This window comes from Neobacillus sp. DY30 (genome assembly GCF_030123065.1).
GTDB lineage: Bacteria > Bacillota > Bacilli > Bacillales > Cytobacillaceae > Neobacillus.
On the sequence record NZ_CP126093.1, the window covers coordinates 3,850,001 to 3,907,671 of the forward strand.

A 57,671-nucleotide genomic window follows, 5' to 3' on the forward strand; every position below is an offset into this window, starting at 1 on the left:
CACGTAGTTAGCCGTGGCTTTCTGGTTAGGTACCGTCAAGGTACCGGCAGTTACTCCGGTACTTGTTCTTCCCTAACAACAGAGCTTTACGACCCGAAGGCCTTCATCGCTCACGCGGCGTTGCTCCGTCAGACTTTCGTCCATTGCGGAAGATTCCCTACTGCTGCCTCCCGTAGGAGTCTGGGCCGTGTCTCAGTCCCAGTGTGGCCGATCACCCTCTCAGGTCGGCTACGCATCGTCGCCTTGGTGAGCCGTTACCTCACCAACTAGCTAATGCGCCGCGGGCCCATCTGTAAGTGTCAGCCGAAACCGACTTTCAGCTTTTCCTCATGAGAGGAAAAGGATTATCCGGTATTAGCTCCGGTTTCCCGAAGTTATCCCAGTCTTACAGGCAGGTTGCCCACGTGTTACTCACCCGTCCGCCGCTAATCAAGAGGTGCAAGCACCTCTTGATTCGCTCGACTTGCATGTATTAGGCACGCCGCCAGCGTTCGTCCTGAGCCAGGATCAAACTCTCCAAGAAAGTTGATATAGCTCATTTTGTTACGTTGGCTAGTTTCTATAGAAGAAACTAATAATTTTTGTTGACGTTCTTGTTTGTTTAGTTTTCAAAGAACAATGTGTCATTTGTTTTTAGCGACAAAAAATATCTTATCATATCCTATTCACTTGAGTCAACACATTTTTTAATTCATCGTGTTGTTAATCACTCACCGAAGGAACTTTCTTATAATAACATCCTATCAAGAACCGTTCAATGTGAAATTTCTTCCAAATTCCATTACAGGGACAATCCCTGTTTTCTACATTATTCGCCTTTTTGTTTAGCGACAATGTATTTCAATTTTTTACGATGTTAGGGATAGCCTTATACGAAAAGTAGTACTATCTTTTATTCAACCATCGATAATTATCCTGTTTTAATAGCAGGAGGATGTACGATTTAAATAGGGCAGTTCAGCAACCTTACACTTTTGTAAGGGTAAACAGTAAAGCATATTCTTATATTCTTAAATGCACATAACTTATATGTTAATTCATGTGTTCGGGTATATTCACTAAAGCATCGGCATACTGTTTGAAGAATGGAAAGGAGAATCACATCTATGGCTAATGAAGAAGTAATAAAAAAGATTGAAAGTATCGCCCATCCAAAGGTGCGTAATATTGTGAGAGTTTGTGTGGAGCAAGGATGTCGGTTCAAGCCACATCCTAGCAATCCTAATTTAGTGAATTTATTTGACCCCGTCAGAAGGAAAAATATTATCGGCGATATTAACCCTACGAGTTCTAGAGGATATTTCACACTTGAGGTGGAGAATGGGCGTTTTAAGTCCTTTCGAAATGAAGTGATTGGATTAGATATAGATCAAGCAGAATTTGAAGAACGAGTGCTACGCCGTTTAAACCGATAAATCTTATACATCACAAAAAACGCTTGGAGCTATTTTTCCAAGCGTTTTTGCAAATAGTTTGTTTCAAATTCGGACATCGGAAGAGGTTTGCCAAATAAATACCCTTGCGCCTCGTTACAACCCTGCGCAAGTAGAAAGGATACTTGTTCCTCTGTTTCTACCCCCTCTGCAATGACCTTCATTTTTAGAAGATGAGCCATGATAATGATCGTCCTGACAAGGGTATTGCTATTAATATCATTGGGACATTCTCGAATAAAGGATTGGTCGATTTTTAGCTTATCGATTGGAAGTCTCTTGAGATAATTTAGTGAGCTATATCCTATACCAAAATCATCTATGCTTACCTTGACCCCAATTCTCTGTAATTCCAATAGAGTCGTTATCGACCGTTCAACATCCATCGTTATACTTTCAGTAATTTCTAGCTCTAAATACTTGGGATTAAGCTCCGTCTCGCTTAAGGCAGATTCTACAATTTCAACTAGATTCGATTGGAAGAACTGTTTGGCTGATATATTTACCGAAACCGTGACAGGTGAATAACCGGCTAGCTGCCACTTTTTATTTTCTTGGCACGCGGTACGGATTGCCCACTCTCCCATTGGGATAATCAACCCATTCTCTTCCGCCAAAGGAATAAAGGACGCTGGTGGAATGATCCCTTTCTCTGGATGTATCCACCTCATCAACGCCTCAGCCCCATAAATCTGATTGGTTTCTAGATTTACCTGTGGTTGATAAAATAACACTAATTGATTTTGTTCCAATGCTTTCCGTAAATTAAGCTCCATATCTAATTCATGCTTTGCTTTTTTATTTAACTCCTCATTAAAAAATTGATAATTATTTCTTCCTAAGCTTTTTGCATGATACATGGCTAAATCACCATTTTTTATTAACATATCAAAGCTTTCACCGTGAGTAGGAAAAATGGAAATTCCTATACTAGGTGTCACCAATAATTCGTGATGAAGAAAGGTTAATGGAAGAGATAATTTCGTTATGATTTGATGTGCGACTTGACTGGCTCTTTGTTCCCCAGCTTCAGGCAGCAGAACGGAAAATTCGTCGCCTCCATACCTAGAAATGATATCTGTTTGAGTGACACATGCTTTCAGTCGCTCAGCGACTTCCATTAATACTTTATCACCGACTTCATGTCCCAACGTATCATTTATCGCTTTGAATCGATCCAAATCTAGAAAGAGGAGCGCGAAATGACAGTTGTTTTGTCTTGACTCTATTATCGCTTCATTAAGTTTTTCCCGTAATAAATAACGATTAGGTAAATCTGTTAACTGGTCATGATACGCCATGTGCCTGATTATTTTTTCAGTGTTTTTTCGCTCAGTAATATCAATTACTGTCCCAATAATCGCATCCCTGCCATTATAGACAATCTTTGAACCATATAATTCAAAGGTTATGACACTCCGATCCTTTCTGATTGCTCGATATTCAAACTTCATCGTGTCTATTTCATTATTAAACCGTTTACGTATATTTTCAGTCACTAGTGGCAAGTCTTCAGGATAAATAAATTCTTTAACATGTAAACCTAATAACTCTTCACAATGATAACCGGACATTTCACAAAGTCTTGGATTTACATATACCAATTTTCCATCTTGCATAATGTAAACCCCTACTAAAGAGTTTTCTATTAGGCTTCGATATTTAGCTTCTGCCTCCACTAAGTCGTTTTGTGCTTTTTTATGCTCAGTTATATCTTTTATAATGGTGTATACACCATGGATTTCTTGATTTACAAAAATAGGTATATTGGTTACGCTAATCTCCCTTTGCAAGCCTTCTTTATCCAATATAGAGCAATCACAATTTGATGAACTTCCTTCCACCGCTTGGAAAAAGTGAGCCATCACTTTTTCTAGATCTTTCGGAAGTATGTAGCCTGTAAATGGTTTATTAATTAATTCTTCAGCTGTATATCCATACAGAGAGACAGCTTTGTTTGCAACCAGAAAATTTCCATTTAAGTCAAAAATAAAAATAGCGTCAGGGTTTTCTTCAAATAGAGATTTATAATATTGTTCATTTAATTGAATATTAGTATTATTTCTAGAATTCCGTCGAAGATGGGAAGACATGATAAAAATTGTAGTTATAATTAAAGCTATCTCTATTACAAGACCCACCCCTAGTATTATTTCCCTCATCAATGTTGATCCTCCAAAACATTTACTATTACTATTTCCCAATTTTCCATCATATAAAAAAATTCAATACGAAATAAAAAATAACCTACCCCTCATCGGATAGGCTACGTATAAATAACATAGAACATTGATTAAATTTTTTATAAGATAGGTGAAAGTAATCGAGAGACGGACTCTTTAAGCCGTACCTCTAAAGAACGTTTTTGGTAACCTTCATAGGTCAATAACAACGATACATTTATATCCTCTTTAAAAATTTCAGTTAGTTTTCTAGAAACCCCTTCATCATATAAGAAGGCATTTACTTCAAAATTGAGTTTAAAGCTTCGATAGTCGATGTTGGCAGTTCCTACTGATGAGATTTCCTCATCCACAACGATCATCTTGGCGTGGATAAAACCATTTCTATAAATATAGACCTTTGCACCCACTTTTAATAACTCACTAACATGCGATAGAGTTGCCCAGTAAACAAACAGGTGATCGGGTTTATCAGGAATCATAATGTTGACTTCCACTCCTGATAAACAGGCAATTCGAAGGGCATCTAATAAACTTGTATCAGGTATAAAATAAGGCGTTTGGATATAAATCGATTTTTTGGCGGACATAATCATCTTAATATATCCATTCTTTATTTGTTGAAACTCAGAATCAGGGCCGCTGGTTACAATCTGAATCCCGATATTTCCATGAGAAATATCCTCAGGGTATAAATTTGGAACATAGTCAACATCATGGTCATCCGAGGCTTGATTCCAGTCAAGGATGAAACGTGTCTGGAGAGCATACACGGCCGTACCTTGAATCCTTAAATGGGTATCCCGCCAATAGCCAAATCTCTTATTTAGTCCTAAGTATTCATCGCCAATATTGAATCCCCCAACATAGCCAATTTTCCCATCGATAATGACCAATTTCCGGTGGTTCCGATAATTCATCCTGAGATTAATAAACCTAAATTTAGAAGGAAAAAATACCTCCACTTGACCTCCAGCTTTTCGAAATTCTTTAAATGATCTTTTCGGCAGACTGCGCGATCCTAATTCGTCATAAAGGATACGAACCTTTACCCCTTGCCTAGCTTTTACGGTTAAAGCATCAATTAATTCTTTTCCCAAATTATCATTTTTAATAATGTAGTATTGGATATGAATATAATTCCTAGCTGCTTTTATATCTCTAAATAACTGATTAAATTTTTCTTTACCGTCTGTAAAAATTTCAACAGCATTGTCTTCTGTTAAGATGGCTTGATTATTAATCATATGCATATAAATCAAATCATGGTTATCCCTTGTGACATCATTTCGATAATAAAATTGATTCAGTCGAAGTTTGGTCAATTGAGTATCTAATGCTTTTTCAAAACCTGTCTTTTTGAGATCATCCCATTGGAAAAGCCGTTTTCGACTTAAATTTTGTCCCAATAATAGGTACATCACAAATCCCAAGATTGGAATGAAAAATAACACTAATAACCAGGCCCACGTAGAACCCACGTCCCGTCTTTCTTGAAAAATTACAACGAGGGCCAACATGATATTCAATACAAGCAGTAAGCCTAATAATATAGAAGTAATATTCATGGAAATAACCCTCTCAACCGACATAACTTTCTCTAGCTAGTTTTACTAGTATCTTCTTCTTTTTCTCTTCCATCCGATAATGATAATAAGGAGGATGGCAAAAACGAGATACAGATAATTGGAATATTGGTCCATTCTCTCCCCGATAACTTCCCAATTTTCTCCTACACGTGCCCCTAGATTTATCAGCATAGTATTCCAAAGAATAGTGCCTAACGTTGTAAAAATAATAAACATCCAGAAGTTCATTCTTGCCATGCCAGCGGGGATTGAAATAAGGCTTCGAATCAACGGTATGAAACGGCAGAAAAAAACCGTCCAAATCCCATATTTGTCAAACCAGGCGTCAGCACGATAGAGGTCCTCTTTGGTTAAACGAAGGAAACGTCCATACCGTTCAATCACTACCTCCAATTTGTTTACATTTAAAACAGCCCCCAAACGGTAAAGAATGACCGCACCAAATACTGAACCAATTGTAGAAGCAGCAATAACTCCACCAATATTCAGATTAGTTTCAGCTGTCATATAACCTCCAAAAGTCAGTATGACTTCCGACGGGATGGGAGGGAATATATTTTCAAGTGCAATGAGAAGAAACACTCCCCAATACCCATACTGTTCGATAAACTCTTTAATCCATAAATCCATAATACCCTCCAGTGATCGAAAAATAACATTGATTGATTTTACGTTTAGTTATTCCAAAAAGTTTCAAATAAGGTCGTTTTCTTTAATAACTATATTTTTCACTGGTGAAATTAAAACCGTTTTTCAACAAAAAAAAGCATTTGTGAGTACAAATGCTTTAATGTTTTCGCAGAATATTTATGGTTCGTTTACACCGATATAAGTCGTTTATCGCGGAAATGAATGGCTCACAATAGCAAAGTACCTATAGTATCTTTAATGCCTTCTCAATAGGAACTTCACCAGTGACGAGGTCAAATGATTGGTAGTAAGTATTTTCTTCTGTTAAGGAATGAATTATTGTTTTAGCCACATCTTTTCGTGATATCTTCCCGCTTTTAATGTCCCTCGCGGCATTAATCAGCCCGGTTCCCGGCTCACTAATTAACCCGCCCGGACGGATAATGGTGTATGTTAATTCACTTTTTTCAAGCATTTTGTCTGCATAGTATTTTGCTGCATAATAGGGAAGCATTTTCTCTTGCCAGTTTTCTCGCCGATGTGCCTGAATGGCACTGATCATAATGAAGCGTTTTATTCCGACCTTTTCTGCTGCTTCAATTGTTTTCACTGCACCATCAAGATCAATCAGCAATGTTTTATCATATCCCGTGTTCCTGCCTGAGCCTGCAGTAAACACAATTGCATTACAGCCTCTTGCAGCCTGAGCAATATCTTCAACACTTTGTTCTAAACAAGCCACAGCTACCTCTACTTCCATTTTCTTGAAAGCCACAGCTTGCTCTTCCTTCCTAACCATCGCTTTCACTGTATGTTTTTGACTGTCTCTGAGTTCATTGACAAGAAGTTTCCCTACCTGCCCATTAGCTCCAACCACTAATACGTTCATCGATGTTAGCTCCTTACCTTGTTTACGACTATTATTTCATTGTAGAAATAACTTATTCAGAAATTCTATAAAGGGAAGGTTATACTGCCAGGAAATACGGGATATTTACTATTTAGATAATGTCATCCGATATCTGCAATCACCTAGACGCCCATCATGGAGGTGATTCCCTTCAACTATTGTTTGAATTCAGGTTCCTTGCCAGTTAACCAATTCTCAAAATACTCTTGTGCTTCTGGTCCAAGGTCATCCGAAAAAACGGAGATGAAGTCACTTCCTGTTGCGATTTCATATTGATATTTTTTAAAATAATTTTGAAGCAATTGATCCATTTTCTCTTTTCCGATAACTTTTTCAAGGTTTTCCAGCATTAACGCACCTTTTTGATAGACAAGCTGAGAATAAGAGCCGATGTTGGTAAACTTATCTACGGGACTCCCTATAAATAGGCCGCGTCTTTCATGGACTTCCGTTCCTTGTGTCAAGTGTTTTCTCAGTTCTAAATCTCCGGCACCATGCTCTGGATATTCTTCTAACATAAATCTCGTGGTAGAATAGGTTGCCACCGCCTCATCCAGCCATGGTTCTTTCACTTCGTTATTCCCAACCATTCCATACCACCATTGGTGCGCAGTTTCATGGACGACTGAGCCAATTTCCGCTTCGTTTCTTTCATTTTTTGGAAGGTATACTAATCCTGGAAATTCCATTGCTGTAAACATACCAGTTCGAACGATATCATATTCCGGATATGGATAGGGTCCATAAACTTTACTAAAATAAGTTAATGCCTTAATCCCTGCTTCATGGTTCTTCTTCGCTGCCTCGTTGCTTTCGCTGGCTAGATACCATGTATTTACAGTCGTTTTACCTACTTGGTCGGTTAACTTTTGGTAGGATTCATTCATAACGACCATTGCAAAATCCCTCACATTATCAATACTGGTCGTATATGTTAAGGAACCATCCTGTTCAAGTACACCGCCTTCTTCCTTACCGGTGCTTGTGACTTGATAATTGCTCGGTACAGTAACCTTGACATTGTATGTTCCAACCTGACTATAAAATGGATCTCCTATTGAATGGTATGGCTCTGTTACCCATCCTGCTTCATCAGATACAGCCTGAATGGGAATCCAATTTCCAAGCCAAATGGCGTTTTCGTCATAGGAGAACCTGCCATTATTCTTGGGAACCCTCATGGTGAAATTCAATTCAAGGTCAATCGTTGAACCCTTTGTCCAATTGTCGTCCAGTGGTATTTCAAGGACCGTATCCTTAATTTGAAAACTTCCTTTTTCTCCATTTACCTGAACCTCTGTAATCTCCATCGATCCTGGTACGGAATTCTTATCAATAATTTCACGCCAGAACCCACCTAATAGATCGACTCCCTCTCGGAACTGATTGGGGTATACGTGAAAGTAAATTTTATCCTGAGTTTTTCCTGTATTGTTTGTCGATTTAACCTTTAGAGTACCGGTTAATGTTTTCTCATCAACATTAATCGTGATGGCAGTATCGTAAATAGTCGGAATATCTTCCTTAACTTCAGAAGTGACATTCTTAGCTGTTCCTGCAGTTTCCTTTGAGTTGTTTTCTTTACACCCTGCCAGCAATACTGTAAGTACGATAAACATGATTGCGAGCCATTTACCTCTCACCTTTTTCATTTCCCCTTTGTTCATAATGGCCTCCTATCATCTATTATTCACTCAAAACTTAGACGTCCTTTTTATGCAAGAGTTTCAATTTATTAATAAAAAAATCCCCTGTTTTCATTACCAGGGGAGCTACGTTTAATCACTTTTTTGTCTAGTTTTCCTAAGAACAAGAAATACATATGAAATAACTGCACACATTGAGGATATTAAGATGACAAGTCCCATTGGGATTGCTGATTCTTCACCGCCTATTCCGACTAAAGGTGAAGTGATCCCGCCAAATGCAAAGGAAAGTACACCAAGTAGTGCTGAAGCGCTACCTGCATTTTTACCCTGCTTTTGCATCGCGAGAGAGAATCCTGCTGTATTCACAATACCAACACTGGATACCACCAAAAATAATGGACTTAAAATCATCCATAAATTTGCCTGAAGCAAAATAAGAATTAACAAAGTTACACTTCCACAAAAGGACATTCCTAATCCGAAGTGTAATAGCTTCGATTCGGGAATCCTTCCAGCCAATCGTCCCGTTGACTGGCTGGCAATCATTATGCCTAACCCATTGATGGCAAAAATAAGACTAAAAATTTGCGGCGAAGCCCCATATATGTCCTGCACCACAAAGGGTGAGCCTGATATGTAAGCGAACATTGCGCCAGTAACGAGCCCTTGTGAAAAGGCATAACCAATGAAACTAGGGTCGAAGATCAATTTCCGAAATGTTAACAGCGTATTTTTGAGTCCTCCGCTTAATCGTCTTTCGTCGGGAAGTGTTTCATGCAAACCAAAAAGGACAACAATAAACATTGCACAACCGATGATGCCCAATACAATAAAAACACCTTGCCACGGGACAAACCTAAGGAGCTGAGCACCAGCTACTGGAGCTAGAATAGGTGCTGCCCCGTTTACTAAAGATAGAAGTGCAAAAAATCTCGTTAATTCCGTTCCAGAATATAAGTCACGCACAATCGCCCTCGAGACAACCATTCCCACTGAACCAGCCAGTCCTTGCAAAAATCGCAGCAGAATAAATGTCCAAATCGATGGACTTAATACACAAAGGAACGATACGACTGTATAGATGATCAAACCAATTAAAAGCGGTTTCCGTCTCCCATTAATGTCACTTATAGGTCCAGCAAAAAGCTGACCTAACGATAATCCTAGTAGGAAAAACGTTAGACTAAGTTGAATAAAAGACGGGCTGGTATGAAAGTAATCTGCTAATATAGGTAAAGCGGGTAAATACATGTCAATCGATAATGGCGCAAATGCTGCCAATGAACCTAACACCAACGCAATCCATAAACGCTTTGAACGAGTGATGGTTCCGGGATTATCAATCGAATTATTTAAAGGAGAACCCAAAATTGTTTCATTCCCTTCACTGTGTTATTTGTTTTTAATTTTCTAATTATTGATACGATAAATCAAATGATTGAGCTTAGAAAACGAAACTTTTTCCACATATATAGAACAATGGTAACCATTAGCGCAATTAAAGGATTTATGATGTATAAATAGAATATTAATGTGACTAGTAATTTTTTTGAAAAATTAAAAATAATTATATATAAGAGGTGTTCCTTTATGAAAGAATGGACAAAAGAAATTGAAATTAATGCTCCTATTGAAAAAGTTTGGGATTTGTTTGACGGCTCGCTAGAAAAAATGCAAAAGATTATGCCGCAGGTCGTTGGTAATACACCAGTGAAAGTGACAGAAGAAGGCGTTGGAACGATTTATCGTCAACAGTATAAAGAAGGTAAACGGATTGAAGAGTATGATGTGGAAACTTTAGAATATTTAAATACACCTGACCATAAAAAAATGAAAGTTGGATTCACCTTAGCTAACATTTTTGAAATTACTGCTGCTTATGAATTAACAAAGATAACTGAACATAAAACACGTTTTAAATACACTACCACGAATAAGCCGTTAAAGGCGATTTTTAAATTATTCTTATGGTTTGCCGGCGATAAGACGGTAGTTAAATTTATCGAGCGTGTTAAGGAATTAGCAGAAGAAGAAAGTGCTTTAGTGAAATAACGAAAGGAGCCTGGAATGGTAGATTATCGTTTCTCACATCGATTAAAGGTGCGTTATTCGGAAATTGATGGACAAAAGATTGTTTTTAATTCACATTACTTAACGTATATTGATGTAGCCGTCACAGAATATTTCCAGCAGCTTCTCCGACACGATGAACAGTTTGATTTTGTTCTTGCAAAATCAACACTCGAGTATAAACGATCAGCCTTCTTAAATGACTGGCTCACCATCTGGTGCAGGGTGGAAAGAGTAGGAAACAAAAGCCTGACTATGAATTTTATGATTACAAGAGAAGATGAACTTGAGCCAGTACTCCTGGCTGAAATTATTTACGTCAGTGTTGAACACGAATCTATGCAACCTTGCCCTGTCCCTGATTTCATTAGAGAACGAATTGAACAATTTGAACTTGAATATAAGTAACAAAAAATTCCCCATTTTATAAAATGAGGAATTTTTTTGTCAGACCTTCCCATAATATCTCCATGTTTTTACAAATACATGGATTAAACATTACTTGTTGGAGATAATAACGACGATTACCTTGAAAGGATGGGATGTTAATGTCGTTAGAATGGTTTGACAGAGTTTGTGGCGAGCTGCAGGATCACCTGGAATCTATTTGCGAAGAATATGATCAGGTTGGTCAAATGTCAATTGAGAGAGCTGCCAAACACCCAAGGATCGAATTTTTTGTAGAAACAGAAGATGTTCATACAGAAGATGTCGATAGAGACTATTTTTGTACATTGTTCTTTGATCCTCAGAACGAAGAATTTTACATCGATACCTTTGATGTTGACAGTGGGCATACTGCTAAAATCATCCTTTCGGACATAGAAGAAATCATCGATGAAGTACACGCTAGTCTTCATGATTATATGAATGATGATGATCATTACACCGATGATGGTGTCTATCTTACTTCGGACGAGGTATATGAAGACAGTGACGACTATTATGAAATGGTCGAGGTTGATGACGATGATGATGACGAAGAATATTATGAAGCTCAGCAAGTAAATGATGATGATATTTTTGAGGAAATTGATGTCGAATGGAACACGCCAGAGGTAACGGCATTCAAACATGAGGATGAAGTTGAAGTGACATATCAATTTGGCGTTGTCCCAGAAACCGGTGACGGTGTTCTGAGAAGAGTAAACCGAATTTGGACAACCGATGATGAATTAATCAAAGACGAATCTCATTTTATTTTCAGTAAAGAAGAGGCAAGCACCATTATCGCCATGATCGCCAGCCATATGGATCAATTAAGTGAGTTTAATTTTGACGATATGCAGTAAGAAAAGCGTAAGCGCATAAGCTGGACAATATGTAAAGGGAGCATATCCATTTTGGTATGCTCCTCACTTTTTAATCGACTGTATAATCAATCTCAATCAAGTCCCACGGAGTGATAATTCCGAGTGGTGCCTCATCTTTTTTGCCGTTTTCAGTAATAATCACAGCTTCTAATTTCTTTTTTACCTTATGAGATTTTTCGAATATTGTTTCTACATCGAAGATATTCGTACTTTTCGCGACAAAATCAATTGGATGGTCTTTTTCGTATTTCATAATATCGTATATATGTGTATCATCTAAGTTTACAGAAGTGCTCACCATGTTTTGTGCCATCCATTTTACAATCGAGCCCGCTGTCAAAAGGCCGGCAAATTCTTTATTTTTATAGACCGGAAATTTAGAATAATTATACTCACGAATCGCTTCCGTCACTTTCAGTATACTATCGTTATAGTCAAAGTACAGTACATTTTTTGTTGCAATCGACAAAGCATAGTTGGGCCGGTTAAAGACATTGGCGATTTTCTCTATATGCTCGACCACTTTGGCGTTTGGTTCGGCGATATAATATCCGACTTGCATTTTTTCATGGACAATGGCATTCCTTAGTTTCGCATACTGCTCCAAATCCTTTTTAAATGTTTCGATAATTTGATATTTCTTCGCTCCAACCTTTACTAATACTACAAATCTATCATCATTTATTTTGACAATATCCTTCATCGCGTCATGCACTTGATTAAAGGCCACCTCAAATCGTTCCGATAGGATTTGTCCTTTTTTCACTTGTTTCATCTCTATCCCTGCCATTATGTTTACTTATTTCTTTCATTATATATTTATTCTGACTATTTAACTATCCCATTTTTGATAGAGTTGGGTAATTTCTTCTTTATGATTAATCCCTTCATCATCAGGTGTTTCTAACACAAAAGGAATATGTTTTACAATCGGGGATGTTACAATTTCCTGAAGAAATTCAGCCTTAATCAAGCCATTCTGAAAAATATTGGCATGACGATCCTTTTTGGATCCAGTTGGATACTTTGAATTGTTTAAGTGTATGATTTTTAGGTGTTCAAAATAAGCTAACTCTTGACCTTTCGTGAAAAAATCTACCGTATTTTCTCCAGTCCAAAGACCACTTGCAAACATATGACAGGTATCGAGACAAAAACCTATTTTCTCTGGATATTCGGCTAAGTTTCGGACTTGTACTAATTCTTCAAAAGTTGTTCCCAGTGCCCCCTTTGTTCCAGCATTATTCTCAATTAATAATAAACAATCACCGTTCCATTGACTAAGGACTGAATTAAGAATCTCAAGCATTAAGTGATAACTGGCAAGCGGGTCTGTTTTACTGATTTGACTCCCAAAATGAACAACCACTCCAATTGAACCACAGGAATCTGCAATTTCTAAATCATTTAAAAGAGACGCAATCGTTAACTCTTTTTTATCCTCAGAAGGCGTTAAACTTGTAGAGTATGGTGTATGCGCAACTGAAAATATACCATGATTCTGACAATATTCTTTACAACTCGCTGCATCTCCACGGTCAAAGGCCTTTACTGAAAGGCTCCGTGGATTTTTTGGAAAATATTGAAAGGCCTTCCCTCCATATTCTATTGCTCGTTTTGCCGCACCTGTATACCCGTTTCGAATACTAACATGACAGCCAAAAATCATCGTATCCCACCGTTTTTATGTTTATTTTTTGCAAAAAAGCTTCTTACTATTCTTCTATCTGTGAATGTTGTAAGATAATTCAGGATACTTGTGAGGGGGAAAATGGATGAGGAAAATAACATTATCAAATGGTAAAACCGTAGAAGTGGAATGTTTAAGCTGTGCGTTGACGAGCGGGTCGGTAGAGCCAGATGGGGGCGTTATCGTAGAAACAGAACATTTTCATGCTCACCAGGATGTCGCCTACCCAATTGAAGGATTGGTTATTATTGCTTCAAAAAGACATATTAAATGCTTGGATGAATTAACGGATGAGGAAAGACTGGATTACATAAATACCATGGCGAAAATTAGGAAAGCGCAGCGAGAAGTTTTAGGTATTGATTATGTATATTATTTCTACAACGAAGATACCACTCATCATTTCCATACCTGGTTAGTACCTCGATATGAATGGATGAGGGAATTTGGCAGATCTGTTGAATCACTTCGCCCAGTTCTGCTTCATGCGAGAAATCATCGAAATACGGTTGTTAATCATCAAAAGGTTATGAGTTCAATCGGCGCATTAAGAAACGCATTACAGTAAAATAGTAAAGCGGAAGAATCTTCAAACATACTAGATTCTTCCGCTTTTCTAACATCAATGACTAGCTATTATTGAGATCAGTTTATCTTCAACTTTCTTCCCTTTGGCATCTTCCATAAGATTGTTTAACATAATGGAAAATATCAAGGTTTGTCCGCTTTTCGTGGTAACATAGCCTGATATAGTACTTACCGTAGAAATCGTCCCAGTTTTTGCGAATACCTTTCCTCTTACATCAGGACCTTTCATCCGGTTTCGTAAGCTGCCGCCCTCCATTTTTTCACTAGCTCCCGCTACCGGCAGTGAATGAAGAAAAGCAGGAAACCAAGATTGCTGCTGTACGGCAACTAATAATTGAGACAGCTGCGACGATGGGACTAAATTGACATGTGAAATTCCGGAGCCGTCCCTAAGGACCAATGTTTCCGTGTTAATGCCAAATTTGGCTAGCTCTGCTTCCATGACCTCGAGACCCTTTTCCCAGCTGCCTTCCCCTTTGACCACTCTTCCCATTTCTTTAACTAAGGTTTCGGCATGCCCGTTGTTGCTCAGTTTCATAAATGGAACAAGTAATTCCGAAAGCTTAATCGAGCTATGGGTATGTACGATTTTGGCTTCTGTTGGGGTGGTTCCGGTTTTTACCTTTCCGGAAAGTTGTATGCCTTGTTCTGCGAGCGATTGTTTAAAAAGTGCTAACGCATACCGAGTCGGTTCCCAGACACCAATCCATTCCTTTTCCCCTTTTGATTTAACAGGTAAGGTACCAGTAATCGTAATCGTGTTTTTGGCGTGCTCCCTTTCATAGGTCAGTTTCTTTTTTCCATCCTTAGCAACCGTTGCCGTTTGATTGATGATTTTTACAAAGTCTGTATTTGGCGTAACCGCTACTTCCCCCTTATCACCTTCGTGGTTTCCCGGTTTAACTTCAATCATTACTGACCCAGAATCATAATCATGAGTTGGTGAAGCCGTTAAGGCGGAAATTTGTGCACCGTAGTACGTTTGTTCATCACTCCACGGTAAATCAACCGAATAACGAATATCATCATACCAGGTGTCATCGCCAATTAAATGACCAGTGATTTTTTGTATCCCCATTGTTTTGAGGTCTGCTGCCATTTTATCAAAGTCTTCCTTTAGTAGAGTGGGGTCGCCCTTTCCCTTTACGTAGAGGTCCCCCTGCAGGGTTTTCTTTTTTATGGTCCCATCCGTGAGTACTTCTGTTTTGAAGGTATAATCTTCCCCTAACACCGATAATGCTGCTGCTGCTGTGAACAGCTTCATATTCGAAGCAGGTCGCAGGCGGACATCTCCTAGGTGATCATAAATGACCTCACCATTCGTGGCATTTCGTATACTGATTCCAGCAATGGCCCCTTTTAAATCGGGATCTTCATTTAATAGTTGATTTAATTGCTGTGCCAAATTGTCCACCGCAAGGACTGGTTGTGTTTGTGGCAGTATTGTAGCTAAAAAACATATTAAAATGATCAAATTCAATCGTTTAAGCAAAATTCATTTCCAACTTTCTTGTTTTTCAATAAGTGTTTCCTAATAAACGTACTTTTTTTCCTTGTCATAGGTAATTTTTCACGAAATAAATAAATATATCACGTTCCTGAAAATATCGGCGTAAATCCAAATATATCAGAATGTCTCCAAATCACTATTTCAGGACAGCAATATTTTTACTCAAATACGCCCAATTTTGCGGTGCAGGCAGACTAATTTGCCATAAGGTTGTACCTGACAGGTTATATAAATCGATCAATCGATATTTTGCTATGAAACTTCGAATATCCTCAAACCAAACGACGTGTTCTAGACCTGTACTCCAATGCCGGTACCAAGGAGACATGGACCTCTGATCAAATTCAATGATTGAACCTGTCGCAAGGGCTTGATTCTGGGCTGCTACAACTGACATCGCACGCGTCGCATTCGTCCCTACGACTTTATCATAACCATAAAGCGGGATGGCAATCTGCAGTTTACGAGGGTTGATTTGCGTAAGGGCGTATTGAACCACTTCTTCCATCCACCAGATAGGAGCAATCGGTTCCGGTGGACCTCCTGGATATCCATAATCAATCGTCATAACCGCAACAATGTCCGCTGCATTCCCAATCGCAGCATAATCATATGCTCCGACAATTCGATTGGTTGGGAGATCTGCCGTTTTCGCATGTACATTTACATGCAATATCAATTCTCCCAAAGCAGTCTTTAATTCTCTTAAGAATAGACTAAAGTCATTACGCTGAGCGGGTGGAATAAATTCAAAGTCGATACTGACGCCTCCAAACCCTCTTTGCCTTGTTAAGTTCACAATGCTCTGAACCAAATTCCTGCGGTAAACTGGATTGGCTAGGACTTGGCCTGCGAGCTCTGCACTAAAATCAACTCCTGTAAAATTACGAATCATTAATAAGGGAGTGATGTTTAATTGCTTACTTCGTGCAACAATAGCTGAATCCTCAAGCAAATTATAGGCATACCCCTCAGTCGTAAATGAATACGCTACCACGGCTAAATATGTTAATTGTCCTGCGAGAGAATCTAATATTGATAGAACAGCACTCTCCCCTGTTGGCACAATAAACCCTAAAGTCGCTATTTTTAATTTTACCGGTGAAGGAATAAGGATCATTTGACCAACGGTAAGCTGATTCGGGTTTACGCCAGGATTGGCAGCTAAAATCGACGAGATGTCCGTTCTAAACCTCCGGGCTATTTCCCAAATTTGGTCACCCGATTTAATTTGATAGGAGCGGATTGGCAGCTGGTTGTCCGGAATATACAAGGCTAGACCTGGTACGAGGGCATTTGCAGATGGCAGTCCATTTAGCTCAACAATGGTTTGGATGGGCACACCATACCGATTTGAAATTGCCCACAAATTTTCCCCCGCACTCACTACATGAACAGCCATACTCTCACACTCCTTTTTACCTACATCATATGGGGAATTCACAAAGAATATTGCTCTTTAAATGAAAAGCTTTGTTAATTTTCATTCTTGATTATTAGAACAACGGTATAAAAGAGTCGATGAGGGACAAATCAGAAGAATTCCCAATGAGATTAGTCCTTCATAAGGGTGATGAAAGACTAATCATTCGAGTTCCCATTGAGGATTAGTTACTCGTAAGAATTTTCATGCGAAAAATCAACATCTGTCTATAAAAAGCCAAATAAAAAAACGAACTGATACAACCAGTTCGTTTAGCTATCCTATAATCTTGGATCAATTGGTTCTGCTTCTAACGCTAGAATTCCTAACACACATTCATGAACTCGTTCTAATGATTCTCTTTTTACAAATCGATTAACACCCTCTACACCCAGAGCGAATTCCTTCAATGCGTTACGCTGCTTCTTGCCTGCATTCCGTTTCTTTAATCGAGATAAATTTTCTGGCAGCAGATAATCGATTCCATAAATGATATGCAAATACTTGCGACCCCTAACTTTTATCGCAGGCTGGAGAAGTTTTCCTTTGTGACGTGTAATATACGATTCTGGTTTCACAACAAATCCTTCATGACCATCCTCTGTCATCTCTTCCCACCATTCAATGGCGTCCTTCATCGAGGCTTCATCATTTACAATTCGGTATTCTGTTTCTATAAACAAACGGGAAATCTCACTAAATTCTTTATTTTTCTCCATATGCCAAGTGTGCCGCTTGTCAAAAAATGTTTCTGAACTGTGAGCCAATGTGTGGAATGGGGCGATTTGAATTCCTTCCAATCCTTCTGGTTCCCAACAGTATTTCTGATACACCGTATTAAATACTTGGGCATTCTTGATCCCTACATCATTTTCCTGGACCCAGCTTAAAACATCCTTCCCATTTTTCAGAGCCTGCTCGAGTGAATCCTTTAATTTATGCCGGTCAAGCAGCGCCATTTCCCCCACATGCGCATATTGGTTCAGAATCAGGTCTTTCGCCTTCAAATTCCATGGCAGAATTTCTGCATCAAGCAAGACAAAATCAGTATTATATTTCTCAAAATAACCACTTTTCACTAAATCTTCATTCAAGACACTGACCACTTGTTCCTGCAGTTCTTTTTGAAAAAATGCCCTGCCTGTACGGGTATAAATGGTTCCTAACGTTTCCCTGCCAACATACTCCTTGGCAATTTCTTTATTTTTAAATAAAAACAAAATCCCCCTGCTGCCCATATGTTTCTTTTCCACGACCATTGTATCTACACCATTGGCTTGGTAGTAATCGAATGCCTCCATTGGGTGCTCTAGGTATTCTTCCAGACGTGACGGTTTTGGCGTTGGACTCATCGTTGGAGGAAGATAAACGATGTCTTCAAGCGGCAAGGTGTAATGAGATAAATCATCTAAAGCTGGTTTCACACCATCATCATAAATCATGATCTCGCCGTACTGTTCTGTTAATACGGAATAACCGTCTAAGAATTTCATGATATTCGGCGCTGCGAGTCTCTTGAGTTCCCATTCCTTCAATGGATTGTCGGGAACATTTGCATAATCCTGTTTTGCCTTGACCGAAACAAATTGTTTTTCTGGATAACGGTAAGCAGTTAAACTACCACCGTATACCACACCTTGGTCAATATTAAGTGTGTTGTTAACCAACAATGGCTGCGGCTTTGGGTCGTGCCCCCAAAGAATGAGCTCACTTGATTTATGGGCGACGGACCAATCTTTTCGGATTGGCTTGCCATTTTCATCGAGCCCCTCACTATCACCATACCGACAAAAGTCAGAAATTCGGGGCGACTGCTTTCCGATATAGTGATCCTTTATTCCTGCATGTACTGCTACTACAGTATTAACCTCATTTTTTCGAATCACATAGTGTGATTTCGCTTGTAAAAGTAACTCTTTTATTTGTGCCTTTAACGTCTCAGTATCCTCACTGCCGTTTTTACGCTCATATTCTTCAAATTCAGCGGCTACATTTTCATCACCGTGTGCCATCTTTACATTTTTTCCATCGAGCCAGCGGGCAATTTTCCAACCGTGATTGCTGTCAATCATAAAGCTGAGTCCTGCCGAAACATGCTTATGGAAAAATTTTAGTGTTTCAATGGACTTCGGTCCCCGGCTTAATACATCTCCTAATGAAAGTATTTTCCTGCCTTCTGGATGGATGTAATACCCTTCATCGTTTTCCTTGTATCCAAGTTTGTTTAGTATTTCAACAAATTCATCAAAACAGCCATGAATATCCCCGATAAAATCGATTCCAGTCCCAACATCAATATATAATGGGTTCTCCAGACGACTCACGTTTACGACTTGAAGTTCATCTTCTCCAAGCATGTAAACACGGCGATATGGTTTCTTTTTAATGAAGCGAAGTGTATTTTTAAAAAGTTGATATTGTTGCTTGATACGGTTTCGACCACGTGGAAAGGCACGCTCCATATCCCTTCTCATCAATTCCGTTTCTGAAATATTTAAGACCATCGCAACGACAGGAACATGATATTTCTTCCCCATTTGCAGATATTTTTCATGTTCTTCCTCACGTAAATGGGTGGCGTCGATAAACGTTAATTTATTGAGCTTACAGCGTTTTGAAATCACATAATCCATTGCTTCAAAGGCAGCACCGGATATTTGCTGGTATTCATAAAATAATGCATCACTTTCGTCTTTGGGGCGCCCGTTCCAACTTATAAATTCAATATCGCTGACCAAAACACGAAATTGATCAGAGCTGACCACTTCAGATGGAAGAATCTGCTGTTCTTGTATTAATTGATTTAATAAGGTTGTTTTTCCGGTATTAGAGGGTCCCACTAACAGGACAATTCCCGCATGCGGTAAATGTAGTGTTGTCATCAGATCTCCTCCCTTCTAAAAATGGCTATTTGTGTTGGCTGTCCGTACGTTGGATGTTCTTCGCCAATCCCTTGAATGCTGAATTTGTAAGGATATCTTTTCGTCCATGCTTCCACATGCTGAGCAAATTCTGCTCGTGTCCATTCAAACCGGTGATCATCATGTCGCATTGCTTCATCCATATCATAGAGGACATTGTATTCCTGGTTTGGTGTTGTAACAATCAGAGTTTTTGGCCGATACTCACCAAGAATCGTATCAACTATTTTTGGGAGCCGGTTCTCGTCAATATGCTCAATCACTTCACACAAAATGATGATGTCTTTATTTTGCAGCCGGCTGTCAAAATAAAATAAAGACCCTGCGAGTGATTGTGGTTCAACAAATCCTTCTTTATCTATCACTTGTCCAAATCTTTCAATCGCCTTAAGTCGGGATTTGTTTGAGGGCTCAATCGATAAAATTTCTTTGACACCTTCGACAAATCCAAGCTGTACGGATAGTCTTCCTTCCCCAGCACCAATGTCCACAACAGTCTCCCTCTGCGGGAGTGTCCGAATAATGTTCAGTATGGCTTCATAACGCAGGTCGTTTAAGCGAGTCTTCGGGCTCTCTTCCTGGTTACGAACGTACGGTTTCTTTTCATAGTATTTAGATTGAGAAATTAAGGCATTAAATCGAAGGGCACGCTTGACGATAATTTGTTTTAACGGATGAGTTTCTAGCCATCCTTCCCCGTAACGTTCGAGTTTCTCCACTTCTCTTTCGTCTAAAAAATAATGCTTATAATTATCGATGACAGGTATGAGAATCGAAACATGCTTAAGCGCTTTTTGAACGCTCTGCCTGCCGGAGATCGTAACAAATCGTGCGGAGCTTTTTTTACGAATCGTACTTTCTACGCGCTCAATTTCCACTTTGTAACCCATTGGTTCAAACAAATCAGCCAATTCCTGATCTCTTAAATCCGTTGATACCGGACCAAAAGCCAGTTCCATATCAAATGCGTGGTCCACCCATGGCAGATACTCTTCATCTGGTTTCCCATTTAAAGCGGTTCCTAATGCCTTGCGGAAGGTAGTAATAAACAAGCTGCTGACGGCAAACTCGCGGTCGTTTATGTAATGGGTAATATCAAATAAATCGGATGAGTTTCGCACTAAATCTATCGGGTCTGGCTTTACATAGATAAGGAACTGGACTTCTTCTTTTGTAAAAATAGGATAAACGAGGCGGACCTTAAAGCCTTTTTCATCCCTCTCATACGGGTTATTAGGGTTCTTCGCGATAAGATAAGAGACCACATCTGCACCATTTCCCCTTACTGTTAATGATAGCTGCATACATTACACTTCACTTTCTGCTGAACTATTTTCTCCTACCTATTATCATTGCATAAAAAGGGATATTTTAGAAATAGGTTGGTAAATATTTAATGAACATAACTCCAAACATAGAAAAACACCCACAAACATTTGTGAGTGTTTTATTGTTTATATTTCAGCCACTATAGACTTTCAGGATGATATTGTTCCGATAAAATTCAACGACGCAATATCCCTGGAATCTACGAAACCATCCAGTATTTTCTTAACATCATTCAAGGTATCCTTTAGACTCACTTCCGCCCCTTTAATACCTGTAAACTCCTCAGCTACATAGAATGGCTGTGTCAAATATGCCTCTAATCGTTCTCCTCGATGAAATGTTTCTATTTCAGAAGCAGGTATTCCGTTAATTCCCTTCACATTAACGAGTGATCGTAGTTCGCGGTAGCGGCGTAATAGCTTTTGTGCTTTTTGTTGGATGGTAAGATGGGTTTGATCTAGGTGTGCGTCTTCCAATACGGAAGATGTAGAGTAGATTGGGTTTACTGCCGGGAAGCGATGTCTTGCTGCTAGGTCCATATCAAACTGCCATAAAGTTTCAAGCGGTCCATATGGCAGATCCTCATCCACTGAAGCCCCTTTTAAATCTAGTAAAAAGGTTGTAACAGACTTGATGTCGACATCTTGTAATTTTTCTTGAAGTTCGTAGATTTCTCCTGTTAAAACATGTGAACGGTCTGCTACAAAAATAATCTCTCTACTTTTTCCAACCTCTGACATTTTTACGAAAGCCTTTTCAATGGTCTCGGCTACAATCTCTGTATCGTCTAGGATTTCCGCTAACTCCGGGTGATCATTTTCTGGTTTTAATAATACCGTTACATAACCCTCTCGCTTTAAACGGTAAACTAATTCCGCAAGTACGACCAACTGCCCCATACCTGGCCGAGCAACAAGTCCAATGGTGCCTCCCTTAACGATTGGCGCAAACAAATCTAATGTTTTAATTTTTGTTTCAATCATCTCTACATTCTCCCCTCTTAAAATCAATTCATCTAGACTACATTGTGCCAATTCTGCTAAAGCTACGATGGTACGAACTTCAGAGCGTCCTACTGGAATTTTCCCCGTGCATAAATTAGATACGGTCGCCGGCCGCAACCCTACTTCTTTTGCAGCACTGGTAAGATTGGGCACCCTTCTTCGTAATAATGGTACATTCAATCTTATATTTTCCATTATTTCCACCTCCTTACTTTATATAGTAAAATATGTTACTTTAAAACGCAACATTTTTTACTCCTAAGAGTAATTTTTTTGCTTTTAAACGTAATTTGTTATTAATTTTGCTATTCATTACTGATAACACAACCCAATTTATTAAACTAGCAATTATTGCAATTACATTAATTTTCTTAATTGGACCTTTATATTTTGGTTTATTCAATTATGCATTTAAGTAAATCATTTATTTTTTCTAAGTCACTAATCTTATTATTCCACCCATTACCAAACCTATTTAGCTGATATTTATGTGGATAAAGTACGCTTCCTGTTTCATAAAGTGAGTAAAACTGCTTCAGCTGGGTAGTATATGTTTAGGATGGTGTGCGCTGATATTTAGTATAGTCCCTATTAATAAACGAGGAAGTGAATAGATGAATCAGAATAACGAACGCAATGACTTTAGCCGAAATGCAGAAGAAAGTAGCAACAATCAAGCTGATAATAAAGATAATCCAGGTACCAGTGACTTTGTTGAAGCAGCAGGAACTTTTACTGATGGAATTGCGGGTGCTATGATAGGTTCTCAGTTTGGACTAATTGGTACTGTTATAGGCGGTATTTCAGGCGGTGTTATTGGTAACCAGATTGTGGAGGGGGATGAAGCGGATAAAGCTTCAAATAATCGTGATGTGAGCGATGATATTAACTCTGTAAATAAGTAGGCATTTTTTTGATTTCAATTATTTTAACAAGGACTTATCAAAGGAAAAACACCTAAGGAAAGTGAGAGGATACAATAAAAAAGGAGAGTGTGTATCGGGGATGAAAAGTAAATGAAATGGATATTGGATAAAATAAATACAATTAAAGCAATTCTCATTATTGAGAATTGCTTTCAATCCCATAGAATATTCAAGTATTGCTCCCTATAAGTTTTTTTAAAAATTTGGTCACTATCTATTGTTAGTATACTTAGATTTACCACGTTCCTAATGTTACAACTAATCTTCCATCTTGTTTAAACATGTTGAGAGATTGTCTAACATAGCCAGTACCATATTTTATAATTCTGGGCTTAGTGGTGGTTTTGTCACCCCATATGCAGTTGGTTACTACACCACTACTTGCGTCATCCCAGTACATAACACCATTGATTTTACAACCATTGAACACAATCCCATTTTGTCGAACATGGACATAGGTTACATAAGGGTCAGTATAACCATCACTAATAACATGACAATTATTAAAGGCTACGTATGTATTATTTTGAATGGAATAAATGGCTTGGATATCTATTGCTCTAGCTGTACAGTAAATCCAACATCCATCAAATACAAAATCTGACATATCAGCTCCTGTAACAGCATAGAGTGTGTTTAAGTCGATGATTACGTGAGAGAATTTGAAAGCCAATCCTCGTACTACATTTACCCCAATTTTAGCTGAACCGATGAACCCTCCCAAGAATGTACAGCCCTCTGGACGTCTGATAAATCCTTGATAGGTTGCTCCATTTACATAAACACCGTTATATAAACCCGAAAATTGACAGCCAACAAAGGTGTTATTAACAATTTGTCCTTGTATTTTTAAACCACAATCCCAAATATAGGACGTGTGAATATTTTCAAAATAACTCCCCCATACCTCAGCTAAAAATAAACCAGTAGAGACATAGGAGATTGAGATGTTTTTAAATGCGCATTTATAGACAGAATAGTTAACACTGGTGGATTGTGTAATTTCACTTTGATCTGCGGTGCCCATATACATACCAATAAGGTTACTGTAATTGGGATTTCCACTAATCTTCAAATCCTCTATAAATCTAGTGCTCATAGATAAATCTGTTCCCGCAAAAGGTTCTCGACCCTTTACCCAAATTATCGTATTAATTGGAACACTAGCACCTACTGTAACTTTATTCCATACACTTGATACTTTTATTGATGCATTGTTCCCGATAACAGAAATATAATTAGGGATAACGAGTGTTTGTGTAATTACATAGGTTACATGAGGTTTAAGGTTTACTATCCCCATGCCTCCCGAGGCGCTAGCAATACAGTGTTTCAAGGCTTCAGTATCATCAGAAAAACCATCACCCTTTGCTCCGAAATCCTCCGGTAATAGGTAGTATTGCATAGAGTTTGGAGTAGACAATATTATCAGCTCCTTTAAACAATTAGAACAGAACCTTATTAAATCGACTTTTTATCTTATTTATTTAACCGGTCTTAGAGAAATTGTATGCTTATCTGTTGATCCATATTAATTGATTTTGCGTGATTATGAACATTCTGCACCGTTAGCGCAGCATACAAAAAAGACCCAGCTACAATTTAACTGTATTTTAACATTTTCTTGTTCAACTAAATAGAGATCGCTGCAGCCATCCCTTCTTTAACTCTTACTACACTTTGTTTAAGTGCATTTATTCACATTCAAATATCTGACTCTAGATGAACCACATTAAATGGGTTATTTTGCACAGACTAACGGTTAAGGAGAGATAATAAATGGAGATGGTTGATATGGATGGTACTGTAAAGGAGTTAATTGCTTTACAAGAAAGATATGCCACTTTGACTATTGAAGGGTGGTTATCAACTTCTTTATTTACTTGGGGTTGGTGGTTTCTAGCAATCTTTTTTGTAGTACCTTGGTTGATATTCGTTATGCTTCTTGATAGAGACCGTACTCTTGAAATCTGGAGTTTTGGACTAATTATAATAATAATCACCAGTTTTATTGACGATCTGGGTAGTGAAATATGTGCTTGGATTTATCCTATTAAGTTTGTTCCTGCTGGTCTTCTTGCATTTCCGTTCGATTTCTCAATAATTCCAGTGACGTGTATGTTAATATATCAATATTTTTATACATGGAAATCATTTAGTATTGCTCTTGTTTGCCAAGCTACCATTTTTGCATTTGTTGGAGAGCCTATTTCAGTTATGCTTGGAACAGTTACATATTTAAAATGGAAATACTTATATTCATTTGTTTTTTATATAGTTACTGGATTTATAGCTAAGTTTATTATTCAGAAATGGAAATCATAATCTAAATATTCAATCAAGCGCTATATTAAAGTGGTCAATGTCTATAATATTCAGTTACCAGTTTCATGAAATTTTTGGCAGGTGTAGAGACAAAATGGTGTTCAAGCCAAATGACTCCTAAAGAAGAGAACATATTGGCATTGTTTATCGGTGCCCCGTAAAGTGTTTTTGCCCCATAGACATCAAAAACCGATTTTGGCACAATCGTTACCCCCATTCCCCCCTTAACCAATTCCATTAATACATGCATATCAGAGCATTCTGCAATATTTGTTAGTGAAAGTTTTTGACTAGTAAAAGCTTCCAGAATCGTATTATATATACCTAAGCCTTCTGTACTAGGAATAATAAGGGGCAATCGTGAAACCTCTTCTAAGGATATATTGTCTACTTCTTTTTTGCTGACGAAAATAAAAGGCTCATTAATAAGATGATGATAGGTCAAATCTTGATGTTCAAGTGGAAGACGTACAAATGCCATTTCAATCGCCCGCGTTTTAACCATTTCAGCTAAATAAATAGAATCATTTTGAACAATTTTTAAAGACACAAGGGGATAATTATGGTGAAAGGATTGAAGCATTTCCGAAAATCCTGAAACAGATAAGGTGTTAATTCCTATATTTAGTGCGCCCCTTTTTCCCTCTTCTGTATCCTTTAATTCAATTTTAATTTCTTCAAAACTAGTCACAAATTGCCGAGCACGTTGATAGAGTAGATGTCCCTTATCGGTTAACTCCATGCTCTTTCCATTTCTCTCAATTAATTTTACTCCTAGTTCCTCCTCCAATTGTTTCAACAGTATGCTAAGGGGAGGCTGAGACATATGAAGCCGATTTGCAGCAGCTGTTATATTTTTTTCTTCAGCAATAGCTATGAAATACCGTAATTGTTTAATGTCCATTGTCTTCTTCCTTCATTTAAAAAATGTATGGTTTTAAAACAAATTATATATTTTTCATATAGCCATGTCCATGTTACGATAACCAACAAACAAGAAAGGAGAAATACATGGAACGCCTATTTAAGTTACAGCAACATGGTACGACGCTTGCAAAGGAACTTTCTGCCGGTTTTATTTCGTATATAACAGTAGTCTACATTATTATTGTCAATGCTACGATTTTGGCTGCGGCAGGTATTCCATTTGAGGCAGGTATCATTGCGACGATATTAACTAGTTTTTTTGGATGTTTAATTATTGGTTTTTGGAGCAACACCCCAATTCTTCTCATTCCTGGTATGGGGCTAAATGCGATGTTCACTTATACAATCGTTCAATCAGGGGGATTTTCTTGGCAAGAAGCGTTGGCGATGGTTTTCGTTACAGGGCTCATTTTCGTTGTGATTGCTTTTACACCCCATAGCGAAGATGATAACAACCTCGATTCCAAATTCCTTAAAGGAAGCCATAACCATTGGAATCGGAATCTTATTGATATTAATTGGGTTTGACAATGCTGGTATTATTACAGATTCCGAGCACACCTTGCTAGCAATTGGAGATTTAAGCAGTCCCGGTGCTGTCACTACAATTATTGGTTTGATTATTACGGTAATATTATTTATTAAAAATGTACCCGGAAACCTTCTTTTAAGTATTTTGATTACATCATTGTTATCGATTTGGATTGGAGGTTCTGATGTCGAGGGGATTTCCCTTACAATGCCATCTTTTCAAGAATATCGCGGGGTATTTGGACAACTATCGTGGGCACAAGTTGGAAATATGGCGTTCTGGCTAACTTCAATCTCTTTTGCAATGGTGGTCGTATTTGAAAATATTGGTTTGATTCATGGACATAACAAGATGTTAAAAAGCTCTGAGGGTAGTAAAAAAACACTACAGGCAACAGGGATTTCTGTTTTGACTTCTGGAATATTCGGTACGAGTCCCACCGTTGCATCTGTGGAATCAGCAGCTGGAATAACAGCTGGCGGAAGAACAGGGTTAACCACCATTGTAACCGGAATATTGTTTCTTGCTTCGATCTTATTTATACCAGTTATAAAGATTGTACCCGCTAGTGCGGTTTCGCCTATTCTCATATTAATAGGTGTCCTTATGTTGCAAAACATTGTTCATATTTCCATGGAAGACTTAACAGAGAGCTTTCCGGCACTCCTGATTATTGTATTGATTCCATTAACCTATAGTATTGCAGATGGTATGGCAATAGGCTTTGTTCTATACCCATTGTTGAAACTTTTATTGGGGAAAGGCAAGGAAGTTCACCCTGCGCTTTATTTTATTGCCATTCTGTTTTTTAGCAATTTTGTTATTCAGTACGTATTTTAAGTAACTAAAGTGTCGGCCGGTTAAATTGATCATAATACCTATTATTTTTAAATGGAGGGTCGAATAATGTACGAATATAAATTTATTCAAGTTAAACTTAGTAGATGGAACAATGTACCGAAAGAAAATTACCATGAAATCATTGCTAAGCATGCAAAAGATGGGTGGAGATTCGTCCAATTATTTGCTCCGGTTACTTCCGGAAACGGTTCATCTTCTTTTTTTGAGATTATTTTTGAAAGATCTCTCAATTAATAGTGGCATTAAAAAGTTCTTAAATATCTCAAGTGTGGAAACTGGAAAGTTCAAGATACACAATGCAAATGAATAAAACCTTTCATATTTTGGATATCTTTTAACCTTATGGAAAAAAGCACTCTTAAGTTGAAAAAGGACTGTTTTGGTATTTTAATCTACAGGACCATTGCCGATGTAATCAAAAGTATCTATATCGGCATAAACAATCATATTGTTTGGAATTGATTTACTTTTAGTTGGAAAATCAATTAAATACACTTCTTTTCCTTCATATGACTTATCGGCAACGTGAGTCACCATATTTTCATTCAGAATAATTATAGTAACCTTTCCATCTTTCCAGGTACCATCAATAAATTCTATTTGTTCTGAGGACAATTGCTTCCAAACTATTTCTCTGACATCATCTTTTTTGACACCCTTATCACCTTGTTCGGTGCTATTAACATCACTTTCGTCATTATTATTTTCTTGTCCATTTTGGTTAGAACAAGCAATTAGTCCTAACAGAAGAACTGCGGAAAGAATACTTAGAGAGATTTTACTCATTCTTAACACCCCTTATTTTAATAGACGAACATTTTCTTAATTGGTTCCAAAATAAAACCAATTACACATTTATTTCTGCTCTTCTTCGACTAACTCTACCCTTAGTCGAATTATTAAAAATGGCTGCTGAAGCAGCCACTAATTATAAACTTTTGCATCCTTTGATAAAAAATCTAGAAATTTTTATTAGAAAAAGCTAGATCTTTTATAGAGTTCATTTTTGTTACCTTTTCTCGATATTAATTAATTCAAATCTTTTAAATACCACGCATCCATAGCAGAGTGTTCAGAACCTGGTAGTGGTTCATGTAAAAGTGTAAATCCAAATTTTTTATATAAAATACATGCAGTTTTTAATTCATGCATTGTTTCTAGGTAGCACTTTTCATAATGTTTAGAGGCAAATGACAAAGCTGTTTCCATTAGTTTCTTGGAGAGACCTAAACCTTTAGCTTTAGGACTTAAGTATAGCTTTTGTAATTCGCAAACTTTATCATGTTCGTTGAACGGTGCAATCCCAATTCCACCAACAACTTCTCCATCCATTTCTGCAACCCAATAGTTCGCATGTTTAATATTATTATAATATTGGTGAAGGTCGTTAAGTTGAGGATCAAAATAAGCTGACCCAGGAATCGCTAAACCAAGTGATTTTAATGAATCTTGTATAATTTCTTTTACTTTTGCATTATCTTCTTTTTTAATTTCTCGGATAATCATATACGATCTCCTTCAATAAACTTAATTTTATTTTAACATAATTAGCCAATTATATTTAGACTTAGCAAAATGTCTTACTATTTTTGGAAGTAACATAAAAAGGTTCAAATCATTTGCGATTTGAACCTTTTATGATACTTTTAGAAATCTTCTCCGAAGCGTCTTCTAAATTTAGCACTATGGCAGGCATCACAGGTTGGAAAGGCGTGATCCCAAGGAAGGTTCTTTCCACAGTTTCGACATTTTTTCACGAACTTGCGAATATCCGTTTTTAATTTATCTTGTACCTTGTCACTCATTTCTTCACGCAGCCGCTCCCAATAGATTGCCTCCGTACGTTCTCCCAATCGGTATAAAAAGAGCAAGTGCAAGCCAAGTGCTTTATAAGCTAACTCGAGATCCTCTAAACTTCGTTCCTTATATGGCGGTTCCGGTAAAGGAGTACCATGAATAATCGCATACATCGTGTCTTCCCATTGTCGTGTAAGCGTCGGTTCATTTTTTGAAAAAGGAAGGTGCAAAAACCCATAAAGGTCCATTAAAGGTAACCGTGCTTCAATTTCCGTCCCTGCAATCAGATTGTAAAGTGACCGCTCCTCCGCTAATGAAGCTTTCTTCGTTCCTGGCGGGCTTTTAAATTTCCCCCAAAGCTCAAAGAATGTTCCTAAATCACGATAATACCGCTGAAACCGCTCGAACACTGAGTTGGTTGGAGCGATGGCAAACGTATGAACAGGTTCATCCTCTTGATTAAGCAATCTCCTCATAAGACGAATGTCCTTCGTAAATGCGACCTTCCCCACATCGTAGATCCCTTTACGACCTGCTCGTCCGGCAATTTGTTTCACTTCCTGCGAAGTTAACAACCGCCTTCTTGTTCCATCAAATTTTTCATTTTCTAAGAACACAATCCGGCGAATTGGCAAATTCAAGCCCATTCCAATGGCATCCGTGGCGACAATGACCTTTGTTTTACCGCTGTTAAATTGCTCAATTTGCTTTTTTCTAGTTTCCGGCGGCATGCTGCCGTATATCATGCTGACGGTATGACCATCGCTTTGAAGTCTAGATGCAGTTTCAAGCACACGCCTTCTAGAAAAACAAATCAGTGCGTCCCCTTTTTTCACATGTTTAATATGGAATTCTTTTGATTCTACTTCGAGCGGCGTATCCCGACTGTATTCGTGGATCTCGATGTCCGATTCTCCTAACAGCTGCAAAAGCATCGGTTTGGAGTTCCTGCTCCCGATAATATGGACTTCATGTGCATTTGCTTTTGTAATCGCTTTGTACCACGAGAAGCCACGGTCCTTATCGGTAATCATTTGTGCTTCGTCAATGACGACGATATCATAACTTTCTTTTTCATGAAACATTTCCACCGTGCATGAAAAATGGTTAGCACCTGCTACGATTTTTTCTTCTTCACCGGTTTTCAGTGAGCACAGTGTTCCTTCAGCATTTAATTTATCATAAACCTCCAGCGCTAATAATCTTAATGGGGCTAGATATAAACCGCTGTTTGCCTGCTTCATTTGCTCTAGTGCATGGTGGGTTTTTCCCGTATTGGTTTCACCAATATGAAGAATATAACGAACTCTTCGACCAAGCGATGGATTGTACTCCTGACCAAAAATATCCTCCATCATTCTATTTTCTTCTTCACGTTTTCGTTGTAATTCTGCTTCTTCCTCTGCCTTTTTACGTTCTCTTTCGGAGTAGTCCTTTTCAAAAATTTGCTTATGAACGGTAAGGTCAAATGGAATTACTTCAATTTTCAATAAGTCCGAAAGATATTCCTCTTGAATATCTTCGATAAAATAATCTTCTACCTCATATAAAAGCTGCGTCATGCTCCCCTTTATGTAGGAAGGAGTCAGTTTTTCACCAAAAGCTTCTTCAAACTGTTCCTTCATCTCCTTCGGGAGTTTTTCCAAAACTCTTTGCGGGATCACTTCTGACAGAAAGTCAGAAATTAAGCTTTCATAGACAAAAAAATACGTCTGATATTCATACAAACTCCGTCCACTATGAACAGTTTTATGAATATCTCCAGTTAATTCCGCAAAAAAGGTTGCCACCGTTGTATAAGAATTAGGATTAAAATGACCCTCATCCACTAATTTTTCTTCCAGCGCAAAGGTATCGATGTTTTGAAACTTTACATTGTTCTTTATATCCGCATCCAATTGTTTCGCTGTAAAATGACGAACATAGAGATAAAGTTCAGCATAATCTTTCTCAAGCATATCGGCTGCCATTTCTCCTATCTCTTCTGATAAGATATGACGTAGTTCAGCCAAGCGGTTTGATTCTTGTCTCTTTATAAAATCTGCTTTTGCTTGGTAGTATCTTTGTTCCCATTCCTGTTCTTGATTTGCAAAAGTTTCCTCTGTCCATTCACTTACATGAAAGGGCTGAAACTCTCTCATTTCATCCCGGAAAAGTTTATTAATTAATTTGCGGTCCACTCCTTGAACCTCGTATCCTTTTTCCCGCAAAAATTCTTTCTTTTCATTCTTCGGGACATCATTGGTGACTTTATTCAGCCAAACATTGACCCAAATTTGCTCAAGATAATGGCCACGGTCATTTAAATATTCGTTAAAAGACGGCAAACTATCTTTAGATTCTAAATAATGATTCATATCTTCGATCACTTTATTCTTGGTATGTTCAATCGCTTGAGTGTAAACGGCGGTTAATTTATTCAACTTCTTCCCTCCTTTATCAGTATTTGGTATTTTTAGTTTATCACTTATTCAGCAACCGAACAAATATTCGGACTCTAAATTTCTCGTTTATTGCAATATTGGTCGACTAAATCCTCTATCTGATCTAGTTCAGGAAAATCCCCTGAAAATTCAAATTTGATTTCTTCAATGAATCGGTTCTTGTTGTTGTAAACATGAATGGCCCCATTTTGATGGCTGACACTATATTCTGGTACAAAGCGAAATCCGTTTCGTTCAATGGCTCCCATGATAATCCCCTTTTTTGAATTTTTTTTTAGTATTTACTATTGTACTGTGGTTAATCTTCCAAAAACAGAACGGTACTAAGAGAACAGGTCTAATCATATTCTCATAGGAGAATACAATTAGGAGGAGTGGGAAGTTAGGTGATAAACGTAAAGGTTCGTTTACGGCCGATTGTCAGCAAAATCAATTTACCCACTGTTTTGAAAACCGCTATCCTTCCGGGTGACTCTTTGGAAAGATTATTCATTGCAACCCAGGTCGGAGAGGTCTTTTTTTTAAGTAATGAAGGCATTAGGACTTTTTTAGATATTCGTCCTCGGATCATAAAACTTGGTTCATCTGGTGGTTATGATGAACGAGGATTGCTAGGGCTCACATTTCATCCCCAATTTTATTATAACGGGCTGTTTTATCTCCATTATTCAGTAGCAGGAACACAAGGTCCAGGTGTTCTTTCTGAATCTTTTACACCTAATCCTTGTGACCCCAGAACTATAAATCTAAGGTGGATAAATAGAGAAACTCAATATGACCATATCGATACAGTGGAGGAATGGATTTTACAATCAAATGGTCAACCTCAAAAACGAAGGACATTGCTTAATTTAAGAAGACCTTTTATGAATCATAATGGCGTCAACAGCTTGAACTTTTCACCTGAAACAGGAAAACTTGTTTTAACAACCGGGGATGGCGGATCAGGCTATGATCCATTTAATTTAAGTCAGGATGCGATGGAAATTGCAGGTAAGATCATTGAAATCGACGTTGGAAAAAATACAGGTATTACGAACCCACCCGTGGTCACACGTTTCAATGAAATTCCCATACCTATTCAGGAAACGCTTAGTATAATGGCAAATGGAGTTCGCAATATATCAGGCATTTCCTATCAAAGGGTTCATCACCAGTATATTAAATATGTGGGAAATGTTGGACAGGATTTGGAAGAGGCGATTTTTTCATTCGGTCATTATAATCCAATACCCGTTACTCAGCTTGTTCAAGCCACTTCAATGAATGTTAACCTTGACCCAGAAGGATTCGTTAACTTTGGCTGGCGGGGGTGGGAAGGTGCTTTTCCTACTTCATTTATCAGGGGCTGCACTAATAATCCGGCTTTAGATGAGAAAATAATTGCTTTTTACAATGAAGCAATAACTACTTCAGCGAGGCGTCTTCAGCCTTTGACTAGTTATTATCATAGAGATCCACGACCAGATAAGTTTAGTGGAACCGCACTAACAGGAGTGCAAGCCTATATGGGGCAAGCAATTCCCGCTTTATCGGGAAGCGTTGTGTTCATCGACCTTGCCCGGAAAGAATCTCAACCTCAGACTAGAGGGGCATTAGCTTACACCCATGTAAGACAGGATGGGAAACAAAATGATTTTAGTGTGATTAATACGGATTATGATTTTGGGTCACAAGCCGCTTACTATGTTAGTTTGGGAAGTAATCTAGATCAAACCAGACTATATTTAGGGGTTTATGGATCGATGAGGGTGACCGATTTGAACCAGGGTACTGTTTTTGAAATTGTTCCTTAATTCTTCCAAATATAAAAGGGAGTGGAGTAAATCCATTCCCTTCCTGGCTACGCGCCAATTTGTCATTAAAATTTAGTGAATTTCAGTTTGAAATCACCTTTATATGGAACATGTTCAACGGTTATCGTTATGTTTTTACCATCTTTGTCTTTACCCATTCTTTTATAGGTAAATTTCTTTTCATTCAGCTCTGTTAGTTCCAGAACTGCACCGTACTTCATTCCTAATGAAACATGGGCTCTTATCTTATTACCGTGTACAACATCGTAATAGCCGTAATCACCACGGCTTGCACCTGTTTTCGCATCGAAAAATTCATATTTATTTGTCTTATAATCATATTTTGCAAGACCTAAAAAGTTTGCGTTATAGGCAGATACATCATTGCCGTTTTCATCTAATGCCACAGTTCCTTGCCAAAGGGTATCTGATAGAATTTTATCTCCATCCTTATCTGTAACAATTTCCCCCGTTTTTGTTACCAAGCTTTTATCTGGATCCGTAAAAGATAGATTTGTTTCTTTATATGGAATATGATCAACAAATACCTCTACTTCGTTACCATTCGCATCTTTTCCCATTCTCTTATAAGTAAATATGTCTTTATTAAGTTTTGTTATTTCAACAACAGCTTGGTAACCCATTGATTCAGATAGTAATACTCTATTCTTTCCATCATTGGTGATAAAGAACGTTCCTTTGTCACCGCGGCTCTTTTTTGTGCTTTTATCAAAAAATTCATATCTCGAGGTTTTATCATCATATTTTGCAAGACCAATAAAGTTTGCATTCTCCTTTGTTAAGTCATTTTTATCCTTATCATATACTTTAGTACCTTGCCAATTTGTGCTACTAAGAATATTAGCGAATTCCTGTCCTTTTGTTTCCTTATTTTGCTTATTTCCCTTGTTTTCTGTTTGTTCTTGCTTTTGGTCATTTGTTTGTGCTTGTGTGATTGTGCTGCATCCTGAAATAACTAAAGTTAACCCAAGAAGAATAGATGGTAACATTTTTGCTTTTTTGTTCATTTTATTGTCTCCTCATTTCTTTATTTTGGTGTCAATTACATGGTTTTGTTCCGGATTAAGTCTTTATACAACCTAGTTATTTTGCCCCTGCTTTTACCAATATATTTTCAATCTCGTTAAAACCTTTCTTTCGTGCATGCTGTAAAGGAGTTATATTATTTCGATCGGGAATATTCACATCTGCCCCATGATCGATCAACAATTGCACTGTTTGCTGCTGTTTTTCATCACCATTATTCAAAATGATAGCTTCAAGTAAAGCAGTCCAGCCAAGATCATTTATATGATTTATATCGATATTAGTATTGGTAAGAAGTTCTTTAATAACATCTACATATCCATGCTCTGAGGCAGGGATTAAAGCAGTTCCTCCATACCGGTTTGTTATAGATGGGTCGGCACCAGCTTTAATCGTAAGTTTTAAAATTTCAATATACCCTTCAGCACCAGCATAAAGGAAGGGGTTATTTTCCATATCATCCTGAATGTTGACGTCTGCTCCCGCGTCAATAAGTATTTTTGCAGTCTTTGCATCGTTGTTGTATGTCGCAATCATTGTGGCAGTTCGCCCTTCTGAGTCCTGTGTATTAATATCGACACCTTCCTCAATCAACCTTCTAACGGTATCCGCCTCTTTGGCTTTTACTGCTTGAATCAGTTGTTCCTCCATATCTATCACTACCTTTATCTCATTCTCCTGATTATTTGAATTACCATCATTAACAGAGACACATCCATGAAGAATGAGTATAGTTCCAATGGCTATTGCTTGGCGCCCCCACATGATTTTCACCACCTGTCGGTATTTTGTATTTGCTATCCTCCCTCATTCATTTGGCCATACATTTATGTTAATATGTAATTTTAAACTCCCTCGAAAGAATTTCTTAAAAAAAGATAAACTTTTTCAGAAAATTTCTTCATGTTTATAAAAATATCCGCCACCTTATGTGACGGATATTTTTTATATTTAGTTTAAACATTGAATCGATAGCCTGCTCCCCAAACCGTTTCCAAATATTTAGGATGTGCAGGATCCTTTTCAATTTTACCGCGTATTTTTCTGATATGGACGGTCACGGTTGACACATCTGCTGCCATTTCATAGCCCCAAATATGTTCATATAGCTGCTCTTTGTTCAAGACTTGATTCGGGTGATTCACAAGAAATACCAACAAATCAAATTCCTTTGTTGTGAACGATGTCTCCTCACCGTTAAGATAGACTTTACGTGCTGACTTATCAATCGTAATCTCTTTAACCTTAATCATATTTGATTTTGTTTGATTTCCAGCTAGTCGTTCATATCGATCTATATGTGCTTTCACCCTAGCTACCAACTCACTTGGACTAAAAGGCTTGGTAATATAATCATCTGCTCCTAAACCGAGACCTCGGATTTTATCGATATCCTCTTTTTTTGCGGAAACAAACAGAATCGGAATATTTTTCACTTGACGTACTTGTTTGCATATATCAAACCCATTTACGCCAGGGAGCATGATGTCTAAAATAATCAAATCATAATCATTTTCAAGTGCCATTTGGAGTCCTAAATCACCACTATGTTCAACATCTACAAGAAACTGGTGAATCTCTAAGTAATCTCTTTGTAATTCTGCGATACTTACTTCATCTTCGACCAATAATATCTTTTTCATTTATTCACACCTTTCTTCAAAGAAAAGAAAACACTTGTACCTTTGCCTTTCTCGCTCGTTGCCCAAATCTCGCCTTCGTGCTCTTCAATGATGTGTTTGGCAATGGCTAGTCCTAATCCACTTCCCCCGGTCCGAGAATTTCTAGACTTTTCTGCCCGATAAAATCGATTAAAAATATATGGCAACGAAGAAGGTTCTATTCCATAGCCATTATCTGTTACTTCTACAACGACATCAAAAGGGCCTTCATGCAGTTGAATTGAAATATACTGATCATCTTTATTCATATACTTCACACAATTGTTAATGAGATTTACTAAAACACGCTTTAACTTTTCTCGGTCAGCAGTCACATAGATCGGTTTATTTGGTGAATGATGGTGAATCTGTATCCCTTTTTGAACTAAATCGAGATGAAGTTTCTCTACAAAATCTTTCATGTATTCAACCAGTTCAATCGTTTCAAAAGTGAAGGACTCCTTCTTTAAATCTAGTTTTGAAAATAAAAACAGTTCATCGATTAATGTATCCATATCCCTTGCTTTGACATGAATGGTGGTTAAATACTTCTCCATTTTCTCTTGGGTATTTGCTACACCGTCTTTTATTCCCTCAACATAACCAATAATCGACGTAATCGGTGTTTTTAGATCATGTGAAATATTTGAAAGAAGTTCTTTTCGATTTTCCTCATATTGAAGTTGGAGGGTGATCGACTCCTTTAGTTTAAGTCTCATTTCCTCAAACGTTTTATTTAATTGTCCGATTTCATCATTGGAAGTTGTTTTGATTTCAAAATGTAAATCACCCGATTTAATCCGTTCTGCACCCTCTTTAAGAATGGAAATCGGCTTGATAATGCTTCTTGACACTAAATAGTTTAATATCCCAATAATCATGATAAATAGAAGCAGTAAAAGTCCTAATAAAATGGGAAACAGCTCTTGAATCAATTGAGTATTTGAGCTTACCTTCCTTAAAACAAAAATACTTCCTTTACTTTTGTCTGAAAAATAAAAATCAAACTTTACATAAGTAAAATAAAAGTCATTGAGTTTAATGGAATCCCGCGTATTTATATTCGTTTCCTCAAACTTAGGAAGTGACGTAACCAAAGCCTGCTGGTCTAATGTAGAAGTCGCATACTCTATAATGTTTTCTTTTCTAACGACAATTTTGATATCTTGCTGTTCAAGCTTCTTCAGTTGCTCTTTATTTAATAGCTGCTCAGGGTTATTTTTCGCCAAAAGTTTTAAATCAAGAAAAACACTTTCCTCAACTGGAGTCAAAGGTTTTTGAAGATATGATTTCTTATAAAAGTTCGCAATCGAATTTACATCGCCCGTTATCGTAAAAAGCAGCAAATAACCAGCAGCTAAAAACAAAGAGATAGAAAAAACAATGACCCCCACGTATGACAACAGAAACCTCATTTTAATGGACATACTTCACCTCCAATCCATTACTTTCAACTAAATTACCATCAAGATAATTGAACCATATCACACAAATCTTAAAAATTTCGAAAAAATAAAGAAAAAATCTAAAAACAGGTTAAAAATATACAAAAAACGCTGCATAAACAGCGTTTTTGCATAAATGGTGCCTGTCACCTTTTAATGTCACCTTTTAGTGAACATCATGCTTCTTGAAGTTTCCACCTTTTACTTCTGCTACGTCATATACGATAACAAAGGCATTCTCGTCAATTTCGTTAATGATTTCTTTCATTTTGCTATCTTCTAAACGGTTAATCACGCAATTGATTTCTTTGAATTTTTCGTTTGAATATCCGCCTTCTACTATGTTATACGTTGCCCCGCGTCCTAAGTTTTCACGAATTTTCTCAACCATTAATTCGGGTTGATTGGTAATGATTTTAAAGGTTTTAGCACCACTTAAACCTTCTTCCACGATATGTATAACCTTAGATGCGATATAATAAGCGATTGCGGAAAGAATGGCTCCTTGAAAACCAAAGACTGTAGATACAACAATAAAGACAAACATGTTTAAAAATAAAATAAGATCGCTGGTACCAAAAGGTAGTTTACGTGAAAGTAATACGGCTAACATATCAATTCCATCTAATGCGCCGCCATTTCGTAATGCTAACCCCATTCCAAAACCGATGATAATTCCACCAACAACCGTTATTAACAAGGTATCTCCTTCAATAATCGGTGTTAAATGATGCATCAAGAGCGTTCCGATTGCTAACGAGGCTATTCCAATAACTGAATAAATGGCAAAACTCGTGCCAATCTGTTTATATCCTAAAAATACGAATGGAATATTCAGCACTGCAATGAGGAGTCCTAGAGGTAATCCGATTAATTTAGAACCAACGATACTCAGTCCAGTCACACCGCCGTCTGATACATTATTGGGAATTAATACAGTTTCTAGTCCATATGCAGTAATAAAAGCCCCAATAATAACCAATAACGCACGTATAATCATTTTTCCTTTATTGGGTTTTTGTTTAGTGTTTGCACTCACTTTATCTCCTACTTTCGTAACCCTTATATAGTTTCAGTTTTTCCCTTTATGTATTTCACACTGTTCCACCTTTCCGATTTTTTCATTATATTCGAAACTACCTAGTTAAACAAAAATAAGCATTCGAAGCAGGAAGATCTCGAAATACTGGCGCATAACCCAAAATACTGGCGCATGGTTCCAAAGAGAAAAGACCAAATCGATATCCGATTTGGTCTACTAATGAATTGTTATTCTCCATAGTTTCACACATGATAAGGGAATGACCTAACTAAGTGGGCACACCCACTTCTAATTATGCTGTTGTATAAACTTCCTTCTTATTTAATCCATGCCGAATCGTAGCTTGTGCTGCCGCTAATCTAGCCAACGGCACACGGTATGGTGAACAGCTGACATAGTCAAGTCCAGTTTTGTAACAGAAATCAATCGATGATTTTTCACCGCCATGCTCTCCACAAATTCCTGTTTTTAATGTAGGTTTAGCTCCACGGCCGAGTTTAACCCCCATTTCTACCAATCTGCCAACACCATCTTGATCAAGAACTGCAAACGGATTTTCAGGCAGCACCTTATTTTCGATATAGTTCTGAAGGAATTTGCCTTCTGCATCGTCACGGCTGTATCCGAATGTGGTTTGCGTTAAATCGTTTGTACCAAATGAGAAGAAATCAGCTTCTTCCGCAATTTGATCAGCGGTAAGCGCCGCACGTGGAATCTCAATCATTGTTCCAATCGTATACTCAAATTGCTTTCCTGTCTCTTCCTGAACCTTTACAGCCGCGTCGATCACAAGCTGGCGCATTTGTTTTAACTCATTGACATGACCAACAAGTGGAATCATGATTTCAGGCTGAACTTCCAGCCCTCTGTCAGCAAGCGTAGCCGCAGCATAGAAAATCGCCTTTGCCTGCATTTCATAAATTTCAGGATAAACCATTCCGAGACGGCATCCGCGATGTCCAAGCATTGGGTTGTATTCATCTAATTGTCGAACCTTTTTCAATAGTAACTCTTTCTTTTTCAGTTCAGGTGAAGCAGGATCAAGAATTTGCAGCTTCGTCACTTCGACTAACAACTCTTCTTTATCTGGTAAAAACTCATGTAATGGCGGGTCTAATAAACGAATGGTTACAGGGAAACCTTGCATAGCTTCAAAAATACCTTCAAAATCACCTTGCTGCATTGGGAGCAGTTCCTCCAGGGCTTCCATTCGCTCTTTGTACTGTTCAGCTAAAATCATTTTTTGAACGATCGGAATTCGCTTTAAGTCCATAAACATATGTTCAGTCCGGCACAATCCGATTCCACCTGCACCAAATTCAAAGGCTTTTTGTGCGTCCTCTGGATTATCGGCATTGGCACGTACACCAATTTTTCTTTCTTGATCAGCCCATGCGAGTAAAAGCTGGAATTCTTCAGAAAGCTGCGGTTCAATCATTGGAATTTCCCCAAGCATAATTTCACCTGTTGAGCCATCAATGGTAATGACATCACCATATTTGATGACCTTTTCGTCAACGGTAAATTGCTTCGCTTTTACATCAATCTTCAGTGCATCACATCCGCAAATACACGCTTTACCCATACCGCGGGCCACTACTGCAGCATGACTTGTCATACCTCCGCGGCTCGTAACGATAGCTTGCGCGGCCACAATTCCATGAATATCATCAGGAGTAGTTTCTGGACGAACAAGAATGACTTTTTTTCCAGCATTGCCGAGCTCCTCCGCTTCATCTGCATCAAACACAACTTGGCCAGTTGCCGCGCCTGGTGATGCTGGCAAACCTTTTGCCAAAAGCGTACGCTGATATTTATCATCAATTCGGCGGTGAAGAAGCTGATTGAGTTGATCGGGATCAACACGAAGCAAGGCAGTTTTTTTATCAATAATTCCCTCTTCCACCATTTCTACGGCAATACGAATCGCTGCTTGGGCTGTCCTCTTACCATGACGGGTTTGAAGAATAAATAATTGACCACGTTCTACAGTAAATTCAATGTCCTGCATTTCCTGATAATGCTGTTCAAGACGTTTGCATGTGTCAGCAAATTGCTTGTAAACGGCAGGCATTTCATCCTTTAAGGTTTGAATTGGCTGTGGCGTACGGATTCCTGCAACCACATCTTCCCCCTGAGCATTAATGAGGTACTCACCGTAAAGAACATGTTCGCCCGTTGAAGGGTTTCGAGTAAAGGCTACACCTGTGCCTGAATCATTTCCCATGTTTCCGAACACCATACTTTGAATATTTACAGCCGTGCCAAGGTGGTCAGGAATTTTATTTAAGCGGCGGTAGACGATTGCACGCTGATTATTCCAAGAATCAAACACCGCATTAATCGCAAGAAATAGCTGTTCCTTTGGATCCTGTGGAAATTCTTTTCTAGTATGCTTTTTAACTATTCCTTTGTATCCCTCGATGACCTCTTTCCAGTCTTCAGCAGTCATTTCCGGGTCAGAACTATAGCCTTTTTGCTCACGTGTTTCCTCTAACAATTGTTCAAAATAAAACGTATTGATATCAAGGACCACATTACTGAACATCTGGATGAATCGACGGTATGAGTCGTAAGCAAAACGCGGATTATTCGTTAGTCTACCCATGCCGACAACTGTTTCATCATTCATACCTAAGTTCAATACGGTATCCATCATCCCTGGCATTGAAAATACTGAACCTGAGCGGACAGAAACAAGCAGCGGATTTTCTGCGTCTCCCAGCTTTTTCCCCATTTTCTCCTCTAGGGTGCTTAAAGCTCCTAATACTTGACTCTCAACAAGCGATGGAATGGTCTTTCCTGCGTCATAATAAGCATTACATGCTTGTGTCGAAATGGTAAATCCATAAGGGACAGGTAAGCCAATACGTGTCATTTCAGCCAAGTTTGCCCCTTTTCCTCCGAGTGTTTCCTTCATATTTCCATTTCCTTCATGAAACAAGTAAACGAATTTTTCCATCATTATAAGCTCCTCTCTTTTTTCAGCACTTCTAATATTAATCCAGCTGTTTCTTCAATTGCTTTATTTGAAACATTGATAATTGGACAGCCTACTCGTTTCATAATTTTTTCAGCATAATCCAGCTCATCAAGTATTCTTTCGAAGCTTGCATAACTTGCTTTGGAACCTAATCCTAAAGCCTTCAACCTTTCAAGACGAATTTCATTTAATTTATTAGGAGAAATAATTAAGCCAATACAATTCTTTCTCGGAATCTCAAATAATTCCTCTGGCGCAGGTACCTCTGGAACCAAAGGAACATTGGCCACCTTAAAGCGTTTATGCGCTAAATACATCGATAATGGTGTCTTCGATGTCCTTGAAACACCAATTAAGACAATATCAGCCTTAAGAATACCTCGGGGATCACGGCCATCATCATACTTAACCGCAAATTCAATAGCCTCTATTTTTCTAAAATACTCTTCATCTAGTTTTCTCATTAATCCTGGTTGATGATGAGGAGTCTTATTGAAACTAGTGGTGAAGGCATTCATCAAGGGGCTAAGCAGATCCACTGCCATAATGTTTTCTTCTGCGGCCCGGCGATCTAAATATTCCTTTAAAACCGGAATGACGATCGTGTAGGCAATAATGGATTTACCGCCGCTGCTTCTTGCAAGAATAAGAACATCCTCAATATCTTCAAAATCATCAACATAGGAATTACGGCGTATCTCAACGTTTCCTCCGTTAAATTGTGTCGCTACCGCTTTTACTACAAACTCAGCTGTTTCACCAACCGAGTCCGAAACCACATAGACAACTTCCTTCTCTCCTAAAATCACTGCCACTCCCCTTTATACTGAATTTTGCTCCATTATTTCTAGATATGCTCGAGTAATCGTTGTTTTCGTAATCCGACCGACAAGTAAATATGTATTGTTTACCGGATTGATTGCTTTCACTATGGGTAAGGAGTCAATGTGATTTGTAATCATCTTTTTTGCAGCCTCTAACAAAGTTTCATCAGGTGTTATGGTTATAATGTTAGGCATTCTTGTCATAATGACGCTGCAGGGTAGTTCTTGCAAGTCTTTATTACCAAGGGCTGTTCTTAGTAAATCTTTTCTCGAAATCACACCCGCTAAATAGCCGTCGCTGTCAACCGCATAAAGCGTTCCGACATCTTCTAAAAAAAGCTGAACAATCGCATCATATACAGAAGTCGATTTTTCAACGACGATAGGGTGGGCTTTATAATCTGCAACTTTTTGGAGAATGAATTGTTCCGCCTGCTGCTTTACCTCATGGTTATGATTGAAAAAATAACCGACGCGAGGTCTGGCGTCCAAATTTCCTGCCATCGTTAAGATTGCTAAATCTGGTCTTAAGGCTGCTCTTGTTAAAGATAGCTTTTCTGCAATTTGCTGCCCCGTAATTGGCCCGTTTTCCTTCACAATCTTAAGAATTTCATCTTGGCGTTTCGTTAGTTTAATCACATTGACCCCCTTTTCAATTTAATCATGTTATATTATATGATGAAATTTTAAATGTGCTATACTTATTACTATATAGTATATTACATTTATACAATATAGGGAACAATTAGTTCAACATATTTTTGACAATTTTTTTAACGGGTTAATAGAGATAGTCTTTTTTACCCAATGATGAGCTCATCCTTGGCTAGTGTATGGGCTCTGCTTTCGGAAAGACCATGGCTGTATAGTTTCAGCAAAAAAAGAATCCTACCGTTGAGATAGGATTCTTATCTATTTTTGACAAACCGGACAGAAGAATGTTTTACGAGACGAAATCATTTCCTTTACAATCGTACCACCACATCTCTTACAAGTCTCACCTTCCCGGTCATAAACCAAGCAGAGATTATTATAGCCACCCGTTAGGTTGTCACCTTGAAAAAGAGGATTTTCCATGTAACCCCCATGTTTCAGCGCATCAAGGAGTACATGTTTCATTGACTCGTAAAGTTGGTTTCTTTCAATCTCCTCTATGTCTTCAATACTCCGTTTCGTTTTAATTCTTGCGTGATAACAGATTTCGTCCGAGTAACAATTTCCAATACCGGCAATAAACTCTTGATCGAGGAGTTTTGTTTTAATTTTCCCCCGTCTGTCACCAAGCAGCTTTAAAAAGGCATGTGCTGTAAAGGATGGGTCCAATGGCTCAGGACCCAAAGAAGATAATTCCTTTTGGACATCCTGTTCTCTGTATAAATGTAAATAACCAAGTCGAAGCCCAATAAAATATAGATGATGATTTCTGAACGATATACGAACCTGAATCGTCCGGTTAGGCTTGTCTTCTTCTGTTCCAAAATACATCCAGCCGCCTAGCATTAAATGCAGCAGCATAACCTGCCCATTATCTAAATGAAAAAGTAAATGCTTCCCTCTACGATTGACAGTCAGAATCTTGTGATTTGTGATGGTATTAATGAAGATAGTTGGGTTCACATTAACTGATTTCTCCCGGTTGATTTGTACCTGAGTAATTGTTTGCCCCGCTATTTTTTGATTTAACAATCTCCGGTAATTTTCCATTTCCGGCAGTTCAGGCATAAATTCTCTTCCTCTCTGCTACTTTTTTCATATCATTTCCCCGAAAACGCAAAAAAACCGAACTTTTTATAGTTCGGTTTATGTATCAATATTCATTTTATGTATCAATATTCATTGAGTGGGCCTAAATGGACTCGAACCATCGACCTCACGCTTATCAGGCGTGCGCTCTAACCAGCTGAGCTATAGGCCCATAGTTTTATGGAGCGGGTGATGAGAATCGAACTCACAACATCAGCTTGGAAGGCTGAGGTTTTACCACTAAACTACACCCGCATTTAAGTGCCCTATCAATAGTACATGAAATATTATAGCACCCTACCATGAAGTTGTAAACTACTTTTTGAAGTTGTAAACTACTTTTTATCTTCTTGGAAATGTGTAAGCTTTTTCAATAGTTCCAATGAATCCCCTGCTGCCATAAACTCACCATTAACAATCGCATAAGGAGATTTTTTGCAATCCTCACATCTACTTTGACAATGATACTCTTTATATTCAATATTTCTTTTACTAAGGAAATTACTATATTGATTTTGTAAATCTTCAGTTAGAAAACGATCGAGGTTTTTTTCACAAAAATCAATTGTCAATTTCTTTTCTTTTGCAAAAAGTTTTGAAATAAAATTCATTTGTTGAACATCTCCACTGTCTATCATCTTACATTAAGTATATCAATTTTGACACAAAAATTCTCTAAATAAACATATAAAGAGCAACCATTTCAAAATCTAAGGTTGCTCTTTATTATTTATATATGAAGCTTTTATCTTTTTGAATGTTTCTTTTCAATTTTCGCCTCGATTCTCTCCATTGCTTTAGTATCACTTTTTAATTCCTGCTTATTTTCGTCTACTAATTTTTTAAAACTAATATTACGTTTCCTCATTTGTTTCTCCACCTTTCTTATGTTTTCATTATACATAATTTAGAAAGGTTAAAATCAAGTAAAATATTACAACTTTTTGAACTTTTTTATATTATCCGAAAATTTAAAATGAATGAGGATGGACATTAGTTATAAAAGCCACCATTATAGCAGCTCTAAATCCTTTTCTTTCCCCGTTGAAGGATTAAAGGATTTTTACATAAAAAATATTATTTGCGACAAATTATAATATGAGGAGGTGTAAAAAATTGAGAAGAAAAAATTTTCCAAATTACTCATTAATCCTAGTTACTATAACAGGATTGGTTTTACTTCCGTTCGCCATTTTAAAACGTTCATTTAAAGATTGGCTTATCGTATACCTTGTAAGTTTTATTGGTAATTTTTTCTCAGATGAATTTTTAGTAAAAAGAGGCTATTTAAAATACCCTAAAAGGCTTTTCCCAAAGTATAAAATCCACCTCCCATTTGATTTTATTCATTACCCTTTAATACTGCTTTATTATAATCAGTGGACTTTGAACAGCAAACCCGTCGGAATTATTTTAAAACTTTTCCCTTTTGTTATACCGCAAACAATCATAGAGACCATAGCTTCAAAGAAAACTAACCTCATTAAATGGAAAAAGGGATGGACTTGGTATCACTCTTTAATAAGTCTTTGTTAAAACTGTTAATTTGCAGAGGTATTATTGCAACGATTAGAACAATAAACAAAGGTAAAATTTCAGTAAGGTAAATTGGTATTTAGGAGCATTCTATATTTTGTAGACAAACTATTATTAAATAAATGGAGGTGGATGAATAATGAGCAATGAAAACACAGAAGCACCAAATACTATTAAATATAGCATATGGAATACACGAACTGACGAACCTATACCTGCAATCAAAGATAAAATTGTTGAATCCATTGAAAAACCTATCCATAAATCAAACGCAACAAATAATCGTGACTAACTAGATGGTATATAAAAATAGAGCTGCATATTGCAGCCCTCCTTACTTACCCCATTTGTGTTGCTGGAAACTCAATCGTAACGGTTGTTCCTTTACCTTTTTCGCTATCAAAGTGGATGGTTCCTTTATACTTTGTAGCAATATTAAAGCAGATCATCATTCCTAGGCCTGTTCCTTTACTTTTTAACGAGTAAAATGGAGTTCCAAGAGAATCGATTTCTTCCTTTGACATCCCATGTCCAAAATCGGTTACATTAATTTTTACCCAGTCCTTTTCACTTTCAGCGGTAACGACAACAGAATCACCGTCTTTAGAAGCTTCAAGGGCATTTTTAATTATATTGATTATTAGCTGTTTAAATTCAATCGTATTCGCAGCGATATAACAATCTTCAACCATATTTAGTACAATCTCATTGTCATGGAGGAGGCCGTACGTGTTGAGTAAATCTGTTACACTTTGAAGAACACTCTTTACATTTACAAGTTCAAGTTCAGTGTCTTTATCGGGCTTGGCTATAGATAAAAATTGAGAAATTACCTGTTCTGCTGTGTTTAATTCATCGATGAGTAACGAGTAATGCCGCTTATTATTTTCTTTATATGTAGTTTCTTTTTCGTATAACTGTAAGAACCCTTTAACGACTGTTAATGGATTTCTAATCTCATGTGCCACTGCAGCGGCGAGCTGTCCAGTTGTTTTTAGACGTTCTGTTTGTTTAATTTGCTCATAGTAGAGCTTCTGTTTCTCCAACCGTCCATATGATAAATAAAAAATAAAATAAAGAATGGCTTGGCTTCCTAAAAAGTTAATACTATTTCCGATTAAGTCTTCACTTATATAAGGAAAAAGATCTCCTCTATCAACGAACGCAACATAACTAAAAAGACCTATGACGGAAAGAGTATTTAATAATAACGAAAGATAAAAAAGTTTCGTATCAAAAAACAAAATAGAAATAGCAGGAATAAAACATAAAAATAGAAAGTTCGACCAAGTATTCGGATATATAAAGAAGATGGTATAAAAGTATGTAGATGCCACGACGATTATAATAATTCTAAAAACATGTGACTTAAATATAGGATAAATCAGCAGACAAATAGAAAAAAAGAAAACTAAAACACCATGTGTAATATAGCCTGGTCCAGGATGATGAAGAAGTGGATTATCTGCAAACAGCCCAAGCAGCATAAGTGCCATCACCACTATTACTGTGCTGTAATATAACTTTAGATTAAATTGAGTATGTTTATTCTTCATACGAACCCCTTCTGCTCGAAGCCCAATCTTAATTTGTATCAAACTACCTATATTCTAACATATAAGTAAGAAAAAGCCGTTAGCCACTTTTTTATGCGTTACAATTAAAGACTTATTTGTTGAACAAGTAATCACCAATAACATGAAATTTAAACTCGTTTATTAATTTGTTTATTTAACTTACAAAAATATATTTACTTTTAGAAATTACAAATTATAATTAAAATTACCTAGTATTTTCAGGTAATTTTTTCCCGAACGGAGTAGAATATATGAATAAGAAAACGGACGATTTTACCCCTTCAAAAATTGTAATGGAAATTAATTCGCTGAGGATATATTTAGTCAATATTGGAAAAACGAAAGGTCTTACTCATCCAGATACGATAAAAATTAGTCAAGAGCTGGATTTATTGATCAATAAATACCAGCATTCAAAAGTCTTATAATTTATTTCATTTACTCTTTTTTGCCTTATCTCAACTTCGTTTTAATAACCGACAACATCGCCTTTACCCATATTTCATTCCCCCTTTATAAATCGTAACCAATTATGAATCACTAAAAATTATTCTTCAATTAGATTGCATCTTAAGTTGAATAGAAAAAGAAAACAAAAGAAGCACTCAAAATTTTGAGCACTTTTAGAAATAAATTAAAGTAGGTTCGGGCTCCGTTTCACGCTTTAAGTGTTTTTAGTAAAAAAATGTCAATCAGATATATTTTAACTTAAACTATTACGTTTCTTGGTTATTGATTGTATTGTTAACTAAGTTTTGAGTTGCATCTCGAGACGAAACTGCCGGATTTTCAATAGCTTGCTGCACGTAGTTTAAAGCGGACTGATTTATGTTTTTAAATATTTTCATTTTATTTTCAGGATCGTTCTGATTTCGATTACTTTCCTTCATTGTCAATTCCTCCATTGTTTTCTTTCATCTTTTTATTCTTTGATTTATTTTGAAAAATAAACATACAATTCGCCGCATGTAATTCAGAGTCCTTTTTTACCTAACATTTCCTTTATCTTCCCTATACCATTGTGTATTTTATAGCACTAACTTATACTAAATAATGTAAGTTTATCTGAATGATTAATCAATAATATAAAGGGGGTAGTTTTATGAAGTTAGGTGCATTTTCTGTCAGTTTAAATGTAAAAGACATACATGTATCAAAAGAGTTTTACGAAAACCTAGGATTTCACGTCTTTGGTGGTGACATTTCTCAAAATTGGCTGATTATGAAGAATGAAAATTGCATTATCGGGCTATTCCAAGGAATGTTTGAAAAGAACATCCTGACTTTTAATCCTGGGTGGAATGAAAATGCCGGAAATCTTGAATCATTTACAGACATTCGAGACCTTCAAAAGCAGTTTAAGGAAAAAGGGATAACAATGCTCTCTGAAGCAGATGAAACTACTGAAGGACCAGCACATTTTATAATCGAAGATCCAGATGGCAATCAAATCCTTGTGGATCAACATCGTTAAAAACAAATTCAAGGGCACAAGAAAATACATAATTCTTTTTATCTCAGGTCCCCATACTCCTCTATTAGGATCATTAAATTTAAACAAAAACACTCACAAACGTTGTCGTTACAACATTTGTGAGTGTTTTTAAGTATTATTCTGCTTCCCCAACTACTGTAAATCTTTCATTTATATGCTTAGGATTTTCGACTTCGTCCATTACAGCAATAGCAAAGTCTGCATAACTAATATAACTGTCACCTTTTGAATTAACGAGAAGGTGATCTTTCCCTGACTGGTAAGAACCTGTTCTTTTTCCTTCAGGATTAAATACAGCAGAAGGGCTGATAAATGTCCATGTTAAGTCCGCTGATTCCTGTAATTCTTGCAGATTCCTTCCTTGACCCATAGCCGTTGGTTTAACAAAATCCGGGAATTCAGGAGTATCAATTAGTTTCACGGTTTTGTTCTCGTCGACAAAAAGACTTCCAGCTCCGCCAACAACGATTAATTTGGTACTTGTTCCTTTTAGTGCTTCAATTAACGCATGACCTGCATCGACGTGTGCTTGTTCCTCTCCAAGCGGTGCTCCAAAAGCGTTAATTACAACATCAAACGCATTTACATCACCAGTTGTTAATTCAAACACATTTTTCTCAATAGCGGCTGTATTTTTATCTTGAAGCTTAGACGCATCTCTTACAACTGCTGTTACATGATGTCCCCTGCTTACTGCCTCTTTCAAAATCAGACTTCCAGCTTTCCCACTTGCTCCTATAACAGCGATGTTCATGCTAAATTCCTCCGAATCGTTATTTGCTTGTTGCTTTTTTCACCACTGGCGCAACCTCAGTTGCTATTAATTCAATGTTTTTGACTACTTTATTATAAGGTAATCCGCCTATATCAACTTGTGCCAGGAAACGAGTATGGCCAAAAAGCTCATGTTGGCGAAGAATCTTTTCTACTATTTGCTGCGGACTCCCTACGAATAAAGCTGTATTTGGACTAGCCATATTTTCGAAGTCATCTCTTGACATCCTTGTTCCCATTCCTCGTTGACGATTCACGTAGGACCAATAGTTCGAATAGTAAGGAAAGAATTCGTCTTTGGCTTGCTGTGTCGTGTTAGCAAGGAAGGTATGACCTGTTACACCCACTTTTAATACTTCAGGGGAATGACCTGCCTCCAACCCGGATTTTCGGTATATGTCCACAAGCGGCTTAAAACGCAATGGATTACCACCTAAAATGGCCAGTGCCATGCCTACCCCGAATCTCCCTGCACGAACGGCACTTTCAGGGGTACCGCCAACACCAATCCAAATCGGCATTTGCTCCTGTAGCGGTCGTGGTGAAATTTCTGCATTCCTCAAGGAAGGACGAAAGTTTCCCGACCAAGTGACTTTCTCATTTTTGTTTAGTTTTAAAAGTAAATCCATATGTTCGGTAAAAAGCTCATCATAATCATTTGTACTATACCCAAAAAGAGGGAATGATTCAATAAACGCACCTCGGCCTGCTAAGATTTCTGCACGTCCGTCTGATAACAAATCCAATGTTGCAAAATCCTCGAATAAGCGAACAGGGTCAAGGGTACTTAACACACTGGTTGTACTCGTTAATCGAATGCGCTCGGTTACTTGAGCAATGGCAGACAAAATAACGGCTGGAGAAGAGACGGCATAATCTAACCGATGGTGTTCCCCTACCCCAAAAACATCCAAACCTGCTCCATCAGCTAGCTTTGCAGCTTCAATGATTTCTTTCACTCGTTGGTGCGCTGTAATCGTTTTTCCTGTTAGAGGATCCGGACCAATATCTGCAAGTGTGTAGATACCTATTTCAATACCGTTATGTTCAATCGTGGACAATCAGATACCTCCCCATCTTATACTGCTAACTCAACTCGATCTCCAGATGGATTATGAGTTACAAATTTATTATTTTCTTCCATAACATCGGCCATTACATTATCAGGCTGTTCTAGAGACAAAATACTTTTTTTACCATTGCTTGTTAGTTTGGCTGTTGAAGCTGTTTGTTCTAAAATATCGAAACCAAACATCTTGATAAAATGTTAAAGAATGCTGCAATTTTCTACTTGATTTTAACATGCTCTGCAAATGTTGTTGGTTTACTACGAAATCCCATAAATAGCTCTCCAAGAGTCATTTCTTATGATTGAAAAATCTTTTGATCCAATGAGATTTGCGATTTATCAGCTAATACAAAATAAATGGATATCACAAGTAAAATAAGTTCCAGTTCATACCCTGCCATTTGACCATTGCCGAGAAACCCAAGTGAAAGTTTCGCAGAAAAAATAGCACCTGCCATAATTAGCGCAAATAATACAGAAACAATTCGTGTTCCGAGTCCTAGAATCAAAGCAATACCGCCTATTAGTTCAATAAGGGCCACTACATACGCCATAAACCCAGGAATTCCAATACTGTCAAAAAAGCCTGCTGTATTTGTAATTCCACCTTGAAACTTTGATAATCCGTGAATAAAGAATGTAAGACCTAAAACAGCTCAAACGAAAACTTTTCCTAATTCATTTTTATTCATTTGTTATGATCCTTTTCTCAGTTAGTTACTTTATGTAAGTTAGTATATTTGTGTAATTATATTTTGTCAAGTAACTATATTATTATTTGTAATTTAAATTATGTTTATTGTGGTATACTAGACAATATAGAGAGGTGTTATTACTATGAAGCAGCCGACAATTTGTCCACGATTTGAAAAAGCGATTTCGCTTTTAAGTCAACGATGGACTGCGTTAGTTATCTATCAATTATTATCAGGACCGCAAAGATTTAGTGAAATTCAATCAGCGATTGGTATAAGTGGAAAAGTATTATCAGAGCGTTTAAAGGACTTAGAACACCAAGATGTTGTTAAACGTAAAGTGATACCGGAAACACCTGTGGTCATTGAGTATTCATTAACAGAAAAAGGTCTTTCACTTGAACCGATTCTAAGAGAAATCGAAAAATGGTCCCAGCTTTGGGTTCCACCTGTAAGTATAAGTGAGTGATCCAACTATATTTCATTACTAAAAAGACATTTTCACAGTGATTCCTAATTGAATCACTTGTATAAATGTCTTTTTCTTCATGACAGGATAAATTTATAAATACTAGAAGTCAGAATCATTCCAGTTCAGAGCACCCATAAATACTAAACTACTTACTTTAAAAACTATAGGAGCTTAGGATAGTTCGTATACTGAGCAGACAAAGTTTGGTAGACTTTTGTTGAAGTTAGAAAGCGTTTTCTCAAACGTTTAATAAGGTTATGAAATTGGAGGTAGAATGATGGGACGAACGAATGAATTGGCACACCGTATGGCAAGCAAAACAATTAAACTTATGGATGGGGCAGGAAATCCTGTAGCCGGAAAAGAAGTCGTTCTTAGACATACAAACCATAAGTTCCTATTTGGCTGTGGCATTTTTGATGTGATTGATGTTGCAAACAAAAATGTACCCGCTGACCGCCTTGCGTTTCAGGAGGAGAAACTTAATAAGTTCCTTGAAGTCTTTAACTCAGCCACACTGCCCTTTTATTGGGGAACGTTTGAGCCTGAAAAAGGAAAACCGCGGACAAAAGAATTAAAAGCTGCTGCTCAGTGGTTAAAAGAAAGAAAAATATCAGTGAAAGGACATCCTCTCTGCTGGCATACGGTAACGGCTCCATGGCTGTTGGAGATGAGCAATGAAGAAATCCTTAAAGCACAGTTTGCTAGAATTGAACGTGATGTTTCAGACTTCAAAGGTCTAATAGATACGTGGGATGTAATCAATGAGGTCGTAATCATGCCAATCTTTGACAAATATGACAATGGTATCACACGAATTTCTCAAGAACTTGGCCGTGTTGGAATTATTAAAGAAATGTTTGCAAAAACACGCGAATATAATCCTTGTGCGACACTATTGTTGAATGATTTTAATACATCGATTAATTATGAAATCTTAATTGATGGATGTTTACATGCAGGTATTCCAATTGATGCCATAGGGATTCAGTCACATCAGCATCAAGGATATTGGGGACGTGAGAAATTAGAAGAAGTTCTCGACCGTTTCTCGCACTTTGGTCTCCCTCTCCACTTTACAGAAAACACATTAACTTCTGGTCATCTCATGCCTCCTGAAATTGAAGATTTGAATGATTATCAAATCCCAGAATGGCCGTCAACCCCTGAATTCGAAGAACGTCAGGCAAAAGAAGTCGAAGAAATGTATACCATTCTGTTTAATCATCCTCAGGTAGAAGCTATCTCAACCTGGTCCTTCAGTGATGATGGTGCATGGCTTGGTGCTCCTGCTGGATTTATCAGAAGTGATAATAGCCCAAAACCGTCTTATGAAGTATTAAAGAAGCTGATTAAAGGTGACTGGTCTACAAATGTAACGTGTAAGACAGATGACAACGGAATCGTTTCTTTTAAGGGATTCCTTGGTGATTATGATCTTGTTTGTGAAGACAAGAAAGTGAGCTTTACCTTAGATAAAAATGCTGCAACCGAACAGTTCGTAATTTAATCAAGGCAGTAAAAAAAGTAAGACTGTTCAAAAGCTGCTAACATTGCGGCTTTTGAAACAGTCATCTTTTGTGATTCTGTTAGTCCCACTAGTTTTTTTGATTATCATCATATAAATCAACATAAACAGAACCATTAGAATCAATCTGAGCTAAAAAGACATCTTCAAAATCATTTGCCCCTTTTTTCTGTATCTCACTAAAAAGCCAATCCTTTGTATACCCTAAGGAGCGTAAGCGTTTTTCCAAAAGAGTTCCATCTATAATAATTAAGGATGGGGCATGGTCCGCTTTCATTCTTAGACCAATGTCTTTTGGAGTCAGTGCCTGATACTCGGGTTTCTTCATTACACTAATCTGCCCATTTGTTTCCAAAATCGCCATTTCAACCTCATCGATCATAAAAGCGTCTTTTTCCCTTAAACCATTCATTAGATCATCATACGTCATCTTATGTTTAAAAAGATTTCTCTCCATTATTTTTCCATCTTTAATGAGAATAGAGGGACTACTTTCTACTAAATCCCTAAACTTAAACGATTTGATTGCACCGTATGCAAGAATGACTGATAAAAGAGTATACACAACTAAACCTATTAAGCCATTCACAATTTTCATTGAAGTGTCGATTGCTATTTGTGAGGCCATGTCTCCAATTACAATGCCAACGACGTAATCAAAAAAAGTAAGATGTGAAATCTGCTTTTTTCCAAGGATTCTTGCAAGAGAAAATAATACTAAAAAAGAAAAGATAGCCCGACCAGCCACTTCTACATATTCCGGCATAACAACCTCCAGATATTTGATTCCATCCTATCTTGTCCGATTCTAAAGGAAATATCTTGTAGGAATAAAAAATGGACAAAAAGACCTAATTAATTTTTGATTCTTTTTGTTATATTCATCTATTCTTTTTAACTATTATATAAAGTCTAATGTTTTTTGCAGAAGTATATTCTATATTTTAAAGGAGGAAAGTATGAGCGAGATTGTTGCAGCATTTCAAGACATTCCTACAACGTGTATTTCAGATATTATGCAAGGGCTAAATAATATGGATCCTTTAATTAAACCATTAAAAGAGGAATACAAAATCGCAGGGCGTGCTTTTACCGTTAAAATGCCAGTTGGGGATAATCAATGCGTTTTACGTGCTATTCGTGAAGCCAAGCCAGGAGATATTATCGTTGTGGACGCCAAAGGAGATACCTATCGAACGATTGCAGGGGATTTTATTCTTGGGCTAGCACAAACATTAGGCATTAAAGGGGTGGTAACAGATGGGGTTATTCGTGATATCCTCGGAGTAAAAAAACTAAATTTCCCTGTTTTCTGTAAAGGTACAACCGTTGCTTCGAGCGCTAAAGGGGGTTGGGGTGAAGTTAATGTTCCGATTTCATGCGGTGGAACATCAGTCAGTCCTGGGGACATCATTGTGGCAGATGCTGATGGAGTTGTAGTTGTTCCCCAAGCAATTGAGAAAGAAGTATTAAGGAAAGCAAAAGAAAAACTGGTTAAAGATCAAGAACGGGATGAGAAAGTTTCTGGAAAACCCGATGAAGTGACTCGATATTTAGATAGTATGCTAAAATAAATAGGTAACCAGAAAGAAAGGTAAACGTTTTGACGTTTTCCTTTCTTTTAAAATTATAGACCATCTTCCTCCTACAAAACTTAAATGGAATCAAATGCGTATGATAGGTTAGGACGCCTGTTGATGCAAATTTGTTTGAACAATCTGCTTGTATTCCTTCTTTTGCAACCTTACAAAAATATTATTAGCCAAAAGTGATAGAATGATTAAGGAAGTGCCTAGGCTGTCGAACATCCTTGATAAATAGAAATTAAAAGTGTGGTAACGGGAAGAAAGTTAATGAATAAAAACTAAAATATAGCAATTGTGAAAAGGAAATGAATTGACAACAAAGCGCCCCCCCCCCAACTGGGAAGGCGCATTTAGTAGATATTTAATTAAAATTTGTTATTCGTCACCTAAAACTCCATAGGAAGGAGCCATCTCTGGAACAACTGCCCTTACTTTATAGTCGTTTGCCTGAGGGCCATAAATTTCCCAAAGCTTCTTTAAATCATCAAGAGGATGATCACTATAGTCCACTCTTAGGTCAACATAGGGGAATGGTTCCTCTGTGTATACTAATAGGCCGATAGAGTGTTCCTGATCTAATTCCCCACCTAACTGAAAGCCTTTTTCAAGCGCCAAAATTAACCTTTCTGCTAGGGGCCTTCCTTCCGTTTCTAAAAACACATGACCCATTGCTTCAGGAATGGCAGGATCACTGAGGAGATTTCCAATACTAGCAACATTTTTAGCACAGAATTCTCCATGGACACCTAGAGCATTTTTTCCTGTAAAGGCAGCGGAATTCCCTTTGGAATCAACCACAGCAAGTTGCCTGTATTCTGGAAATGGCGACGCCTCTCGCATTGATCGAATAGCCGATTGGGCATCGAAGCCGTTTTCTAACACAGTAAATCCGATAGCGGCTAATCTTGGGTCAGTTACATTCTGCGATAAAATAGCACCTTCTCCGGCCTTTACCCATGGACATCTTGCCCCTACTGCTGGACTACTCGAAGTAACAATTACTCCTAATGCACCGGTGGAAGAACAGCGGCCTGCAACCGAAAATGTCATTTTACCCCTCCTCGGTAGATTTAATTTTATTTTTCTATATTCACCAAGATTATAGACTAATCAATATAACCTATTCGCTAATGACAGCCTCTACATCGATTTCCATTAACATCTCAGGCATTGCAAACCCACTTACCAATAATCCAGTACTGCAAGGGTATACATCTTTAAAATGTTTTGCAATAACCGGATAGACTTTGCTTCGATCTTCACGGTGCATCAAGTAAACGGTAATCTTACAAATATCATTAATCGTGCCGCCAGCCTCCTCAATCAGCTGCCTAACACAGGTACATGCCATTTCGGCTTGCGCTTCTACATCGCCAATACCGTGAAAGTTTCCATCTAAATCAAATCCTGTTTGCCCTCTCAAAAAGATTCGATTTCCAGCTCGAACGGCCATGCAAAATTCATTATCAATATGGTGTTCTGGTTTTCCCAAGTTTTTTGGATAATATTGGGCAGTTTTGAACTTTCGGAATCTCTGAATCTCTACTTTTTTTGTTTCGCCATGAACTGTCATCTTGGTATTTCCTCCCTAAATTTTTATTAAAGGAATTTATCCTTATTTATACCCTAAAAACAATATAATGTTTTTTCTGAATATTGTCAAGATTTTGAACATCTTATCCGAGATAAGATTTTTGAACAATTTCGCTTTCTTTTAGTTCTTTTTTGGTTCCTTCGCCTGCTAAACGCCCAGCCATTAATACATACCCACGACTGCAAAAATCAATCGCCATTTCCGCATTCTGATCTACCAAGAGGATAGTGGTTCCTTGCTGATGTAATTCGGTTATTTTATCATAAACTTCAAACACTAGTTTTGGTGATAGACCCATTGATGGTTCATCGAGTAATAATAATTTCGGTTTCGTCATCATTGCTCTTGCAATCGCCAGCATTTGCTGCTCTCCACCAGACAAAAGTCCTGCAAACTGGTCTTTTCTTTCTCTTAGAATTGGAAAAGGCTCTGTAACCTCTTCTGCCCTTTGCTGACGACTTTTAACCGGAAGAGTATAACCACCTAGAAGTAAATTATCCCAAACTGACAGTAATGGAAATACATGTCTTCCTTCAGGAACAAGTGTCATGCCGCGACTGACTAGTTTAAACGTTTTTTCATTAAGAATTGATTTACCAGTAAGTTGAATATCACCACTTTTAGGGCGCAGCTCTCCAATAATCGTTTTCAATAATGTGCTTTTCCCTGCACCATTGGCACCGATAACAGAAACGGCTTCCTTCTCTCCTACCTTCAAACTAACATTGTCTAAAGCACATATTTGTCCAT

At 37.5% G+C, this 57,671-nt stretch carries 55 protein-coding genes, 2 tRNA genes, 1 rRNA gene and 2 pseudogenes (2 of these 60 running past the window's edge); 17 read left to right on the top strand and 43 right to left on the bottom strand.

Going from position 1 to position 57,671, the window contains the following annotated elements; all coding sequences use genetic code 11:
- A 16S ribosomal RNA gene (locus QNH29_RS18750) occupies window positions 1-523 on the bottom strand (it extends 1,027 nt beyond the left edge of the window).
- Window positions 524-1,106: 583 nt separating this feature from the next.
- Between QNH29_RS18750 and QNH29_RS18755 the strand changes: the two genes are divergently transcribed.
- Complete coding sequence (locus QNH29_RS18755) at window positions 1,107-1,415, top strand: hypothetical protein (RefSeq protein ID WP_283860858.1); 309 nt, start codon at window positions 1,107-1,109, stop codon at window positions 1,413-1,415.
- A gap of 29 nt (window positions 1,416-1,444) precedes the next feature.
- On the opposite strand, the gene QNH29_RS18760 is transcribed toward QNH29_RS18755, so the two are convergent.
- From QNH29_RS18760 to QNH29_RS18785, 6 genes are all read right to left on the bottom strand, one after another.
- Complete coding sequence (locus QNH29_RS18760; RefSeq protein WP_283860859.1) at window positions 1,445-3,595, bottom strand: sensor domain-containing protein; 2,151 nt, start codon at window positions 3,593-3,595, stop codon at window positions 1,445-1,447.
- Between the two features lie 140 nt (window positions 3,596-3,735).
- Complete coding sequence (gene cls, locus QNH29_RS18765) at window positions 3,736-5,184, bottom strand: cardiolipin synthase (RefSeq protein WP_283860860.1); 1,449 nt, start codon at window positions 5,182-5,184, stop codon at window positions 3,736-3,738.
- A 45-nt stretch (window positions 5,185-5,229) separates the two neighbouring features.
- The gene (locus QNH29_RS18770) at window positions 5,230-5,835 is read right to left on the bottom strand and encodes a DedA family protein (RefSeq protein ID WP_283860861.1); all 606 of its coding nucleotides are present in this window, start codon (window positions 5,833-5,835) and stop codon (window positions 5,230-5,232) included.
- Window positions 5,836-6,079: 244 nt separating this feature from the next.
- The gene (locus QNH29_RS18775) at window positions 6,080-6,724 is read right to left on the bottom strand and encodes an SDR family oxidoreductase (protein ID WP_283860862.1); all 645 of its coding nucleotides are present in this window, start codon (window positions 6,722-6,724) and stop codon (window positions 6,080-6,082) included.
- Window positions 6,725-6,900: 176 nt separating this feature from the next.
- A complete protein-coding gene (locus tag QNH29_RS18780; RefSeq protein ID WP_283860863.1) occupies window positions 6,901-8,397 on the bottom strand; it encodes a M1 family metallopeptidase in 1,497 nt (498 codons plus the stop codon).
- A gap of 126 nt (window positions 8,398-8,523) precedes the next feature.
- Window positions 8,524-9,762 carry a multidrug effflux MFS transporter gene (locus QNH29_RS18785; RefSeq protein ID WP_283860864.1) on the bottom strand — a complete coding sequence of 413 codons (1,239 nt, stop codon included), beginning with the start codon at window positions 9,760-9,762 and terminating at the stop codon, window positions 8,524-8,526.
- Between the two features lie 222 nt (window positions 9,763-9,984).
- Here QNH29_RS18785 and QNH29_RS18790 point away from each other — a divergent pair, with 222 nt between their 5' ends.
- The 3 genes from QNH29_RS18790 to QNH29_RS18800 all read left to right on the top strand — a co-directional run bounded on the left by QNH29_RS18790 (window position 9,985) and on the right by QNH29_RS18800 (window position 11,756).
- Entirely contained in the window at window positions 9,985-10,446 is a 462-nt protein-coding gene (locus QNH29_RS18790) for an SRPBCC family protein (RefSeq protein ID WP_283860865.1), read from the top strand.
- A gap of 15 nt (window positions 10,447-10,461) precedes the next feature.
- Complete coding sequence (locus QNH29_RS18795; RefSeq protein ID WP_283860866.1) at window positions 10,462-10,872, top strand: acyl-CoA thioesterase; 411 nt, start codon at window positions 10,462-10,464, stop codon at window positions 10,870-10,872.
- Between the two features lie 140 nt (window positions 10,873-11,012).
- A complete protein-coding gene (locus tag QNH29_RS18800; RefSeq protein ID WP_283860867.1) occupies window positions 11,013-11,756 on the top strand; it encodes a hypothetical protein in 744 nt (247 codons plus the stop codon).
- Between the two features lie 70 nt (window positions 11,757-11,826).
- Here the strand turns inward: QNH29_RS18800 and QNH29_RS18805 are convergent, their stop codons facing one another.
- Entirely contained in the window at window positions 11,827-12,552 is a 726-nt protein-coding gene (locus QNH29_RS18805; protein WP_283860868.1) for a CBS domain-containing protein, read from the bottom strand.
- Between the two features lie 57 nt (window positions 12,553-12,609).
- Window positions 12,610-13,446 (bottom strand): deoxyribonuclease IV, encoded by an 837-nt coding sequence (locus QNH29_RS18810; RefSeq protein WP_283860869.1) that lies wholly within the window; start codon window positions 13,444-13,446, stop codon window positions 12,610-12,612.
- Window positions 13,447-13,552: 106 nt separating this feature from the next.
- Between QNH29_RS18810 and QNH29_RS18815 the strand changes: the two genes are divergently transcribed.
- Window positions 13,553-14,035 (top strand): HIT family protein, encoded by a 483-nt coding sequence (locus QNH29_RS18815; protein ID WP_283860870.1) that lies wholly within the window; start codon window positions 13,553-13,555, stop codon window positions 14,033-14,035.
- A 54-nt stretch (window positions 14,036-14,089) separates the two neighbouring features.
- Here the strand turns inward: QNH29_RS18815 and dacB are convergent, their stop codons facing one another.
- From dacB to QNH29_RS18840, 5 genes are all read right to left on the bottom strand, one after another.
- The gene (dacB, locus tag QNH29_RS18820) at window positions 14,090-15,547 is read right to left on the bottom strand and encodes a D-alanyl-D-alanine carboxypeptidase/D-alanyl-D-alanine endopeptidase (protein WP_481858741.1); all 1,458 of its coding nucleotides are present in this window, start codon (window positions 15,545-15,547) and stop codon (window positions 14,090-14,092) included.
- Window positions 15,548-15,701: 154 nt separating this feature from the next.
- A complete protein-coding gene (locus tag QNH29_RS18825; protein ID WP_283860871.1) occupies window positions 15,702-16,967 on the bottom strand; it encodes a glycosyl hydrolase family 18 protein in 1,266 nt (421 codons plus the stop codon).
- A gap of 302 nt (window positions 16,968-17,269) precedes the next feature.
- Window positions 17,270-19,870, bottom strand: coding sequence for a polynucleotide kinase-phosphatase (locus QNH29_RS18830; protein WP_283860872.1), 2,601 nt, complete (start codon window positions 19,868-19,870; stop codon window positions 17,270-17,272).
- Entirely contained in the window at window positions 19,870-21,213 is a 1,344-nt protein-coding gene (locus QNH29_RS18835; RefSeq protein WP_283860873.1) for a methyltransferase domain-containing protein, read from the bottom strand. The genes QNH29_RS18830 and QNH29_RS18835 overlap by 1 nt, the downstream gene beginning before the upstream one ends.
- Before the next feature lie 174 nt (window positions 21,214-21,387).
- On the bottom strand, window positions 21,388-22,437 hold the full coding sequence (locus QNH29_RS18840) for a P-loop NTPase family protein (RefSeq protein WP_283860874.1): 1,050 nt from the start codon (window positions 22,435-22,437) through the stop codon (window positions 21,388-21,390).
- A 419-nt stretch (window positions 22,438-22,856) separates the two neighbouring features.
- On the opposite strand from QNH29_RS18840, the gene QNH29_RS18845 reads away from it, so the two are divergent.
- Window positions 22,857-23,147 (top strand): hypothetical protein, encoded by a 291-nt coding sequence (locus tag QNH29_RS18845; protein ID WP_283860875.1) that lies wholly within the window; start codon window positions 22,857-22,859, stop codon window positions 23,145-23,147.
- A 256-nt stretch (window positions 23,148-23,403) separates the two neighbouring features.
- Here QNH29_RS18845 and QNH29_RS18850 read toward each other — a convergent pair whose 3' ends face one another.
- Entirely contained in the window at window positions 23,404-24,591 is a 1,188-nt protein-coding gene (locus tag QNH29_RS18850; protein ID WP_283860876.1) for a glycosyl hydrolase family 28-related protein, read from the bottom strand.
- A 356-nt stretch (window positions 24,592-24,947) separates the two neighbouring features.
- Here QNH29_RS18850 and QNH29_RS18855 point away from each other — a divergent pair, with 356 nt between their 5' ends.
- Window positions 24,948-25,493 carry a CBO0543 family protein gene (locus QNH29_RS18855; protein ID WP_283860877.1) on the top strand — a complete coding sequence of 182 codons (546 nt, stop codon included), beginning with the start codon at window positions 24,948-24,950 and terminating at the stop codon, window positions 25,491-25,493.
- A 34-nt stretch (window positions 25,494-25,527) separates the two neighbouring features.
- Here the strand turns inward: QNH29_RS18855 and QNH29_RS18860 are convergent, their stop codons facing one another.
- The gene (locus tag QNH29_RS18860; RefSeq protein WP_283860878.1) at window positions 25,528-26,397 is read right to left on the bottom strand and encodes a LysR family transcriptional regulator; all 870 of its coding nucleotides are present in this window, start codon (window positions 26,395-26,397) and stop codon (window positions 25,528-25,530) included.
- A 107-nt stretch (window positions 26,398-26,504) separates the two neighbouring features.
- Between QNH29_RS18860 and QNH29_RS18865 the strand changes: the two are divergent.
- Together QNH29_RS18865 and QNH29_RS18870 are read left to right on the top strand one after the other, a co-directional pair.
- Window positions 26,505-27,792, top strand: a pseudogene (locus tag QNH29_RS18865) (NCS2 family permease).
- Between the two features lie 66 nt (window positions 27,793-27,858).
- Window positions 27,859-28,047 carry a DUF4177 domain-containing protein gene (locus tag QNH29_RS18870; RefSeq protein WP_283860879.1) on the top strand — a complete coding sequence of 63 codons (189 nt, stop codon included), beginning with the start codon at window positions 27,859-27,861 and terminating at the stop codon, window positions 28,045-28,047.
- Between the two features lie 153 nt (window positions 28,048-28,200).
- On the opposite strand, the gene QNH29_RS18875 is transcribed toward QNH29_RS18870, so the two are convergent.
- The 4 genes from QNH29_RS18875 to QNH29_RS18890 form a co-directional block, all read right to left on the bottom strand.
- Entirely contained in the window at window positions 28,201-28,599 is a 399-nt protein-coding gene (locus QNH29_RS18875) for a hypothetical protein (protein ID WP_283860880.1), read from the bottom strand.
- Between the two features lie 243 nt (window positions 28,600-28,842).
- The gene (locus QNH29_RS18880) at window positions 28,843-29,319 is read right to left on the bottom strand and encodes a GNAT family N-acetyltransferase (protein ID WP_283860881.1); all 477 of its coding nucleotides are present in this window, start codon (window positions 29,317-29,319) and stop codon (window positions 28,843-28,845) included.
- Window positions 29,320-29,459: 140 nt separating this feature from the next.
- Window positions 29,460-32,033: a helicase-related protein gene (locus tag QNH29_RS18885; RefSeq protein ID WP_283860882.1), complete on the bottom strand. Its 2,574-nt coding sequence runs from the start codon at window positions 32,031-32,033 to the stop codon at window positions 29,460-29,462.
- 74 nt (window positions 32,034-32,107) lie between these two features.
- Entirely contained in the window at window positions 32,108-32,302 is a 195-nt protein-coding gene (locus QNH29_RS18890; RefSeq protein ID WP_283860883.1) for a YbxH family protein, read from the bottom strand.
- 138 nt (window positions 32,303-32,440) lie between these two features.
- Here QNH29_RS18890 and QNH29_RS18895 point away from each other — a divergent pair, with 138 nt between their 5' ends.
- Complete coding sequence (locus tag QNH29_RS18895; protein ID WP_283860884.1) at window positions 32,441-33,850, top strand: PQQ-dependent sugar dehydrogenase; 1,410 nt, start codon at window positions 32,441-32,443, stop codon at window positions 33,848-33,850.
- Between the two features lie 65 nt (window positions 33,851-33,915).
- Here the strand turns inward: QNH29_RS18895 and QNH29_RS18900 are convergent, their stop codons facing one another.
- The 13 genes from QNH29_RS18900 to QNH29_RS18960 all read right to left on the bottom strand — a co-directional run bounded on the left by QNH29_RS18900 (window position 33,916) and on the right by QNH29_RS18960 (window position 45,463).
- Entirely contained in the window at window positions 33,916-34,878 is a 963-nt protein-coding gene (locus tag QNH29_RS18900; protein ID WP_283860885.1) for a DUF4822 domain-containing protein, read from the bottom strand.
- A gap of 76 nt (window positions 34,879-34,954) precedes the next feature.
- Window positions 34,955-35,662: an ankyrin repeat domain-containing protein gene (locus QNH29_RS18905; protein WP_349654861.1), complete on the bottom strand. Its 708-nt coding sequence runs from the start codon at window positions 35,660-35,662 to the stop codon at window positions 34,955-34,957.
- A 191-nt stretch (window positions 35,663-35,853) separates the two neighbouring features.
- The gene (locus QNH29_RS18910; protein ID WP_283860886.1) at window positions 35,854-36,540 is read right to left on the bottom strand and encodes a response regulator transcription factor; all 687 of its coding nucleotides are present in this window, start codon (window positions 36,538-36,540) and stop codon (window positions 35,854-35,856) included.
- Window positions 36,537-37,985 carry a sensor histidine kinase gene (locus QNH29_RS18915; protein WP_283860887.1) on the bottom strand — a complete coding sequence of 483 codons (1,449 nt, stop codon included), beginning with the start codon at window positions 37,983-37,985 and terminating at the stop codon, window positions 36,537-36,539. The genes QNH29_RS18910 and QNH29_RS18915 overlap by 4 nt, the downstream gene beginning before the upstream one ends.
- A 184-nt stretch (window positions 37,986-38,169) precedes the next feature.
- The gene (locus QNH29_RS18920) at window positions 38,170-39,003 is read right to left on the bottom strand and encodes a YitT family protein (RefSeq protein WP_283865681.1); all 834 of its coding nucleotides are present in this window, start codon (window positions 39,001-39,003) and stop codon (window positions 38,170-38,172) included.
- A gap of 334 nt (window positions 39,004-39,337) precedes the next feature.
- Window positions 39,338-42,007, bottom strand: a complete 2,670-nt coding sequence (ppdK, locus tag QNH29_RS18925; RefSeq protein ID WP_283865682.1) for a pyruvate, phosphate dikinase — start codon at window positions 42,005-42,007, stop codon at window positions 39,338-39,340.
- A gap of 2 nt (window positions 42,008-42,009) precedes the next feature.
- Window positions 42,010-42,837, bottom strand: a complete 828-nt coding sequence (locus QNH29_RS18930; RefSeq protein ID WP_283860888.1) for a pyruvate, water dikinase regulatory protein — start codon at window positions 42,835-42,837, stop codon at window positions 42,010-42,012.
- A 12-nt stretch (window positions 42,838-42,849) separates the two neighbouring features.
- Window positions 42,850-43,491: a transcriptional regulator CcpN gene (ccpN, locus tag QNH29_RS18935; RefSeq protein WP_283860889.1), complete on the bottom strand. Its 642-nt coding sequence runs from the start codon at window positions 43,489-43,491 to the stop codon at window positions 42,850-42,852.
- A 273-nt stretch (window positions 43,492-43,764) separates the two neighbouring features.
- Window positions 43,765-44,574 (bottom strand): bifunctional DNA-formamidopyrimidine glycosylase/DNA-(apurinic or apyrimidinic site) lyase, encoded by an 810-nt coding sequence (mutM, locus tag QNH29_RS18940; protein ID WP_283860890.1) that lies wholly within the window; start codon window positions 44,572-44,574, stop codon window positions 43,765-43,767.
- A 119-nt stretch (window positions 44,575-44,693) separates the two neighbouring features.
- Window positions 44,694-44,767: transfer RNA gene (locus QNH29_RS18945), tRNA-Ile, on the bottom strand.
- A gap of 9 nt (window positions 44,768-44,776) precedes the next feature.
- Window positions 44,777-44,850, bottom strand: a tRNA-Gly gene (locus QNH29_RS18950).
- Between the two features lie 80 nt (window positions 44,851-44,930).
- Window positions 44,931-45,206, bottom strand: coding sequence for a DUF1450 domain-containing protein (locus QNH29_RS18955; RefSeq protein ID WP_283860891.1), 276 nt, complete (start codon window positions 45,204-45,206; stop codon window positions 44,931-44,933).
- 134 nt (window positions 45,207-45,340) lie between these two features.
- Entirely contained in the window at window positions 45,341-45,463 is a 123-nt protein-coding gene (locus QNH29_RS18960) for an FbpB family small basic protein (RefSeq protein ID WP_283860892.1), read from the bottom strand.
- Window positions 45,464-45,711: 248 nt separating this feature from the next.
- Here QNH29_RS18960 and QNH29_RS18965 point away from each other — a divergent pair, with 248 nt between their 5' ends.
- Together QNH29_RS18965 and QNH29_RS18970 are read left to right on the top strand one after the other, a co-directional pair.
- A complete protein-coding gene (locus QNH29_RS18965; protein WP_283860893.1) occupies window positions 45,712-46,131 on the top strand; it encodes a CBO0543 family protein in 420 nt (139 codons plus the stop codon).
- Window positions 46,132-46,270: 139 nt separating this feature from the next.
- Window positions 46,271-46,423 carry a hypothetical protein gene (locus QNH29_RS18970; RefSeq protein ID WP_283860894.1) on the top strand — a complete coding sequence of 51 codons (153 nt, stop codon included), beginning with the start codon at window positions 46,271-46,273 and terminating at the stop codon, window positions 46,421-46,423.
- Window positions 46,424-46,469: 46 nt separating this feature from the next.
- Here QNH29_RS18970 and QNH29_RS18975 read toward each other — a convergent pair whose 3' ends face one another.
- Window positions 46,470-47,687: a sensor histidine kinase gene (locus tag QNH29_RS18975; protein WP_283860895.1), complete on the bottom strand. Its 1,218-nt coding sequence runs from the start codon at window positions 47,685-47,687 to the stop codon at window positions 46,470-46,472.
- A gap of 272 nt (window positions 47,688-47,959) precedes the next feature.
- Between QNH29_RS18975 and QNH29_RS18980 the strand changes: the two genes are divergently transcribed.
- Entirely contained in the window at window positions 47,960-48,136 is a 177-nt protein-coding gene (locus tag QNH29_RS18980; protein ID WP_283860896.1) for an aspartyl-phosphate phosphatase Spo0E family protein, read from the top strand.
- Window positions 48,137-48,424: 288 nt separating this feature from the next.
- On the opposite strand, the gene QNH29_RS18985 is transcribed toward QNH29_RS18980, so the two are convergent.
- Window positions 48,425-48,613 carry a hypothetical protein gene (locus tag QNH29_RS18985; RefSeq protein ID WP_283860897.1) on the bottom strand — a complete coding sequence of 63 codons (189 nt, stop codon included), beginning with the start codon at window positions 48,611-48,613 and terminating at the stop codon, window positions 48,425-48,427.
- Window positions 48,614-48,810: 197 nt separating this feature from the next.
- Here QNH29_RS18985 and QNH29_RS18990 point away from each other — a divergent pair, with 197 nt between their 5' ends.
- Complete coding sequence (locus QNH29_RS18990) at window positions 48,811-49,182, top strand: VOC family protein (RefSeq protein ID WP_283860898.1); 372 nt, start codon at window positions 48,811-48,813, stop codon at window positions 49,180-49,182.
- A 136-nt stretch (window positions 49,183-49,318) separates the two neighbouring features.
- Here QNH29_RS18990 and QNH29_RS18995 read toward each other — a convergent pair whose 3' ends face one another.
- The 4 genes and pseudogenes from QNH29_RS18995 to QNH29_RS19010 all read right to left on the bottom strand — a co-directional run bounded on the left by QNH29_RS18995 (window position 49,319) and on the right by QNH29_RS19010 (window position 51,738).
- Entirely contained in the window at window positions 49,319-49,957 is a 639-nt protein-coding gene (locus QNH29_RS18995) for an NAD(P)-dependent oxidoreductase (RefSeq protein WP_283860899.1), read from the bottom strand.
- A gap of 19 nt (window positions 49,958-49,976) precedes the next feature.
- Window positions 49,977-51,038, bottom strand: a complete 1,062-nt coding sequence (locus QNH29_RS19000) for an LLM class flavin-dependent oxidoreductase (protein WP_283860900.1) — start codon at window positions 51,036-51,038, stop codon at window positions 49,977-49,979.
- 17 nt (window positions 51,039-51,055) lie between these two features.
- Window positions 51,056-51,232, bottom strand: a complete 177-nt coding sequence (locus QNH29_RS19005; protein WP_283860901.1) for a hypothetical protein — start codon at window positions 51,230-51,232, stop codon at window positions 51,056-51,058.
- A gap of 110 nt (window positions 51,233-51,342) precedes the next feature.
- Window positions 51,343-51,738, bottom strand: a pseudogene (locus QNH29_RS19010) (DoxX family protein).
- A 145-nt stretch (window positions 51,739-51,883) separates the two neighbouring features.
- Between QNH29_RS19010 and QNH29_RS19015 the strand changes: the two are divergent.
- Window positions 51,884-52,210, top strand: coding sequence for a winged helix-turn-helix transcriptional regulator (locus tag QNH29_RS19015; RefSeq protein ID WP_283860902.1), 327 nt, complete (start codon window positions 51,884-51,886; stop codon window positions 52,208-52,210).
- 277 nt (window positions 52,211-52,487) lie between these two features.
- On the top strand, window positions 52,488-53,723 hold the full coding sequence (locus QNH29_RS19020; protein WP_283860903.1) for an endo-1,4-beta-xylanase: 1,236 nt from the start codon (window positions 52,488-52,490) through the stop codon (window positions 53,721-53,723).
- Window positions 53,724-53,811: 88 nt separating this feature from the next.
- Here the strand turns inward: QNH29_RS19020 and QNH29_RS19025 are convergent, their stop codons facing one another.
- Window positions 53,812-54,507, bottom strand: a complete 696-nt coding sequence (locus QNH29_RS19025) for a YetF domain-containing protein (RefSeq protein ID WP_283860904.1) — start codon at window positions 54,505-54,507, stop codon at window positions 53,812-53,814.
- Window positions 54,508-54,700: 193 nt separating this feature from the next.
- Between QNH29_RS19025 and QNH29_RS19030 the strand changes: the two genes are divergently transcribed.
- Window positions 54,701-55,315, top strand: a complete 615-nt coding sequence (locus QNH29_RS19030) for an RraA family protein (protein WP_283860905.1) — start codon at window positions 54,701-54,703, stop codon at window positions 55,313-55,315.
- 387 nt (window positions 55,316-55,702) lie between these two features.
- Here the strand turns inward: QNH29_RS19030 and QNH29_RS19035 are convergent, their stop codons facing one another.
- The 3 genes from QNH29_RS19035 to QNH29_RS19045 form a co-directional block, all read right to left on the bottom strand.
- A complete protein-coding gene (locus tag QNH29_RS19035) occupies window positions 55,703-56,377 on the bottom strand; it encodes a DUF1028 domain-containing protein (RefSeq protein WP_283860906.1) in 675 nt (224 codons plus the stop codon).
- A gap of 70 nt (window positions 56,378-56,447) precedes the next feature.
- Complete coding sequence (locus tag QNH29_RS19040) at window positions 56,448-56,900, bottom strand: RidA family protein (RefSeq protein ID WP_283860907.1); 453 nt, start codon at window positions 56,898-56,900, stop codon at window positions 56,448-56,450.
- A 103-nt stretch (window positions 56,901-57,003) separates the two neighbouring features.
- Window positions 57,004-57,671, bottom strand: the 3' portion of a protein-coding gene (locus QNH29_RS19045; RefSeq protein ID WP_283860909.1) for an ABC transporter ATP-binding protein. The gene runs 31 nt beyond the window's last position; the window shows 668 of its 699 coding nt (coding positions 32-699); the start codon falls outside the window, past its right edge — the gene reads right to left on this strand; the stop codon is at window positions 57,004-57,006.

Excerpts from the sequence above, each read along its gene's own strand:
- QNH29_RS18905 (WP_349654861.1), bottom strand. The coding sequence starts at position 35,662 with ATGTGGGGGCGCCAAGCAATAGCCATTGGAACTATACTCATTCTTCAT.
- QNH29_RS18780 (WP_283860863.1), bottom strand. The coding sequence starts at position 8,397 with ATGAAAAAGGTGAGAGGTAAATGGCTCGCAATCATGTTTATCGTACTT.
- QNH29_RS18995 (WP_283860899.1), bottom strand. The coding sequence starts at position 49,957 with ATGAACATCGCTGTTATAGGAGCAAGTGGGAAAGCTGGAAGTCTGATT.
- QNH29_RS18990 (WP_283860898.1), top strand. The coding sequence starts at position 48,811 with ATGAAGTTAGGTGCATTTTCTGTCAGTTTAAATGTAAAAGACATACAT.
- QNH29_RS19005 (WP_283860901.1), bottom strand. The coding sequence starts at position 51,232 with ATGTTTGGTTTCGATATTTTAGAACAAACAGCTTCAACAGCCAAACTA.
- QNH29_RS18825 (WP_283860871.1), bottom strand. The coding sequence starts at position 16,967 with ATGGCTGTTCATGTAGTGAGTGCGGGGGAAAATTTGTGGGCAATTTCA.
- QNH29_RS18790 (WP_283860865.1), top strand. The coding sequence starts at position 9,985 with ATGAAAGAATGGACAAAAGAAATTGAAATTAATGCTCCTATTGAAAAA.
- mutM (WP_283860890.1), bottom strand. The coding sequence starts at position 44,574 with ATGCCTGAACTGCCGGAAATGGAAAATTACCGGAGATTGTTAAATCAA.
- QNH29_RS18890 (WP_283860883.1), bottom strand. The coding sequence starts at position 32,302 with ATGGGAGCCATTGAACGAAACGGATTTCGCTTTGTACCAGAATATAGT.
- QNH29_RS18900 (WP_283860885.1), bottom strand. The coding sequence starts at position 34,878 with ATGAACAAAAAAGCAAAAATGTTACCATCTATTCTTCTTGGGTTAACT.
- QNH29_RS18875 (WP_283860880.1), bottom strand. The coding sequence starts at position 28,599 with ATGAGTAAAATCTCTCTAAGTATTCTTTCCGCAGTTCTTCTGTTAGGA.
- QNH29_RS19030 (WP_283860905.1), top strand. The coding sequence starts at position 54,701 with ATGAGCGAGATTGTTGCAGCATTTCAAGACATTCCTACAACGTGTATT.
- QNH29_RS18775 (WP_283860862.1), bottom strand. The coding sequence starts at position 6,724 with ATGAACGTATTAGTGGTTGGAGCTAATGGGCAGGTAGGGAAACTTCTT.
- ppdK (WP_283865682.1), bottom strand. The coding sequence starts at position 42,007 with ATGGAAAAATTCGTTTACTTGTTTCATGAAGGAAATGGAAATATGAAG.
- QNH29_RS18805 (WP_283860868.1), bottom strand. The coding sequence starts at position 12,552 with ATGAAACAAGTGAAAAAAGGACAAATCCTATCGGAACGATTTGAGGTG.
- QNH29_RS18755 (WP_283860858.1), top strand. The coding sequence starts at position 1,107 with ATGGCTAATGAAGAAGTAATAAAAAAGATTGAAAGTATCGCCCATCCA.
- QNH29_RS18960 (WP_283860892.1), bottom strand. The coding sequence starts at position 45,463 with ATGAGGAAACGTAATATTAGTTTTAAAAAATTAGTAGACGAAAATAAG.
- QNH29_RS18870 (WP_283860879.1), top strand. The coding sequence starts at position 27,859 with ATGTACGAATATAAATTTATTCAAGTTAAACTTAGTAGATGGAACAAT.
- QNH29_RS18795 (WP_283860866.1), top strand. The coding sequence starts at position 10,462 with ATGGTAGATTATCGTTTCTCACATCGATTAAAGGTGCGTTATTCGGAA.
- QNH29_RS18845 (WP_283860875.1), top strand. The coding sequence starts at position 22,857 with ATGAATCAGAATAACGAACGCAATGACTTTAGCCGAAATGCAGAAGAA.
- QNH29_RS18830 (WP_283860872.1), bottom strand. The coding sequence starts at position 19,870 with ATGACAACACTACATTTACCGCATGCGGGAATTGTCCTGTTAGTGGGA.
- QNH29_RS18860 (WP_283860878.1), bottom strand. The coding sequence starts at position 26,397 with ATGGACATTAAACAATTACGGTATTTCATAGCTATTGCTGAAGAAAAA.
- QNH29_RS18880 (WP_283860881.1), bottom strand. The coding sequence starts at position 29,319 with ATGATTATCCGAGAAATTAAAAAAGAAGATAATGCAAAAGTAAAAGAA.
- cls (WP_283860860.1), bottom strand. The coding sequence starts at position 5,184 with ATGAATATTACTTCTATATTATTAGGCTTACTGCTTGTATTGAATATC.
- QNH29_RS18760 (WP_283860859.1), bottom strand. The coding sequence starts at position 3,595 with ATGAGGGAAATAATACTAGGGGTGGGTCTTGTAATAGAGATAGCTTTA.
- QNH29_RS19035 (WP_283860906.1), bottom strand. The coding sequence starts at position 56,377 with ATGACATTTTCGGTTGCAGGCCGCTGTTCTTCCACCGGTGCATTAGGA.
- QNH29_RS18970 (WP_283860894.1), top strand. The coding sequence starts at position 46,271 with ATGAGCAATGAAAACACAGAAGCACCAAATACTATTAAATATAGCATA.
- QNH29_RS18985 (WP_283860897.1), bottom strand. The coding sequence starts at position 48,613 with ATGGAGGAATTGACAATGAAGGAAAGTAATCGAAATCAGAACGATCCT.
- QNH29_RS18855 (WP_283860877.1), top strand. The coding sequence starts at position 24,948 with ATGGAGATGGTTGATATGGATGGTACTGTAAAGGAGTTAATTGCTTTA.
- QNH29_RS19020 (WP_283860903.1), top strand. The coding sequence starts at position 52,488 with ATGATGGGACGAACGAATGAATTGGCACACCGTATGGCAAGCAAAACA.
- QNH29_RS18770 (WP_283860861.1), bottom strand. The coding sequence starts at position 5,835 with ATGGATTTATGGATTAAAGAGTTTATCGAACAGTATGGGTATTGGGGA.
- QNH29_RS18840 (WP_283860874.1), bottom strand. The coding sequence starts at position 22,437 with ATGGAAAATATAAGATTGAATGTACCATTATTACGAAGAAGGGTGCCC.
- QNH29_RS19025 (WP_283860904.1), bottom strand. The coding sequence starts at position 54,507 with ATGCCGGAATATGTAGAAGTGGCTGGTCGGGCTATCTTTTCTTTTTTA.
- QNH29_RS18810 (WP_283860869.1), bottom strand. The coding sequence starts at position 13,446 with ATGATTTTTGGCTGTCATGTTAGTATTCGAAACGGGTATACAGGTGCG.
- QNH29_RS18920 (WP_283865681.1), bottom strand. The coding sequence starts at position 39,003 with ATGATTATACGTGCGTTATTGGTTATTATTGGGGCTTTTATTACTGCA.
- QNH29_RS18980 (WP_283860896.1), top strand. The coding sequence starts at position 47,960 with ATGAATAAGAAAACGGACGATTTTACCCCTTCAAAAATTGTAATGGAA.
- QNH29_RS18815 (WP_283860870.1), top strand. The coding sequence starts at position 13,553 with ATGAGGAAAATAACATTATCAAATGGTAAAACCGTAGAAGTGGAATGT.
- QNH29_RS18915 (WP_283860887.1), bottom strand. The coding sequence starts at position 37,985 with ATGTCCATTAAAATGAGGTTTCTGTTGTCATACGTGGGGGTCATTGTT.
- QNH29_RS18910 (WP_283860886.1), bottom strand. The coding sequence starts at position 36,540 with ATGAAAAAGATATTATTGGTCGAAGATGAAGTAAGTATCGCAGAATTA.
- QNH29_RS18955 (WP_283860891.1), bottom strand. The coding sequence starts at position 45,206 with ATGAATTTTATTTCAAAACTTTTTGCAAAAGAAAAGAAATTGACAATT.
- QNH29_RS18835 (WP_283860873.1), bottom strand. The coding sequence starts at position 21,213 with ATGCAGCTATCATTAACAGTAAGGGGAAATGGTGCAGATGTGGTCTCT.
- QNH29_RS18975 (WP_283860895.1), bottom strand. The coding sequence starts at position 47,687 with ATGAAGAATAAACATACTCAATTTAATCTAAAGTTATATTACAGCACA.
- QNH29_RS18800 (WP_283860867.1), top strand. The coding sequence starts at position 11,013 with ATGTCGTTAGAATGGTTTGACAGAGTTTGTGGCGAGCTGCAGGATCAC.
- QNH29_RS19040 (WP_283860907.1), bottom strand. The coding sequence starts at position 56,900 with ATGACAGTTCATGGCGAAACAAAAAAAGTAGAGATTCAGAGATTCCGA.
- QNH29_RS19015 (WP_283860902.1), top strand. The coding sequence starts at position 51,884 with ATGAAGCAGCCGACAATTTGTCCACGATTTGAAAAAGCGATTTCGCTT.